The sequence below is a fragment of the Devosia epidermidihirudinis genome (assembly GCF_000971295.1).
GTDB lineage: Bacteria > Pseudomonadota > Alphaproteobacteria > Rhizobiales > Devosiaceae > Devosia > Devosia epidermidihirudinis.
The window spans coordinates 284354-325760 of record NZ_LANJ01000004.1 but is presented as its reverse complement, the minus strand read 5'-3'; the positions used below and the strand labels follow the sequence as shown (position 1 = coordinate 325760).

The following is a 41407-nucleotide window of genomic DNA, read 5'->3' as shown; positions in this document are numbered from 1 at the left end:
AACCCCCAGTCCGAAAGGACCGGGGGTTTTTGCGTTCCAGGGCAAGGAGTGAGGGGAAGCGGAACCGAGATTGCAGTGCGGGGTTGACCTCAATGAGCATTCAGACATGCTCATGCCGCAACTCAAGACCAAGAAGCCTCATGCGTTTATTCCTTGCCGTGCTCTCCATCATCCTCGCCGTCTCCATGCCGGCCTTCGCGCAAACACCAGCTGCGGCCCCGGCCCCTGATTCAAGTATCGATGATCTGGTGCGCATCCTGGAGAACGACGATAGCCGCGCGGCGCTGATCGACCGTCTCAAACAGAGCGAGAGCGTGCCTAGTGAGGCGAGCCTGCCCGCCGATGCACCGGCAGATCTCAGCATCGTGCGGCAATTGGCTGAGTATACCAAGGCGGCTGCGGAAGGGACGTCCAGCACGTTCCGCGCCATTGGAAGGGTGTTCACCGAGCTGCATCAGGGGCTGACGGGGACCTTCGACGCGGATCTTTCAGCATTCTGGGATGTTGCCGTGCGGGTGGCCATGGTGGCCGTGGGCTTGTTTGCCAGTTTCTGGGTGCTGCGGCTCGTCGCTGTCTGGCTGCAGGGACAGATCGGGCGGCGTGTGGTCGGTCGAGGCTGGCTAGCGCGCATTCTGGGCGCGCTGGGTGCAGCGGCGGTTGATCTGGGTTCAGTGCTGCTGGCGTGGGCCATTGGTTACGCCGTTGCGCTTGTTCTCGTTGGCGACACGCGGGGACAGATGGGCATTAACCAATCCCTGCTGCTCAACGCCTTCCTGATCGTTGAAATGGTCAAGATGGTCGCGCGGGTGATTCTGTCGCCGCGACACGAGGCGCTGCGTCTGATCCCGGTCTCTGACGGTAATGCGGCCTATTGGTCATTCTGGCTGGCGCGGGTGATCTCGCTGATTGGCTACACCTTCCTCTTCGTGTCGCCACTGCTGGCCGCCAATCTCTCGGTCGGTGCCGCATCGGCCGTACAGGTGCTGGTGATGGGGACGGCGGTGACCATCGGCATTATCATCGTGCTGCAGAACAAGGATGATGTGCGCACCTGGTTGACAGGGATCGCCGAGCGGCGTGGCAATGATGGCTATGGCCAGTTGCTGATCCTGCTCGGGCGCTATTGGCACGTCTTTGCCATTCTCTACCTCGTGACGCTGCTGGTGGTGTGGTTCACCAATCCAGACGAGGCACTGCCCTTCATGCTGGGCGCGACGGTCCAGTCGATCATTGCCATTATCGTTGGCGTGGTGATCGTCAGCTTCATCTCGCGCTTTGTGCAGGTCGGGCTGCGGCTGCCCGATGACATCAAGCAGCGCCTGCCGCTGCTTGAGAGCCGGCTGCATGCCTTCGTGCCGACGGTGATGCAGATCGTGCGCTGGGTGGTGATCGCCGGGGTGGTCGTTGCCATTGCGCAGGCCTGGTCACTGTTCGACTTCGTGGGTTGGATCAGCAGCGACGGCGGGCAGGAGGTGGCGGGCGCCGTGATTTCTGCGGCGCTGATTATTGTCGCCTGTATCGTGCTGCATGTCGTGGTGGCGAGTTGGGTCGAGTACCGGCTCAATACCAATTACGGCAAGATGCCGACGGCGCGCGAGAAAACGCTGTTGAGCCTGTTCCGCAATGCCTTCACCGTGGCTTTGGTCGTGTTCGGCAGCATGCTGGCTCTAGCACAGATCGGCGTGAACATTGCCCCATTGCTGGCTGGTGCCGGTGTGATCGGTCTGGCCATCGGTTTTGGCGCGCAGAAGCTGGTGCAGGACATCATCACCGGCATCTTCATCCAGTTCGAAAACATCATGAACGAAGGCGACGTGGTGGAAGCGGCCGGCAAGGCGGGCGTGGTAGAAAAGCTCACCATCCGCTCTGTGACCATCCGCGACATGAGCGGCACGGTGCATCTGATCCCGTTTTCCTCGGTCGATCAGGTCAGCAATATGGTGCGGGGCTTCTCGTTCTATGTGGCTGAATTCGACGTTGCCTATGACAGCGACATCGATGCGGTCAAACAGGTAATGCGCGATGCCTTTGAGGTCGTGGTGGCCACCGAGCACAAGGCGGTCATTCTCGATGATCTTGATCCGCCCGCATTGGTGTCGATGACGCCGGGCCAGATGAAGTTCCGTTCGCGCATCAAAACGCTTGCGGGCAAGCAATGGGGGCCGGGACGGCTCTATAGCGAGACGGTCAAGCGCCTCCTCGCCGAGCGGGGCATTCAGGCGGCGACGCAAACCATCACCTATCGCACGGTCGATGGGCGGACCCCATTGGCGCCGCCAAGTACCGAAACCGAGGATTGATCGGGGCCGAGTGCTTGGCAAATTCCCGGGTTGGCGAAATCGTGATCGTCGCCCGGGCGGGATCGGCTTAGCCTTAAGCCCATCTTAATTGGATGGGTTAAAATAGTGATACGCGCCGCCGTTAGGCTGGTGCACCCGGAGAGGGTGCGGCCCTCTCCCTTGTCCGTGACCCCAATGGTTGCTGCGTATCACGAGGCCCGACATGACCTTTTTTCAGACCAAGCGATTTTCATTATTTCCCCGTTTTGGCGCGATTGCCGTTGCGGCCGCGCTGACGCTTGGAAGCGTTGCAGCGCCTTTGGCAAACAGTGCGGACTTCGTGCGTAGCCTTTGGCCCGCGGCGCAGGAGCGCGGTGTCAGCCGTGCCGCATTCGAGGCGGCCTTTGCCGGTTACAGCTATCTGCCCAAGGTGATGGAGCTGACACGCAAGCAACCTGAGTTCTCCCAGACGGTGCAGCAATATATCGATCGGCGGGTGACCAATGCACAGGCCGCCAAAGGCGCCGGCATGCGCAAGGAATGGAACCAGACACTGACCGGCGCGCAGCAGCGCTATGGCGTACAGCCCGAGATCGTGCTGGCTATCTGGGGCATGGAGACCAATTACGGGAGCTTTATGGGTGGCGAGAACACCATCCATGCGCTGGCGACGCTGACCGAGGGCGGCTATCGCACTGACTTCTTCCGGGGCGAGCTGCTGACGGCGCTGCGGATCATTTCGGATGGGCATGTGACGCCGCGCAATATGGTTGGTTCGTGGGCTGGGGCCATGGGGCATACCCAATTCATGCCATCGAGCTTCATGCGCTATGCCGTCGACTATAATGGCGACGGCAAGAAGGACATCTGGAACTCGGTGCCCGATGCCTTGGGTTCGACGGCCAACTACCTCAAGAGCTTTGGCTGGCGGCCTGGCGAGACCTGGGGCTATGAGGTCAAACTGCCCAGGGGCTTTGATTTTGCGCGCGCTCGTCAGGTGGAAAAAGCGACGCTGGGCCAATGGCAACAGATGGGCATTCAGCGCGTTTCGGGCCGGGCGTTTCCGCGCGGCGGTGACACGGCGCGGCTCTATATGCCGGCAGGGGCCAATGGTCCGGTCTTCCTGCTGTTGCCAAACTTTGATGTGATCAAGCGCTACAACAATTCCGACAGCTATGCGCTGGCGGTCGGCCATCTGGCAGATCGTATCCTGGGTGGTGGTGCGTTCGCGACGCCGTGGCCAGCGGGGGACTATGCGCTCAACAAGGACCAGCGCGCGCAGGTGCAGTCGCTATTGGCGCGGGCAGGGTATGATGTTGGTACACCTGACGGGGTGATCGGTCCCAAGACGCGTGCGGCCGTCATGTCGTTCCAGGCGCGGGCGGGGCTGGTCGCCGATGGCCATGTCTCGGGGCGCCTGCTTGACGCACTGAAACGTTAGATTGTCGTTAACCTTCTGTTAACCAAGAAAGCTCACCCTGTGTGGGCTTAAGTAGAGGGCAGGGCGGTCTCGGACATTGAGGCACCTGCCCTCGCCCATTTCCACTCATCCGATCACGTTTCTGCGCAACGGCCTCTTGTGCCGCCTGCCGGTGCCGTGGTCATAAAATCATCGGCTTTGTCCCGCAGGGCTCGGCCTCCCATTTTCGAACGTTGTGCTCATGCTGACCATGCCCTTGCCGTTTCGTCGTCTTGCCGCTTTGGTGCTGATGCTGGCGGCCATTGTGCCCGTGCCGGCCTTTGCCATCTCGGTGATGGATCCGTTCAACCTGCCCGCGGCGATGGACGCTGGTACCGCCAAGGTTGGCGACGGCATTCCCTATGCCGATGGACCCCGCCACCGGCTGGATATCTACGCCCCGGAACAGCGCGGCGCGTCGGCACCCGTGGTGTTCTTCATCTATGGTGGCGGCTGGAACCGCGGCGAGCGCAGCGACTATCAGTTTGTCGGCCGGGCGCTGGCCGCGCGCGGCTTCATCACGGTGATCGCCGATTATCGGCTGGTGCCGGAGGTTCAGTATCCAGCGTTCCTCGAAGACAGTGCCAGTGCGCTGCGCTGGGTGCAGGACAATATCGCCCAATATGGTGGTGACACCAATCGGCTGTTCCTCGCCGGGCACTCGGCAGGCGCCTATAACGCGACCATGCTGGCGCTCGACCCATCCTTCCTGCGAGACTATGGCGTCACCATGCCGATCCTGGGTGTGGCCGCGCTGTCCGGTCCCTACGACTTCTACCCGTTCGAATATGGCGAAGTGCGCGATGCCTTTGGCAGCGCCCCAAACCCCGAAGGCACACAGCCCATCAATCTCGTGACCTCGGGTATTCCGCCGATGTATCTGGCCACGGGCACGACCGATCCGATCGTGCGCATGCAGAACACCGAGCGGTTCGCGCAGAAGCTCAAGGCGAGCGGCGTCTGGGTCACCACGCGTTACTACGAAGGCTTTGGCCATATGGAGCCGGTGATTGCCATGGGCGCTCTGTGGCGCTGGCGCATGCCGGTGCTCGACGACATGGTGGCATTCTTCCAGATGTTCGGCGCTTTCCCAAGCGGGGTGCCTTATCTGGCAGTCGCGCCTGAGGCCCCTGAAATGCTGCCTGATGCTATCGCCCCGATGGACCAGATCATCTCGCAGATGGACGCCATGTTCCAGCGCGTTGAAAAGTGACCCTTGTGCCGGAATCACGTTAGCGTTCCGGCATGAGCAACCACCTCCGATATTCAGGCGCCAGCGCGGATAGCCAGAGCAAGGCGCTTGAGGCGATCATTCGTGATCAGGCGGTGCTGATGGTTGTCTTGGTTGGGCTGCGCGATCTGGCGCTGCCCGATCATCTACTGGTGGCCGGGGCTATCTACAATCAGGTTTGGAATGCGCTGACGGATCGCCCAACGCTAACCGGCGTCAACGATATCGATGTGTTTTACTTCGATGATGCCGATATTGGCTGGGACGCCGAGGATCGTGTGATCAAGACGTGTGAGCAGCGGTTCGCCAATCTCCCGGTCCCGGTGCAGGTGCGCAATCAGGCGCGGGTGCATCTGTGGTTCGAAGACAAGTTCGGCAGCCCGTTTACGCCGCTTAGTTCCTCGGCGGAGATGCTGGGACGCTATGCGTCCACAAGCCACGCGGTCGGGGCGCGACTCAATGCAGATGACAGCATGACAATCGTCGCCCCATTCGGGCTCGACGATCTCTTCTCGTTCCGCATTATGCCCAATCCGGTGCTCGATAATCGTGCGCTGCACACCAAGAAATGCGCACAGGCCAAGGCGATCTGGCCGGAGCTGACGGTAGTGCCATGGCCGGATGTGCCTCAGCGGTAATCCCAAAACAAACCGCCCGGAACTGAGTTCCGGGCGGTTTGAATTCATGAAGGCTGGATTATTCAGCTTCGTCGGCGGACACCGAATTGAGCTGGCCGTACTTTTCTTCGCCGATCTTGGAGAGCAGCTCGAGCTGGGTCTCGAGGAAGTCGATGTGACCTTCCTCGTCGGTCAGGAGCGCTTCGAACAGGTTTTTGGAGACATAGTCGCCAAGCTGTTCGCACAGCTCGCGGCTGGCCTTGTAGGCCGCGCGGGCGTCGTACTCACCGGCCAGATCGGCCTCAAGCACTTCCTTGATGGTCTGGCCGATTCGCAGCGGCGCAACGCGCTGCAGGTTCGGATGGCCTTCGAGGAAAATGATGCGCTCGATCAGACGATCGGCGTGATGCATTTCTTCAATCGACTCAGCGCGTTCTTTGGACGCCAGCTTTTTATAGCCCCAGTCGTCCAGAAGACGAAAGTGCACCCAATACTGGTTGACTGCGCCGAGTTCGAGAAAGAGGGCCTCGTTAAGCCGCTCGATGACTTGTGCTTCGCCTTTCACGACGTACTCCACTCTGCTGTTTCTTGAGCTTTTCCAGGCCGGTCTGAATGTGGATCAGATCAGCTGCCGGATGGGCTTGCTGCGAGTGGTACTTTTCGGTGACGCGGACGATAATGTCCACCACATTCGGCACACAACCACCGCATTTGGCGCGACGGTCGAGCTCGTTATAGACCTTTGCCGGGACCACCAATTGCCACGGATCAGCAATCAGCAGATCGAGAACGATGTCCTCAATCTCCTTGGACGTGATCATATTGCACTGGCAGACGAGCATGGTTTTGCCGAGATGGACGAGTGGAGCTTGCTGGGCGCATAAAACGGCCGGATTAGGTGAATGTCAATGTCAGATATTGACGCGGGTTAACGCGTCGCCCTTTTGCTCACAGCCCCGTTGCCTCAGTAAACATCGGTGAGCAGCTCTGCCAGGCTGAGAGCCCGTTCTGCGGTCTGGTTCAGCATGCAGCTGGAGAAGCCGATGCTGCGCATCGTGCCGTAGCCCCAGCGGGCGTATTGGAACTGGCACTCTGCGTCTCGGAAGGCGATCCAGGCGCGCTGGGCCTTTTTGAGTTCGGCAAAGGCTTCCGCTGACAGCGATTCCTGAAGGGCCGCATAATTGTCATTGAGATAGCCATCCCACCAGCTGGTTTCGCGGGCGTTGCACTGGGAGATGCCGATGGTGCTGCCATTGCCCGGTTCCGCCTGACAGTCATTGCTGACCTGACCAATGCAGGTCCGGGCATCCTCTTGTTCGCCCGGCTTGGCATTGGCGTTGATGTCGCGCACGGTCTCGATGCATTGCTGAATCGCGATCTCGTCGGCTGGCGTGTAGGTCGCCGCCTCCTGCGCCAGAACAGGCGTGGCGAGGCAAGCGAGGAGGATAGCGGTCTGCAGAAGATAGTGGCGCATTACAGTTCCTTGCGGCGGCGTGCGGCGATGATGGCGGCGGATGCGGCTGTGCGATGCGCCGACGAGAAAAACTCCCGATGCGCCAGGATGATGATTGTGGCGAGGCTGGTGGCTATCGGCAGCCAATCGGCGGCAAACCAGGCGACCGTGGCCACCGAGAAATAGTAGGCGCGGATGCCGCTATTGAAGTTCTTGGCGCCCAGCGCATTCATGCGGGTGATCGCATCAATCTCTTCTTCACTGGTCTCGCGATCATGCTCGATCGCGCCCAGCATGATGCAGAAGTGATTGAACTGGCGCAGCGACAGGGTGAAGGCGAAGAACGCCAGCACGAACATGGTCAGCATGATCACCAGATGCAGCTGCACCTCACCGCTCGAAAACAGCCGGTCGCTGCCCGGAGGGTTCAGCGCTTCCAGGAGGGCTGGGAGCTGTCCGAACACGGCAAAGACGGCCAGGATCAGCAGCACGGCGGTCGATGCCAGAAAGCTCACCGAGCCCATGATATTGCCCGACAGGATCGCATCGAACGGCGATTCCCGGCGTGTGGCATTGGACACCCAGCGGCGGCGCTGCATGTTCATGATCACCGATAGGGAGGGGCGCACCTTTTCCACCTGCGGCACCACGATATTGTAGGCGAGGTAGCACAACAGGGGAAACAGGGTGGACAGGATCGACGGCAACAAATCAGGGCCCCACACAAAGCAACGCCATACTTATAGCGCGGTGACGGGAAAAGGCGACGGCGGCCCGTCGCCTTTTATGTGCATCAGATCGGGCGTGGATACTGGCGGTGAATCGCTTCGATTCCCGCCAGAACCTCGGGGCCGAGCGCGAGCTTGTGTGCGTCGATCGCGTTGGTCAGCTGTGCCGTACTGGTGGCGCCGACAATGACCGATGCCATGAATGGGCGGGTCAGAGCGAAAGCGATCGCCATTTGCGAAACGTCGAGCCCATGGGTGCGCGCAAGCTCCAGATAGGCTTTACCTGCCGCCTCTGAATACTCATTGAGGCGCCAGAAGCCCTTCTGGTAGTCGGCACGGCTCCCCTTGGGCACGGCGCCGTCGAAATACTTGCCGGTGATCAGGCCACCCGCCAAAGGCGAATAGGCCAGCAGGCCCACATCCTCGTGGTGGCTTAGCTCGGCCAAGTCGAGATCGAAATGGCGGCGCAGCAGGCTATATTCGTTCTGTACGGACACCAGGCGTGGCAGGCCCTTGGCTTCGGCAAGGCGCAGCCATTGGGCAATGCCCCAGGTGGTTTCGTTGGAGACGCCGACATGGCGAATCTTGCCTTCCTTGACCAGCTCGCCCAGCGTCTCGAGCATGTCTTCAAGATTGGCCAGCGTGTCGGCCGTGTCCTGCTTGTGCGGAGCATAAGTCCACGAGCCGTCGAAATTGTAGCTGCCGCGGCTGGCCCAGTGGATCTGATAGAGATCGAGATAGTCGGTCTTGAGGCGCCTCAGGCTCTGCTCAAGCGCGACTCGAACCGATGCGCCGTCGGCACGATGGCCGTCGCGGATAAATTTGGAGCCTCCGCCGACGATCTTGGAGGCCAGAATCCAGCTGTCACGCTTGCCGTTTGCCTGAAACCAGTTGCCGATGATTTCCTCGGTCCGGCCTGAGGTTTGTGTGCTGCCGGGTACGGCGTAAAGCTCGGCCGTGTCCATGAAATTGACGCCGGCATCGAGCGCCAGGTCGATCTGGGCGTGGCCTTCGGCCTCAGTGTTCTGGCTGCCCCATGTCATGGTGCCCAGGCAAATTTCGGTGACGCGCAGGTCGCTGCGGCCAAGCGGCTTCAATTTCATAGGGGATGTCTCGAAGAACAGGCTAGGGATGAGGTCAGTCTACAAAAGCGGTCGATAAATTGGTAGCGTTTGGAAGGGTTTGCGGGCGCGAAAACGGTTTGACGGCAGAAGCTGTCAAAAAACCTTCACGCAACGAAGTTTAGGGGTTGAGGTATCCGGCGGCACCCCCTATATACCCCTCACAACGCGGCGCCGGCCGCACTGATAACCGCCTCTAAGGCCCAGTTATCTCAAGCTTTGTCGCGGGATGGAGCAGCCCGGTAGCTCGTCAGGCTCATAACCTGAAGGTCGCAGGTTCAAATCCTGCTCCCGCAACCAAAAAGGCCCACTGAACTCAATGAGTTCAGTGGGCCTTTCCCTTTTCAGGGCATTGATCCCGCAGTTCTCTTCAAGAGCCCAGCTTGCCGCTTTGCCATTCGCGACTCATGTGTGCCAATGAGGCTGTGCGTTGAATGCGGTGGGTGAACAAATGGACGAGGCGAGAGAACGGGCGGCGTTGGAGATGGCGTTTTGTGAGCGCATCCTGGCCAAGTCTGGCGAGAACGTGCTGCGCGACACCCTGCGCGAGGCCAGCGAAGTGACGGCCTGGTCACATTACCCGCCCGGAGACGTGTTCGACCCGGAAAGCGGCGGGCAGTGGTACTATCACTCCCATGTTCCGGCAGCGGACGACGTCGAACACGGCCACTTTCATTGCTTTGTGCGGCCTGATGGCGCCAAGGGGCCGGTGCATCACCTGATCGCCGTGGGCGTTGACGCCTACGGGAAGCTGCATAGGCTGTTCACGGTCAATCATTGGGTGGTGGGCGATGACTGGCTGGATGCGTCTGCCACGATCGCCCTGTTGCCACGCTTTGACATGCAGCTGGCGCGGCCATCCTATCTGGTCAATCGCTGGTTGACGGCGGTGCTGACGCGCTACCAGCCTGAAATCGAGCAGCTTATTCGTGACCGCGACGTGGTTTTGGCGGACAGGGCTGATGCGGCGGACCCTGCTGCTATCCGCGGGGATCGCTCGCTCGAAGTGCTGTCGTCCCTGCGGATTGAGGCCTAGCGGTTCGCCAAAAGAAATGGCCCACCAAGGCGGGCCATTGACTGTCTGCTTAGGCGGGGAAGTCGGTGCCTGCCTTTGGCAGGTTGGGGTCCTGAACCCAATCGGTCCATGCGCCGTCATAGAGCTTGAGGTTCGAATAGCCCAGGTCGCGCAGGATCGCCAGCAGGTCGGACGCTGCCCAACCCCAGCCGCAGGTGGTGATGATTTCGGCCTCGGGGCCGACGCCCAGTTCCTTGAGCTTGGCCAGCAGGCCATCGACTTCGGCATGCAGTTCATTGGCATTGGAGAACAGGCCAATCGGCACGTTGAGCGAGCCAGGGATATGGCCACGCTCGTAACCTGCGGTGCCGCGAGCATCGAGAACGAAGGTGTTTTCGCGGCCCAGAGCGGCCAGCACGTAGTCCTTCTGCACGATATAAGGCTTGGTTGCGGTCAGCTTGAGATCGCTGGCTGGCAGGACCGTGGCTTCGGTGCTCAGCTCGCCATCCCAGGCGTTGATGCCGCCATCCAGGATATGCACATTGGGGAAGCCTGCCTGATCGAGCGAGACATAGATCTTGCCGGCAAAGCGGCCGGAGTCGGGACGCAGGGCGTCGTCTTCAAACTCGCCATAGACGACGATGGTCTGGTCATAGCTCAGGCCGTAGGAGGCCAGGATGGGCTCGAGTTCTTCGTAGCTCTTGGTTTCACCGATGACGCCGTCGACGTCCGGGGTTTCGATGAACTCACGTGGAATGTTGATCGCGCCGGGGATGTGGCCGGCCGCATAGCGTTCAGCGGTGCGGAAGTCGAGCAGCACGACATTGTCGCCCAGCGACTTGGTCTGATCCAGGCTGATATAGGCGCCGAGGCCTTCCGACTGCTGCAGCACGGCAGGCAGCGCGTAGGCGGCGGTGGACAGCGTCAGTCCGGAAGCGAAGGCGGCCAGCACGGCCAGTGTTTTGAGTTTCATGGAGCTTCTCCTTTTGGATGGATGGGGTGGCGGTTTGTCAGGGAACGAGGCCATATTCCCAGCCTGTCAGTGTCTCTTCCCAATGGGGGAACAGGTCGAACAGCCAGATCTGGATGGCGCGGTCGCCGCCGGTGAGGATCAGCACACCGACCAGAACGAGCAGCGCGCCGAAGATTTTCTTGATGAGGTCGCCATTGGCCTGAAAGAAGCGGAGGCGCTGCACCACGGCACGGCCGCCGAAAATGACGGCAACCATGGGCAGGGCGGTGCCCAACGCAAAGGCGAGGGTGACCAGCGTGGCGTTGAGTGTCACCTCCTGGTTCATCGCCAGGGTGAGCACCGAGGCCATGACCGGACCCACGCAGGGCGTCCAGGCAAGACCGAGGCCCGCACCAATCGCCAGACCGCCACCAAAACCTTCGCCCTGCGGTAGACGGGCCGATACCAGCGCGATGCCCCCGGTGTTGCGCTCAAGCCAGCGGGCCAGGATGGGGACAGCAAGGAAGATGCCGCACAGGATCAGCAAGATGCCGCTGGCGGTTCGCACGACGTCAGGGTTGAGACCGAGGGCGTTGACCAGGCTTGCCAGTGTCAGCGTTACCAGGGCAAAGCAGACCACAAAGCCGAGCATGACGCCCCATGGCCGCAAGCGGCCTGCCTGCGCCGACGATGCCAGAATCACCGGCAGCAAAGGCAGCACGCAGGGCGACAGGACCGTGACGACCCCGGCCAGAAAAGCGATCAGAATAGAGGCGTCCATCAGTAGTCGAACTGCGGGCGTGTATTGAGCGCTTCGATCCCGCCGCCGTTCCAAACCACCAGCTTGTCGGCGTTGCGGTCCACCTGCACATAGGTGTTCTGATAGGTCACGCCAAAGCGGGCCTTGAGCTCGGTTTCAGCATCGTAGTCGGCAATGACGAGGGTGATCCCCGGCTGGATTTCGGGCCAGCGACCGCGCAGCGACACCATGGTCGCGCGGCAGGTTGGGCACCAGTCCGCGTGGAAGTAGACGATGGCTGGACCCTTGGCCGCGATGGCCTTGAGCTGGTCCAGCGATTCGTAGGCGACGGCGTCGGCCTCGGGCCTGTCCTGGGCCAGAGCGGGGAGGGCAGTGCACAACGCCAAACCGGCGGAAGCACTGAGGAAATGACGCCTATTCATACTGTAAACTCGAACCAAAAACCGGCAATGGCCTTAGGCTGGCAAAACACGGCGTCGTGATCGAGTTGATTTTATGCTGAATTTCCAATCGCTTGAGAAAAGTCTATCCAACCGATAGAGATAATTTGGAACGTAAGCGGAGGCAGCTTCCGTTATGGTGCGGCCGTCACCCCCCTGTTCTGCGAATTGCCTGTTTCATGACTATTTCTTCCCCTTCCGCCACCGTCACCCAACGCCTGCCCGATCAGGGCGTCGTCTGGCTGGCCGGTGGTGCGCTGTTCCTGGGCGCGCTTGTCCTCACCGATATCATCAGCTTGCGGATGGCCTCGCTGTTCCTCATCGGCGGGCTGATGGGCGCGGCTCTGTTCCATGCCTCCTTTGGGTTCACGGGCGGTTGGCGGCGCTTTGTCGAGGACAAGCGTGGCGTTGCTATTCGCGCGCAGCTGGCCATGGTTGCGCTGGCCGCGCTGGTGTTCTTTCCACTGCTGGCTCAGGGCGAGGCTTTCGGCCAGCCTTTGGTTGGGGCCTTGGCGCCTGTCGGGGTGTCAGTGGTAGTGGGGGCAAGCCTGTTCGGTCTGGGCATGCAGCTGGGCGGTGGCTGCGGCTCGGGCACTCTGTTCACGGTGGGTGGCGGCAGCGTCCGCATGCTGGTGACGCTGGCGTTTTTCATCATCGGCGCCTTGGGTGGCACCGCGCATCTGCCCTATTGGCTGAGCCTGCCCGCCCTTGAGCCGATCAGCCTTGGCGCAAGCCTAGGTGTTCCCTTGGGGCTGGGTCTGACGCTGGCAGGTCTCGCCGCTATTGCCGCGATCACGCTCCTGATCGAGCGACGCGCGCACGGCAATGTTGAACCCATTGGCGCGCCACTGCCGCAAAAGGGCAAGTTGCTGACGGGGCCATGGCCGCTATTGTTCGCCGCGTTGGCCCTGGCCGTATTGAACGTTCTGACGCTCATCATTGCGGGGCATCCCTGGTCGATCACGGCCGGGTTCGGCCTCTGGGGCGCCAAGATTGCTTCGGCATTCGGCGTGTCGGTCGCCGACTGGGAGTTCTGGACATGGCCAGGACAGGCGAGGGCCCTGCAAAACTCCGTGCTCGCCGATACCACCTCGGTGATGGATTTCGGGATTATCCTGGGCGCTGCGCTGGCTGCCGGACTTGCGGGCAAGTTTGCCCCCAAGGTCGATCTGCGGCTGGGCTCGCTGATAGCGGCCGTGCTGGGTGGTTTGATGATGGGGTACGGGGCGCGCCTGTCGTTTGGCTGCAATATCGGCGCACTGTTCTCTGGCATCGCATCGGGCAGCGTGCACGGCTGGGTGTGGATGATCTGTGCCTTTGCCGGCAGCGTTCTCGGGATCAGGCTTCGTCCTCTGTTTTTCGGTCGGGGAGCGAGCAAATGAGCGCGCGCAGCACTTTCCTTTTTGGCGCAGCTCTGGTCGCCGGGTCAGCGGCTATTGCGGCCGATCACATGGCGGCAACACCCGCTCCAGTTCCGGTGCCCAAGGCCGCCCCGGCGGCAGCGCCCCCGGCGGACGACCCGCTTGCCTATTCGCCCTGCTCGGTTGCGGCGCCCGCTGATGATCCCCTGGCTTATTCTCCCTGTTCGGCCGCGCCGCCGCCCAAGGAAGACCCACTGGCATACTCTCCGTGCTCGGCGGCTCCACCCAAGGAGGACCCTTTGGCGTATTCTCCCTGCTCGGCCGCCGGCTATTGAGGCGATGATCTCGCGATCACATGTCCGCTGGTGGCTTGACAGTTGCAGGATGATCGGGGAGCTAAAGCGGCTCGGATAGAGGGCTTGGGCAAGATGGCTTTGCGCGTGACACTGGACATGGGGGAGCGCTGCTGATGGCCGTTCCGAGTGCCGTCGCGGGCTTGCTGCGCCGTCCTGCCCGATTGGGCGACGAAGTCTATAGCGCCATTTTTGAACGCATCATGTCGCTGGAGATCGAGCCGGGGGCGCGCATTTCGGTGGACGCGATTTCGCGCCAGCTCGGCGTGTCGCAGACCCCGATCCGTGAAGCGCTGGGGCGGTTGGAAAGCGAGGGGCTGGTCGTCAAAACCCATCTCATCGGCTATAGCGCCGCGCCGCAGCTCAATGCGCGCCAGTTTGCCGATCTTTATGAACTGCGCTTGCTGCTCGAGCCCTTCGCGGCGCGCAAATGTGCGCAGTCCATGCCGGATGCCGTGATCGATCAGCTCGAGGCGCTATGCGCGGAAATGGACAGCCTGACTCAGAGCGAGGGCCCGCAGTCCTATGCGCAGTTTGCGCGGCTCGACATGGCGTTTCATGACCAGATTGCGGCAAGCGCAGGCAATGCGCTGGCGGTGGAGGCACTGTCGCGGCTCTATACGCATGTGCATCTTTATCGCCTGCTGCCGAGTGGGGTTGCGCGGTCGGCGCTCGACGAACATGGCCAGTTGATCGCCGCGATTAAGGCACGCGACCCTGATGCGGCGGAGGCGGCGATGCGCCAGCATATTGAAAGCTCGCAGCACCGTTTCAAGGCGCACTATCCCGGTTAGTCGTATCGCGCGGTTTGCGGTGGGCGTGTAGAAGAGGCGCAGTGATTTGCTGGAGCCTCTGCCGATGTCCAAAGCTGTTCAAGCCGCAGCCCTGCTTGCCGAAGTCCGAGAGACCGGCGTGGCGCTGACCGGATTTCCAGCTGAACTGGTCCCCGAAGATCGCAGCGAGATTTATGCGCTTCAGGATGCGCTGATCGCAGCGCTTGGACCGGTAGGAGGATGGAAGATCGCGGCGGGCAGTGAGGCTGTGCCGCTGTGTTCGCCCCTGCTGGAAGGCGGTTATCTGGTGTCGGGCGATCGTCTTTCCATTGCCGACAATCGGCTGACCGTGGTCGAGGTTGAAGTGGGGTTCCGCTTCAAGTCCGCACTACCGCCGCGCAGCAATCCTTATGACCGCGATGAGGTTTTGGCCGCCATTGAAGGCGCGCTTACGGCGATTGAAATGGTGGGCATCCGCTTTGCACCCGGGGTCGAGGTGCCGCGTGCGGTGCAGATGGGTGATCTCCAGGTCAATGCGGCAGTGGTGACTGGCGCCGTGGTGGCGGACTGGGAGGGGCTTGATCTCGGCACTCTCAAGGTCCGTGCCGATATTGGCGCGGCGCATTATGAGGTCGACACCGGGACCTCAACAGAAGCCGTGATCGACGCACTGGTGTGGCTGGCCAATGAGGGTGCGTTGCGACAGGGCGGGCTCAAGGCGGGCGAGGTTGTCATTACCGGCGCGCGGATCAACCAGCCTGTCGGCGATGCGGGTGACCTGGTCGTCGCAAGCATCGAGGGCCTGGGCGAAGTCCGGCTGATGCTGGCCTAGCAGGCCACGACGTTTACGGCGAGACCGGCAAGGCTGGTCTCCTTATAGCGCTCGGACATGTCCATGCCGGTCTGGCGCATGGTTTCGATACAGGCGTCGAGCGGCACGGCATGGGTGCCGTCGCCCTTGAGCGCCAATGAGGCGGCGGTAACAGCCTTGACTGCACCAAAGGCATTGCGCTCGATGCAGGGGATCTGCACGAGGCCGCCAACGGGGTCGCAGGTCATGCCGAGATGATGCTCGAGTGCGATCTCGGCGGCGTTTTCGACCTGGGTCGGGGTGCCGCCCATGATGGCGCAGAGTCCAGCGGCGGCCATGGCCGAGGCTGAGCCCACCTCGCCCTGGCAGCCCACTTCTGCGCCGGAGATCGAGGCGTTGTGCTTGATGATACCGCCGATGGCGGCTGCTGTCAGCAGATAGTCGCGCACGGCTTGTGGTCCTGCGGCGGCGTTGAACTTGAGGAAGTATTTCATCACGGCGGGGATAACCCCGGCAGCGCCGTTGGTGGGCGCGGTGACGACGCGGCCGCCGCCGGCGTTCTCTTCGTTGACCGCCATGGCGTAAAGGCTCAGCCAATCATTGGCCATGAGCGGGGTGATCTCGTTGCGCTGCCACTGGGCGTCGAGCTGGAGGAAAATGCCGCGGGCACGGCGTTTGACGTTGAGCCCGCCCGGCATGATCCCATCCTGGGCAATGCCACGCGCAATGCAGCCATCCATCACGCCCCAGATTTCGTCGATGCCGCGATCCAGCGTCACCCGGCTGCGGGTGGCTTCCTCATTGGCGCGTTTCATCGCGGCGATGGACAGGCCGGAGGCTGCGGCCATGGCCAGCATGGAGCGGGCATCGGAAAAGGGGTAAGGCACGTCGGCCTGTGCGGGCGAGGCTTGCTTGAGCGCGTCAAGTTCCTCGGCGCTGACAACGAAACCGCCACCGATGGAATAATAGACCCGGCGCAGCAGCAATTGTCCGTCCGTGTCAAAAGCCGCAAACTGCAGGCCATTGGGGTGCCCGGGCAGGGTGGTGCGCTTGTCAAAGACCAGATCGACGGCGGGACGGAAACGGTAAGTGGGGTGGCCCTCCGGCTGCACCGTGCCGCTCGCTTCGACTGCCGCCACCATGGCATCCATCGCGTCGGGGTCGACTGTCTTGGGGTCCTGGCCGCAGAGGCCGAGGATCACCGCGCGGCCGCTGCCATGGCCCACGCCAGTAAAGGCGAGCGAACCATGCAGGCTTGCCGAAAGGGCCGCCGGGCGGGCGCGGGCGGCGCGGGGCCAGGTATTGGTTTTGAGTTCGTCGAGAAACCGTCGCGCAGCGGTCATCGGGCCCATGGTGTGGGAGCTCGATGGCCCGATGCCGATTTTGAACACGTCGAAAATCGAGAGGAACATGGGGCCATTGTGCACGGATGGCCGGGCGCAGCAACCGACGGCTGCGTGACATTGTTTGTTAAATGGCAACAGTGCGTGGCGCGGCTGGCCAGTTGCGGCGGGTGCCATGCAGGTCGATATCTCTCGGCAGTGACAGGAGACAGCAATGGTCGATTATCATTTTCGTGCGGGCGCGGGGGCGGATGAGACATCGCCCCTGTTTTTCGTGTTCCACGGCACGGGCGGAGACGAGAACCAGTTCTTTGAACTGGCCGGTCAATTGCTGCCGGGCGCCCGCATTGTTGCGCCACGCGGCGATGTGAGTGAAGGCGGCGCGCTGCGCTATTTCCGGCGGACCGGCGAGGGCGTCTACGACATGGATGATCTGCGCCTGCGGGTGGCGCAGATGATCGCTTTTGTCACGGCGCAGAAGGCTGAGTGTGCGCCGCGCAAGGTGATCGGGCTGGGCTATTCCAATGGCGCCAATATTCTGGCGGCGGTGCAGTTTGCGGCGCCTGAACTGTTCGACGCCACGGTGCTGATGCATCCCCTCATTCCGTTCACGCCACCCGAGGTGGATTTTTCGGGCAGGCAGGTGTTGATCACAGCAGGCAAACGCGATCCGATGGCGTCGGTCGCGACGACGCAGGCCTTGAATGATTACTTTGCGGGGCAGGGTGCGGCGACGACGCTCGTCTGGCACGAGGGCGGCCATGAGCTGCGGCATGAAGAGCTTGCCGCAACGCAGTTGTTTCTGTCGGGCGTCTGATCAGGCGCGGAGGTCAGCCCATTCGGGATGGCGGCGGAACTGGGCGACCACATAGGAGCAGACTGGTGTAATCTTGAAGCCCTGCTCACGGGCGTCGGCAATAGCCTTGTTGACCAGCTTGGAGGCGATGCCGCGCCCTTCAAATTCGGGCGGAACGCCCGTGTGGTCGATGGTGATGGTGCCGTCAGCGGCCTTGGCAAAGGTCATCTCGGCCTCAGCGCCGGGCGCCAGGTGGATGACATAGCGGCCACGGGTGGCCCCATCTTCGCGCAGCACGGTCAGTTCGGTCTCGGTCATGTCATCTATCCCGGGTTTGCTTGAACTGATGTGGGAACAGGGGGCGGGGCCGACAAGTCCCGCTCGCGCTTAGTGTTCGGCTTCGCTCTTGGCCCAGCGGGCCTGAATGGAGCGACCAAGGCCACCCATCCATGGCGCGAAAAACAGCAGAATGCGCTTGTAATAGTGCAGCAGCAGGAACAGGCCCGCCAGGATCAGCGTGCCAAAGACGATGACCAGTTCCAGCGACAGGCCGATGGACTTGAGCCACGCCGTCAACAGCATGCCGGGCAGGATATGGGCGGCGGCCCAGACGAAAGCCGAGGTCACGTTGATGATGGTGAAGTGGCTGTATCTCATGCCCATAATGCCGGCGACGCCGGGGATCACAGCTTTGACGCCCGGAATGAACCGGCCGATGAACACGGCCTTGCCGCCATGGCGGGCGAAAAAGTCTTCGCCCCGCGCGATCAGGTCGCGGTGGTTGCGGAACGGCCAGACTTCCTTGATGGAATCCTTGAGGAAATGGCCGATCGTATAGGACAGCGCGTCGCCGATAATGGCGCCGATCACGGCGGCGAAATACACTTCCCAGAAGGGCAGGCGCCCCTCGGCGATAATGCCGCCAGCCATCAGCAGAACGGGCGTCGAGGGCACGAACAGGCCGAGGATGAAGACTGCTTCGCCAATCGCCACGGCGAAGATGAACCAGAATGTCAGCCAGAAATTACCGGAAATCGTGTCGAGAAAACTCTCGAGGTAGAGGGAGATCGTATGGAAGATATCGAACATTCTGGGGCGGTCCCGATGGGCCTTTGCGGAGCAGGATGCGCTCCGGCAGTTGACTTATGGCGTTCGGCGCGTCGAGGCTCAAGCACAATCACAGTGGAGTGACATCATGAGCATGCCTGTCCATCACCTCATCGCCTCTGGTCCGCGCCCGGTTGCGCCGTTTTCTCATGCGGTGGAGGTGGATGGCTGGGTGTTTGTCACCGGGCAGATGCCGACCGATCCGGAGGCGCCCGATGCCCCGCTGCCACAGGGGATTGAGGCGCAGACCGAACGCGTGATCGAGAACCTCAAGGTGGTGCTGGGCGGGATCGGGTTGGGGCTCGAGAATGTCACCATGGCGCGGATCTACCTCACCCAGTTCGAGCGCGATTATGCCGCGCTCAACGCGCTGTGGCCGAGTTTTTTCGAGGCGGGTAAATTGCCCGCGCGGACCACTGTCGGGGTGACCGCGTTGGCGGTGGGAGCGTTGGTGGAGATCGATCTGGTGGCGCGGCGGCCCTAGCTTACCTCTCCCTTGGGGGAGAGGTCGACCGCAGGTCGGGTGAGGGGGCCTTCCCCGCGTTTTGAGCCGAGAAAAGGCCCCCTCACCCCAACCCTCTCCCCCAAAGGGAGAGGGAGCAGGCCGGTGGCTCTAGGGCATTGGCACGTTCACTCTGCGGTCAATCGTCAACGTGATGGCGATGACGACAAAGGCGAAGATCACCATGCCGAGGGCGATGATGTGGGCTTCTTGCCATTGCAGGCGTTCGACATAGTCGTAGAGCGCGATGGCGATGACCTTGGTCTGGCCGGGAATATTGCCGCCAATCATCAACACGACGCCAAACTCGCCGACCGTGTGGGCAAAGGTCATGACGGCGCCGGTGATGTAGCCGGGGCGGGCGAGGGGCACGGCGACGCGCCAGAAGCGCTGCCAATTGCTTGCGCCCAGGCTTGTTGCGGCTTCGAGCGCATCGTCGCCGATGGCGGCAAAGCCGTTGCGCAGGGGCTGGACCATGAAGGGCAGCGAATAAAAGATCGAGCCGATGATGAGGCCGGTGAAGGAAAACGCCAGCGTGCGGCCACCCCAGAAACTGGCAATCCAGCCGCCCGGGCCATTGGGTCCGAGCGCGATCAAGAGGTAAAATCCCAGAACCGTCGGAGGCAGGACCAGCGGCATGGAGACCACGGCCCCCACCGCTTCGCGGAAGCGGCTTTTGCTGCGGGCAAGCCACCAGCCGATCGGCGTGCCGATGACCAGCAGGATCACCGTATTGATCGCTGCCAGCGTCAGCGTCAGGCTGACCGGGGTCCAGATGTCGCCCAGATTCACGATGGTTTCCTCACACGTCCGGCGCCAACCTAGAGCACGGCGTCATTCCCGCGAAAGCGGGAATCTGCCTTGGCGCGGCCCGAAAGGTAGATCCCCGCTTTCGCGGGGATGACGCAGTGCATAGTGCCGCGTTACTCGACGACGTAACCGGCGGCCTTGATCACCGTGACAGCGGTTTCGCTCTTGAGGAAGTCGACATAGGCCTTCGCGGCGTCGCTGTCCTTGCCGGTGGTGAGCAGTACGGCGTCCTGGCGGATGGGCTCGTAGAGATCGGCGGGGACGATCCAGACGCTGGATTTGCCCACGACCTGGCTGGCGGCGACAAAGCCCAGCTCGGCATTGTTGGTTTCAACAAACTGCAGTGTCTGGGTGATGTTTTCGCCGGTCACGAGCTTGGGCTCGATGGCTGATGTCAGGCCCAGTTTTTCGATGGTTTCGACTGCGGCGCGGCCATAGGGGGCTGCGGCTGGGTCGGCAATGGCGATCTTGTGGAAGGCGTCGGCCTTGAGCACGGCTTCGCCATCCGTCAGATCGAGCGAGGTGCTGTAGAGCGCCAGCGCGCCGATGGCATAGGTGAAGACGGAGCCTTCAACGCCAAGGCCTTCGGTGACGGCCTTGGTGGGGCGCTCATCATCGGCGGCGAGCAGGACTTCAAAGGGCGCGCCCTGGCTGATCTGGGTATAGAGCTGACCCGTGGCGCCGAAGCTATAGACCACGTCATGGCCGGTTTCGGCCTTGAACAGGGGTGCCAGCTGTTCGGCGACCTTGGTGAAGTTGGCGGCAACGGCAACGCTGACGCTGTCAGCATGGGCCGCGGTCGACAGCAACAGGCTTGTCAGCAAGGTGCCCAGCAGGATGCGCTTCATACAGTCCTCCGATATGTTTTGAATTTCATATCGACTGTTGCAAAGCCCATAGGGCCGCGCAAGCGTTATTTCCCGACGGAAATATCGAAACGGACGCGCAGCGCAGCCACATCGTCGGCGATGGCGGCGCGGGTCTTGTCCTGCATGGCGCGGTAATGGGCGAGGACCGTGGTGCCCGCTTCGGTGAGGTGTGCGCCGCCCTGTGCAGCGCCACCGCGGCTTGATTCCACGAGCGGAATCCCAAACCCGGAATTGAGCGCCTGCACCAGACTCCAGGCGCGCTTGTAGCTCATGCCCATGGCCTTGCCTGCGGCAGAGATGGAGCCGGTCGAGGCGATGAGCTCCAAGAGATCGGCCCGGCCGGGACCCATATAGGCGGTGTCGCTGAGGGTGACTCGCAGATGAGAAAGGCCGTCGGGGGGAACTTGGCTCATGACGGCTCCAGACTGACCTATTGTTGAGACCTCATGGTGAGCCTGTCGAACCACGAGGTCGGGCTCACCAATGCTGCCACGACCTCGTCCTTCGACACGCTCAGGATAAGGTCTACTGATGGGGCGGTTTAACCGCGCAGCTGGCTGGCTTCGCGGGCCAGCGTTTCCACGCGCGTCCAGTCACCCGAGGCGATGGCGTCGGCTGGCATGATCCAGCTACCGCCAACGCAGATGACGTTGGGGAGGCTGAGGTAAACTTTGGCTTTTTCCGCATCGATGCCGCCGGTGGGGCAGAAGGTGATGTCGGCCAGTGGCGAGGCGAAAGCCTTGAGCACGGGCGCGCCGCCATTGGCTTCAGCGGGGAAAAATTTGAGGAAGCTATAGCCGCGCTCGGAGGCTGTCATGGCTTCGCTTGGGGTCGCGATGCCAGGCAGCAGGGGAATGCCGATATCGTCTGCAGCATCGAGAATGCGCGGCGAAATGCCCGGCGAGACCATGAAGCGGCAACCGGCATCCACGGACTGCTTCATGTGCAGCGGGGTGCGCACGGTGCCCGAGCCAACGATGGCGCCGGTGACCTTGGCCATTTCTTCCATCACCTTGAGGGCGTTGGGCGTGCGCAGCGTGACTTCCAGGATTGGCAGGCCACCAGCGACCAGCGCTTCTGCAAGGGGGCGGGCCTGCGACACGTCATCGAGAATGATGACCGGCACGACCGGGGCCAGCGACAGAATGGAGCGAATTGCGGCTGCGTCTTGTGGCATGGTGGGCCTCATCAGTTCACGTGGTGGGAAACGGTTAGGGCGGTGGCAAAATTACCGCAAGAGCGTTCATTGAAATGCTCGTAAAAAATCCCTAGGTTCCGGCGAACTTTGGGAGGGCCTGATCATGGTTCAGACTATCAATGCCATCACGCCCCTCGATGAGGCCCGGGCCATCCTCGGGCAGCATTTCGACCTGAAATTCTCCAAGGCCATCGAGCGGGCCACCGCGCCGGTCTATGATCGCGTGCGGGACAAGATCCCCGAGATCGAGTGGCCGTTTTATGCGCCGCTGATCTTTGAGATCAACCGGCTGAAAAAGGAGAAGGACGCGGTCATTCTGGCGCATAACTACCAGACCCCGCAGATCTATCATGGCGTGGCTGACATTGTGGGCGACAGTCTGCAGCTGGCGGTGGAGGCCACCAAGGTCACCCAGCAGGTGATCGTGCAGTGCGGCGTGCACTTCATGGCCGAGACGTCCAAACTGCTCAATCCGAGCAAGACGGTGCTCATTCCCGATAGCCGGGCTGGGTGCTCGCTGGCCTCATCGATCACGGCTGAAGACGTGATCGCCATGCGCAAAATGTATCCCGGCGTGCCGGTGGTGACTTACGTGAACACCTCGGCGGCGGTGAAAGCCGTGACCGATGTGTGCTGCACCTCGTCCAATGCGGTCGATATCGTCAATCGGGTCGAGGGCGACACGGTCATCATGATCCCGGATCAGTATCTGGCGCGGAATACGGCCAAACTGACGCATAAAAAGATCATCACCTGGGCGGGCTCGTGCGAAGTGCACGAGACGTTCACGGCCGATGACATTTCCGAGCTGCGTCACGCCTATCCTACGGCCAAGATCATCGCCCATCCCGAATGCCCGCCAGAAGTGATCGACGCGGTGGACTTCGCGGGATCGACGGCGGCGATGATCGACTGGGTCAAATCCACCAAGCCACCGCGCGTGGTGATGGTCACCGAGTGCTCGATGTCGGACAATGTCGCCTCCGAAACCACGGGTGTCGATTTCCTGCGCGGCTGCAATATTTGTCCGCACATGAAGCGCATCAATCTCGAAAACGTGCTGTGGTCGCTGCACACCATGAGCGAAGAGATCACCGTGCCCGAGGAGATCATTCCAGCGGCGCGGCTCGCTGTCGAGCGCATGATCGAGATGAGCCGGAAGCGGGATTAATCGGCGCTGAGAAAGATCTTGTCACGGTGATAGGCCAGAGCAATCGGGTCTGGCGGGGTGCTGCCCTCACTCACCAGCAGTCGCCCGAGGGGATGCAGTTGCTCAAAGAAATCAGGATCGATCCGGCTGAGATCGACAATGATTTCGAGCCCGGGGCCGATCGTGAGATAGCCATGGGTGAAGGCGTCGGTGGCGGCTTTGCTGAGGCAGAGGAAATTGTCGACATGCAGCGCGCCTCCATCGGGGCGGGGCTGGATGGGAACGGCCTGCAGCTGGTCTATGGCGTGGCCAAAGTCATGCCCGGTCAAGGCGCAATGGTAGTCGGCACGGGTCAGGACGGTCTGAAACAGGGCGTGGAGCGTATCGAGCGCGATCGGCTCTGGCATTTCGGGCTCGAAATGCGCAGAGGCTTCCCGGGCCCAAAGGTGCCAGGGTTTATCCTGCTTGAAGTCGTCGTCCGGTGTATTCACCGCTCTACCCTGCCCAGCTGCCGAATGCGCCGCAGAGTCATACGTAGTTTCGCCTAAGTCAAACCCCCAAGCGTTTATCCGGGAGCCGTCATGGCCACGTTCGACAACACTCTCAATGCTGATGGCGCGCTGATCGTTGGGGCGGGGCTGGCGGGGCTGTTCACCGCGCTGAAGCTGGCGCCGCGCCCCGTTACCGTGTTGTCGCCCAAGTTGTTGGGCCTGGGGGCATCGTCGGCCTGGGCGCAGGGCGGGGTCGCGGCGGCGGTGGGCAAGGGCGATAGCAGCCATGCCCATGCGCTCGACACCGAAATGGCGGGCGCGGGCATTGTCGATCACGGGATCGCCGAGAGCGTCACCGGCGAGGCGGCAGCGCGAATTGAGGATCTGGCGCGCTGGGGTACGCCGTTTGACCGCGATGATTTCGGCAATTTCGCGCTGGGGCGCGAAGCCGCCCATTCGGCCAATCGCATCGTCAAGGTTGAGGGCGACCGGGCGGGCTGGGCGATCATGCAGGCGATCATCGCCGAGGTGCGGCGCACCCCCTCCATCCGCGTGGTCGAGGGTATCACGGTGCTGAGCCTGGCGCGGGACAATGGGCGCATCGTCGGTGTGTTCTGCCGCAAGCTGGGCGACCGATATTCCGAGCCGGTGTTTATTCGGGCACGCGCCACGGTGCTGGCGGCAGGTGGGCTGGGCGGGCTTTATGCCGTGACCACTAATCCGCCGGGTGTGCGTGGTCATGCTATGGGCATGGCGGCGCGGGCTGGCGCGGCGATTGCCGATGCGGAGTTCGTGCAGTTTCATCCCACGGCGATTGCGACTGGGGCCGATCCCGCGCCGCTGGCCACCGAGGCTCTGCGCGGGGAGGGGGCCATTCTGGTCAATGACCTCGGGGAGCGCTTCATGCCCGCCCTTCACCCTGACGCCGAACTCGCGCCGCGCGATGTGGTGGCACGGGCCAATTTCCGGCAGATCCAGGCGGGGCGGAAGGTCTATCTCGACACGCGGCAGGTGCTGGGTGCCGATATCCTGACGCGGTTTCCCACGGTCTCGCAATATTGCCTCGATGCGGGGATCGATCCGGTGACCCAGATGATCCCAGTGACGCCAGCGGCGCATTTTCATATGGGCGGGGTCAAGGTGGATGAGCGCGGACGCTCGTCATTGCCGGGACTTTGGGTGTGCGGCGAAGCCAGTTGTACGGGCCTGCATGGTGCCAACCGGCTGGCCTCCAATTCTCTGCTCGAGGCGACAGTCTATGGCGCGCGCATTGCCGAGGATATTGGCGGGCTCGAGCCGGTGCGCAGTCTTGTACCCTTCAAGGGGATCGAATGGGACGAGGCGGAGGGCGAAAAGGCCGAGCAGGTGCTGCGCGATCTGCCCGCGGTGCAGCAATTGCGCCGGGTGATGACCGATCTCGTGGGCGTTGAGCGCGATGCGGACGGGTTGCGGCAGGCGCTGCGCAGTATTGCCCAGCTTGAGGCCAGCGCTCAGCACGTAACGAGCGCCTATCTCAACATGACGACGTCAGCCACGCTGGTGGCTGCGGCGGCGCTGCGGCGCACGGAGAGCCGGGGCGGTCATTACCGCATCGACTATCCGTTGACCGACGAAAGCTGGGAGCATCATACGACGATGACGCTCGACGAGGCTTTGGCTGTTCGCGCCGAGGCCTAGTTTCTATTTGGTGAGAACGGCGTCGACTTCGGCGCGGGTCGGGGGCTTGCAGCCCTTACGCCCGCAATTGATGCCGGCCACCACCGCGCCAAAGCGCAGCATGTCGTTGAGGGCACCATCGCCCAGCGTGTTGAGCTTGCCGGGCTTGAGCAGGCCGCGTTCGTCGAGCCACGACAGGATGCCGGCCATCAGACTGTCGCCTGCGCCAACTGTGTCGCCGAACACGGGCGGCGCATAAATCGACGCAGTCGCCTTGCCTGCAGCGGTGAAGGCGCGCGAGCCCTTGTCGCCGAGCGTGACGACAACCAGCTCGCAATTAGGGCGGGACAACAGCTCTGCTGCGTGCTGCTCAATGCTCTTGGAGGCGTCGAGAGCTTCAAGATCTTCTTCCGAGACCTTCACCAGATGGGCGAGATCGAGGAAGGTCGAGAGGCGCTGCTTGTAGCCGTCGAAATCATCCACCAGGCTGGGGCGCACATTGGGGTCGATCGAAATGGTCGCGCCCCTGGCGATGGCGGCGTTGACAATTTCGAGCCAGGCGGCGGCCTCGGTCGGCAGGATCGGGCAAAACCCGCCGATCTGGTAGAGCTTGAGATCAGCGGGCAGGGCGGCGATGGCGCTCTTGGCTTCGATTGCGCCATCAGCCTGACGATAAAAGCCGTAGCGCGCATTGTGATTGGCGTCGAAATTGACCACGGCGAGCGTGGTGTACTCTTTGACGCGTTCGGTCAGCAGCGTCTTGACGCCAGCAGCCTCCAATGGGCCGAGCAGATAGTCGCCGAAGGCATCAGCGGAAATGGGGCAGAGAAAGCCGGTAGCATTGCCCAGCTTGGCCAGCGCAATGGCGCAGTTATAGGGCGAGCCACCTTGATGGGCCGTCATCACGATCTGGTTTTCGCCATCCCGACCGATCAGCGCGCCATCGGGCAGCACCACTTCAGCCTTGAGATCGATCAGGCTTTCCCCACCAACAACAAACATGCAATGCCTCCACTAGGCGATCGCTTTGGATCGCGGTTGCAGGGACATAGCATTTTTGTCCGCACTGTCACCAGAGGTGGGCATTTGCCCGCCGCCTGGGCGCAGCGCCTTGTTTGGAAATATTTGCATCGCCCACGGACTAAAGCTGAGCCTTCGGTGTTGATCCCTTTGAGGCCCTGATGCCTCGCAACAAGAGGGAAGTCCCATGCACCTTCGTTCACTTCTTGCTGGCGCTGCTGCGCTGGCCTTTCTCGCTGCCCCAAGCTTTGCTGCCGATTATCTCGGCGGCGAGGTCAAGTCCGTCGATATCGGCGGCAAACAAGTGCTGACGGGCGCCAATGGCATGACGCTTTACACCTTCGACAAGGACACCAAGGGCGACGGCAAGAGCGTCTGCAATGACGACTGCGCCGCCAAATGGCCACCACTGGCCGCAGATGATGCCGCCAAGGCAGAGGGCGATTTCACCCTCGTCAAGCGCGACGACGGCTCGTCCATGTGGGCATATAAGGGCTGGCCGCTCTACTATTGGTACGAGGACACCAAGGCTGGCGACACCACAGGTGACGGTGTCGGCGGCGTATGGCACCTTGCCATCGAATAGTTGCCGCGAGCGCAATCTTGAGCGATTTCCTCGACCAGGTCGAAGCCTGCGTGCCAGCCCTCCGGCGTTATGCCCGAGCGCTGACGCGCAATGCCGACTTGGCCGATGATCTGGTGCAGGATTGCCTGGAGCGCGCCATTTCCCGGCGCGGATTGTTTCGCCCCAACGGGCCCATCCGCGCCTGGCTCTATACGATCCTGCTCAATATCCACCGCAATGGCCTGCGCGCGGCGCGGCGCCACGGCGAAACTGTTGATCTCGACAGCGTGCCCGAGCCATCCACTCCGGCCAGCCAGCCGGGTCATCTGGCGCTGGCCGAAATGGTGCGCGCTATCGACACTTTGCCCCTCGAACAGAAGGAAGCCCTGCTGCTGGTTGCCCTTGAAGGACTTGCCTATCAGGAGGCCGCCGACATTCTGGCGGTGCCATTGGGAACGCTGATGAGCCGCCTTGCTCGTGCGCGCGCCAGCCTGCGCGTCGCCACCGGCACCCCGGCCGAGCCCCACTTAAGGACGGTCAAATGAGCCAGATCACGCAAGACATGCTGATGGCCTATGCGGATGGTCAACTTGACGGCCCCGAGCGCGACGCCGTTGCTGCCCACCTGACGGCCAATCCCGACGCAGCCATCGAGATCTCGCTGTTTCAGCGGCAAAACGATGCCATCCAGACGCTGTTCGCTCCCGTGGGGGCCGAACCTGTTCCGGCGCGCCTGCGTGCTCGTCGCCTGGCGGCTGAACGCGGGCAGCGTCTGCAGCGCCGTTTCGGCTGGGCGGTTGCTGCGGTGATGCTAGTTGGCGTTGGGCTAGGCGCAGGCTGGTTGATCCGACCCATGGTCGATGCGCGCCCGGTCAGCCAGACGCTGATCGCCGATGCGGTCAACGCGCACACGGTCTATGTCGCTGAAAACCGCCATGCGGTGGAGGTGGGCAGCGACGATAGTGAGCACCTCACCACGTGGCTGTCCAATCGTCTCGATACCAATCTGGGCATGCCCGATCTCAGTGGCGAAGGCTTTTCGCTGGTCGGTGGCCGGCTCCTGCCCGGCGAGCCCGAGGCCGGTGGTCGTGCAGCGCAGCTGATGTATGAGAACACCGACAAGGACCGCATCACCATCTACGTGACCGCCGCCTTGCCCGACCGCACGGCGGCCTATGAGTTCGCCACCTATGACGGCGCCGAAGCCTTCTATTGGGCCAATGCCCGCATCACCTGTACGGTGGTTGGCACCTTGCCCGAAGGCGCGATGAAGCAGGTCTCACAGGCGGTGTATCGGCAGTTGACCGAAGGCGATGTTGAGGCCGGGAGGTATCGGGGGTAGGGCTCTTCACCTCTCCGTCCCACCCTCAGCGTCATTCCCGCGAAAGCGGGAATCTCCCTTTGAGATCGCGCATGTAGAAGGGGGATTCCCGCTTTCGCGGGAATGACGCGGTGATTTGAGGGAGCATGGTTCAATACCAATGCTTTGCCACGTCCTCATACAGATCCCGCCAGTCCGGGTTCATCGCTGCAACCAGCTCATCCTTCCACGCCCGCCGCCACTTCTTGATCTGCTTTTCGCGCGTTATCGCTGACTCAGCAGTCTCATAGTGCTCGTACCAGACTAGGTCATGCACTTTGTATCGGCGCGAAAAGCCATCCAGCAGGTCGTTGCGATGCGTGTAGGTACGACCGACCAGATTGCTGGTGACGCCGGTATAGACAACGTTTCGATGCTTATTGGTGAGGATATAGACGCAGAATTGTTTCATCGCGGTCCCCCGGCCAGCGATTGATCCCTGCGTCCAGGTTACCCACCGCGTCATTCCCGCGAAAGCGGGAATCACCCTTTTGGTCGCGTATGTGGGAGGGGATTCCCGCTTTCGCGGGAATGACGTCGTGAGCGGTGCTGACTACCCCTTCACCACCGGAGCATTCCGCACCGGCAGGTCATTCGAATAGATATTGTGCAGGCCGACATTGAGGATGTCGCGCTCGCCGCAGAGGGCCATGGTGGTGTCGAGTTCCTTGCGGATGATGTCGAGTACGCGGGTCACGCCGGCTTCGCCTCCGGCGCCCAGACCGTAGAGCATGGGGCGACCGATGAAGGTGCCTTTAGCGCCGTAGGCCATGGCCTTGATGACGTCCTGACCCGAGCGAATACCGCTATCGAGATAGACTTCGGTCTTGCTGCCGATCGCATCGATGATTTCCGGCAGCACGCGGATGGTCGACGGGGCGCCGTCGAGCTGGCGGCCACCATGGTTGGAGACGATCACGGCGTCGGCGCCATTGTTGACTGCCGCCAGCGCATCCTCGGGATCGAGCACGCCCTTGACGATCACGGGCCCGCCGAAGCGTTCCTTGACCCACTTGATGTCGGCCCAGTTCAGCGTCGGATCGAACTGGCTGGCGGTCCAGGCGGACAGGGATGCCAGATCGTGATCACCGCTTACATGGCCCACGATATTGCGGAAGGTGTGGCGCTTGGTGCCCAACATCCGCATGCACCACAGGGGATGCTGCATCATCTGCCAGATCGAATACGCATTGAATTTTGGCGGTGTCGAGAGCCCGTTATGGATATCCTTGTGGCGCTGGCCCAGGATCTGCAAATCCATGGTCAGCACCAGCGCCGAGCATTTCGCTGCCTTGGCGCGGTCGATCAGGCGCTCGATGAAGCCCCGATCGCGCATCACATAAAGCTGGAACCAGAACGGCGCCGTGGTGTTTTCGGCAATGTCTTCGATCGAGCAGACACTCATGGTCGAAAGCGCGAAGGGAATGCCGTATTTTTCGGCGGCCTTCGCGGCCTTGATCTCGCCATCGGCCACCTGCATGCCGCCGGTTGCGGCGGGGGCAATGGCCACAGGCATGGTGATCTCTTTGCCCAGCATCTTGGTCTTGAGGTTTCGCCCCTCAAGGTTCACCGCGACCTTCTGCTTGAGCTTGATCTTGTTGAAGTCGCTCTCATTGTCCCGATAGGTGCCTTCGGTATAGCTGCCGCTATCGGCATATTCGAAGAACATCTTGGGCACGCGCCGACGGGCGGCTGTTTTCATTTCGTCGACGGTGAGGATTTTATCGAGTGCGGCCATGCTGGGCTCCCAAGGTTGCCTTGCCGTAGCAACTAACATGTTAGTCGTCAATGCTGGCCATTGGTCGAAGCCCACCCCCTTGCACTCGCTTCCGGCTTCCCCTCAAATGCCCACCAAAAAGGGAGGCCCACATGGCCATTGGCGGCGACGCGCTCGAAGTCATCGACAAGAAATTCTACGACCTCACGGTCGGCATCGCGACGCTCGATGTGCTCTATGATGGCTGCCGCTGGGCCGAGGGGCCGGTGTGGTTTGGCGATGGGCAATATGTGGTGTGGAGCGACATCCCCAACAATCGCATGCTGCGCTATGTACCGGGCCTGGGCGTCACCACCTTCCGCACGCCCTCCAATTACGTCAATGGCAATACGCGCGACCGCGAGGGGCGGCTGATTTCGTGCTCGCATGGGGCACGCGCCGTGCTGCGCACCGAGCCCGACGGCACAGTGACGACGCTGGTCGATCGCTACCTCGGCAAGCGTCTCAATTCGCCCAATGACGTGGTGGTCAAGTCCGACGGCACGATCTGGTTCACCGATCCCAGCTACGGCATTTTGAGCGATTATGAGGGCTACAAATCCGATCAGGAGCAGGACGGGTGCTTCGTCTATCGGTTCGATCCGGCGGATAACTCGCTGACCGTCGTAGCCGATGATTTCGCCAAACCGAATGGGCTGGCCTTTTCGGCCGACGAGTCCATTCTCTACGTTTCCGACACCGGCCAGAGCCATGATCCCGATTGGCCAGCCCATATTCGCCAGTTCAGCGTTGACGGCCGCAAGCTGAGCAATGGGAAAGTGTTTGCCGATATCGACTCCGGCCTGCCTGATGGCTTCCGGCTCGATACCGACGGCAATATCTGGACCAGCGCCGGGCTGGGCGTGAATGTCTATGATCCGGCGGGCACATTGCTCGGCCGCATCAAGACTGGCGCCAAGACCTCAAACGTCACCTTTGGCGGCCCGCGCCGCAACCAGCTCTACATCACCGCCAGCCAATATCTGATGACCATTTATGTCGGCGCCACGGGGCTGCAGCGCCCCTGATGGATCGGCGTAGCGCCTTCATCGTCGAGCATTTGCGGCTCGATCCGGTGCCGTCGCTGCCTGATATCGTGCTCTATACGGCTCATCCCGGCAGTCGCTTGTCGCTGTTGGCGGAAGGCGACGATCCGCCCGCGCCCTACTGGGCCTATCAATGGGCGGGTGGCTTGGCACTGGCGCAGCATTTTCGCGCGCATCCCGAACTTGTTGCGGGGCGGCGTGTGCTGGATCTTGGCGCTGGGTCGGGGCTGGTTGGCATCGCAGCTGCCAAGCTAGGCGCAAAGGTCAGTGCCGCCGAGATGGACCCCAATGGCCAAGCCGCCATTGGTCTCAATGCCGCGGCCAATGGCGTTGCCGTGCCGCTGGTTGCGGTGGGTCTGGCCGAGGTTCCGGAAGGCTTCGATCTGATCGCCGCAGGAGATGTGTTTTACAATCCCGACGTTGCCACGCTCATGCTGCCGTTTCTGCGCGCCTGCGTTGCAGCGGGGATTGATGTGCTAATCGGCGATCCAGACCGCCGGGATTTGCCGGTTGAGCAGCTGGCGTTGGTGGCATCCTACGCGGTGGGTGATGTCGGCGACGCCCGCTCCAGTGCTGATCGGGTTGGGTCGGTCTATCGGGTGATTTAGGTGTTTTGGGAAGAGTACCCCCACCTAGCCTCCCCCTGAAAAGGGGGAGGAATTCGGCCAGTGTTTTTCGGCCATAGCGCGCCAAACGCAATCTGTCCCTCCCCCTATCAGGGGGAGGTTAGGAGGGGTACTCCGATCCCTCAGACCTTCTTCTTCGCAGCCTTCGGTTTGGGCAGCGGCAATGCTGCCGCCGTCACCCGCACCAACTCGCTCAGCCAATCGCTGTCATCCCAGCGATCACCCTCGATCAGAAAATAGGGCTTCGATCCCGGATAGGGATGGCCCTCGGTGATCTCGCCGAGGAAGGCCCGCCCAGCATCGGTGGGCTTGATAAATAGCTGGTCGTCGCACACGAAGGCCACGACCTTGCTGTCGCAATAGAGCGCATATTCGCCGAACATGGCTTTGGAGGAGACGGTGCCGGCCGTCTCCACCTGTTCGATGATGTAGTCGAGCGTGCTCTTCTGGCTGCCCATTACATGACCGCGCCGACCTGCCATGGCACGAATTCGTTGTCGCCATAGCCGAGGTCTTCGGACTTGGTGTGCTTGCCCGAGGCGATCTCGATCAGCATGTCGAAAATCTGCTGGCCCTTGTCCTCGATGGACACCCCTTCGACGATGTCACCGCAATTGATGTCCATGTCGTCGGTCATGCGCGCATACATGTCCGAATTGGTGGCGAGCTTCATCGAGGGGACGGGCTTGCAGCCATAGGCCGAACCGCGACCGGTGGTGAAGGCGAGCAGGTTCGCGCCGCCAGCAACCTGGCCGGTTGCCGAGACGGGGTCAAAGCCGGGCGTGTCCATGAAGACGAAGCCCTTTTCGGTGACGGGTTCGGCATATTCGTACACGGCTGTCAGTGGCGTGGTGCCGCCCTTGGCGGCCGCGCCGAGCGATTTTTCCAGAATGGTGGTCAGGCCGCCCAGCTTGTTGCCGGGGGAGGGGTTGTTGTTCATCTCGCCGCGATTGCGCTGGGTGTAATCTTCCCACCAGTGGATGCGTTCGATCAGCTTTTCGCCCACTTCGCGATTGACGGCACGGCGGGTCAGCAGATGTTCAGCGCCGTAGATTTCGGGCGTTTCGCTGAGGATCGCGGTGCCGCCATTGCGCACCAGAATGTCGGCGGCATAGCCGAGCGCCGGGTTGGCGGTGATGCCCGAATAGCCGTCCGAGCCCCCGCATTGCAGCGCCAGCATCAGATGGGATGCGTCGACCGTTTCGCGGCGGGCAGCAGCGGCGGTGGGCAGCATTTCCTTCACCTTCTCCACGCCCCATTCGATCATGCGCTTGGTGCCGCCGCGCTCCTGAATGGTCATGGTCTGGAAGGTCTCGCCTTCGGCAATGCCATACATTTCCTTCATGCGGCCGATCTGGAACACCTCGCAACCCAGACCCACCAGCAAGGCGGCGCCCAGATTGGGGTTGGAGGTGTAGCCCCACTGGGTGCGCTTGAGGATATCAAAGCCCTCGCCCTGGCTTTCCATGCCGCAGCCAGTGCCGTGCACGAAGGGTACGACGCCGTCGATCTCTGGATAGTCTTCCAGAATCCCCGAGCGGTTGATGGCTTCGGCGACGAACTTGGCGACGGTGGCCGAGCAGTTCACCGAGGTCAGGATGCCGATATAGTTGCGGGTGCCCACCTTGCCATTGGCGCGGCGGTAACCCTCGAAGGTCGCGCGCTGATCGAAGGGCACCATGTCGGGCGCAATGGCGCCCTCGGCAAAGGCATAGTCGTGCTTGAGGGTGCCGTCGGCGCCGCCCATGCCGCAATTGTGCTCGTGGATCCAATCTCCAGCCGGAATGGCTTCCTTGGCGAAACCGATGATCTGACCGAATTTCAGGATGGCCTCGCCGGCATTGATCGGGCGGGTGGCAAATTTGTGCCCGCGCGGAACGCGGCGGACAATGCGCACGCCCTGTGGGGTATCGGTGCCGACATCGAGATTGGCCAAAGCCACGGCGATATTGTCGGCAGAGTTCAGCACCAGCGTGCGGGCAGATGGAGGGGTCATCGTTTCGGACATAAGACGGCTTTCGAAGGTCGGGTCTCAACTAAGCTTTACGGGGACGGCTTTTGTCGCCAGATTGCGCGGCAACCGGCAGCTAAGTCGTTTGTAAAACACCACGGCTTTAACTAACATGTTAGCATGAGCGCAGAAGCAAGTCCCTACTCATTTCTCGTTCGGCCCACGCCGTTGTCACGCGGCAGCGTGACCGCTGAAGTCACCAATGCGCTGCGCGATGCCATCGTGTCGTTGGCGTTGGCGCCGGGCGAAGCCATCGACAAAACCGCTATTTGCGAACAGCTTGGCGTGTCGCGTTTTCCCGTCAGCGAGGCGCTGGCGCGGCTGCAGGCCGAGGGTTTGGTGGATATTGCGCCGCAGCGCGGCTCCACCGTATCGCTGGTCAAGATCGCCGATGTCCGCGAATACATGCTGATCCGCAAAGCGCTGGAGAGCGAGGCGCTGCGTGTGTTGATCGGTAGTCACGATGCCGATTTGATCGATGCGCTCCACACCAATATGGCGATGCAGCGCGAGGCGGCCGAGCGCGACGATGCTGATACGTTCCACCAGATCGATATCGATTTTCACGACATCATCTTCCGCTCGATGCGCTTCACCAAGATCAAGAACATCATCGATTCGGCGCGGGCGAACCTTGATCGGGCGCGCAGGCTGATCATCACGCCACGGCGTCTGGCCTTCACCATTGCCGAGCACCAGAAGATTTTTGACGGCATTCTGGGCGGCGATCAGGATCAGGCGACGCGCGCCATCCGCGTCCATATCGATAATGTGATGGTGGAGTTGTTCGCCTTTGCCCGCGAAAAGCCAGACCTGTTTGCCGATGGCGACACCCTGGGCACCGATCACGACAGCTTCCCGTTCGGCTGACCGGTGAAGGGGATGGTTCTTTCCAAGATTACCAGGGCAACCATCGTCGTCTGTGCAATGGTGTTTTCGCCTATCTTTGTCTCCACAGTAGCCCTCGCAGACTGCCCCGACCGTCCTGCATGCAGCGGATGTGGCTGCAAGGGCGGTCCGGGCTATCGGGGGCCGGATGGAAAGTGCGTCAGCCACAAGAATTTGGAGCGTGTCTGCGGCGACCCGGCGACATCGCTCTGTGTCTTCGAGAATGCCCCCGGCACTGGCGCTAACCGCAGTTGCGCACTAGGGCTCGATGAGCCGGACGACCAAATCAATTCCTTCAAAGAAGAGTAAAACAATGCTCAAGAACATTCCGCCGATCCTTGGTCCTGACCTGCTCGGTATTTTGCGTGCCATGGGCCATGGCGACGAGATCGCCATTGTCGATGCGAACTATCCCGCGGACTCGGCCGGGCCAGTGCTGGTGCGCCTCGATGGCATCACCGCAACCGATGTGCTCGACGCGATCCTGACCGTCATGCCGCTCGACGATTTTGTCGATGAGGCCGCGATCTGTATGCAGGTGGTGGGTGATCCCAATAAGCGCGAGCCGGTGATGGACCTGTTTGAAGGCATCGTGAAACGCCACGAGCCGGAAATGGGCCTGTCTTCGCTGGAGCGCTTTGCCTTCTACGAGCGCGTTTCGAACGGCTACGCCATCATCCAGACCGGCGAGCGTCGGCTCTATGGCAATATTCTGCTCAAGAAGGGCGTTATCCGTCCGGATGCATGATTGATGGGGCGACCGAACCGATTGTACCAAGGTCGCCCTCGACAAGCTAACATGTTAGCCGCTATGGCCATGCCAAACGGTAATAGAGGGACTGCTCCATATGAAACTGCTCCGCGTTGGCGCCAAAGGTGCCGAGAAACCCGCAATCCTGGCTGAAGACGGCTCGATCCGCGATCTCTCCGGCGTTGTCGGCGACATCGCCGGTCAGACGCTGACCCCCGAAGGTCTGGCCAAGATCAGCGCCGCCGACATCAATGCACTGCCCGTGCTCGATGCCGGTCAGCGCATCGGTCCCTGCGTGGGCAATGTCGGCAAGTTCATCTGCATTGGCCTGAACTACGCAGATCACGCTGCCGAAACCGGCGCGCCCATCCCAGAAGAGCCCATCATTTTCATGAAGGCCACCAGCGCGATCATCGGCCCGAACGATGACGTGATCATTCCAAAGAACTCGATCAAGCCAGACTGGGAAGTCGAGCTGGGCATCGTGATCGGCAAGGAAGCCCGTTACGTCGACGAAGCCGACGCACTGGACCACGTTGCCGGCTATTGCCTGATCAACGACGTCTCCGAGCGTCACTTCCAGACCGAGCGCGGCGGCACCTGGGACAAGGGCAAAGGCGCTGACACCTTCGGCCCAATCGGCCCATGGGTTGTCACCAAGGACGAAGTTGCGGATCCACAGAACCTGGCCATGTGGCTCGAAGTTGACGGTCACCGCTACCAGAACGGCTCGACCAAGACGATGATCTTTGGCGTCGCCAACATCGTCTCCTATGTCAGCCAGTTCATGAGCCTGCAGCCCGGCGACATCATCTCCACCGGCACCCCTCCGGGCGTCGGCATGGGCATCAAGCCAAACCCCGTCTGGCTCAAGCCCGGCAACGTCATGCGCCTGGGCATCGAAGGCCTCGGCGAGCAGACCCAGAACGTGAAGGCCTACTCGGCCTGATGGAAAGGGCGGGGGAAACCCCGCCCTTTTTGTTTGGGTGGGGCCACGTCGATAGCAAGAATACCCCCACCTCACCTCCCCCTCAAAAGGGGGAGGAACCCGATCGAGTGTTCGGCGATCTCCCCCGTGCACCGGGCAAGTCCCTCCCCCTCTCAGGGGGAGGCGAGGAGGGGGTACTCCGATCTCATCCCCAAAACTTATCCCCCAGCCTCCACAGTGCCTCGTACTCTTCCCACCACCTCACGACACCAGCGGGTCGCGCGAACCGGCTGTGGGGGGCGGATGGGAGCGGGGGATGTTCGTAGACTCCGTGGGTCGCGTGGACCTCTGCCGGGGAAGGCCCCCAGCAAGGATGCCGCTTTCCAGAAAACCCATCGCGTGCGGCGAGTTTGGCTTCACATTCTAAAATCATCATGAGGCGAAGCTCGTCGCATGCACGCTGCTTGAAAACCGCTTCGGGCGGTGATTTCGCACGTCCAGCGGCGTTGCGCGGTGGCCGGCGGTCACATTTTTGATCCACGCCTCGATCGTCTCGCACTTGTTCGGCACAATGTTGCGCTGATGGGGCGGCACCAATAAAGTCGCGTGCATGAAAACCAAGGGAGAATCAGCGATGGAATTATTTGGGGGCTTCGCGCTCGATGGCCTCAGCATCACGCTGATTGGCCTTGGTATTCTGGCGCTGCTGGTGCTGTTCGCTGGCGCCAAGACGGTGCCACAGGGCTACAATTACACCATTGAGCGCTTCGGCAAGTACACCCGTACCCTCAAGCCAGGCCTGAACCTCATCGTGCCGTTCATCGACAGCATCGGCAAGAAGATCAACGTCATGGAGCAGGTGCTCGACGTTCCCCACCAGGAAGTCATTACCCGCGACAACGCCTCGATCACGGCGAACGGCGTGACCTTCTATCAGATCCTGGATGCTGCGGCCGCCGCCTACGAAATCTCGGGGCTGGAAAACGCTATCCTCAACCTCACCATGACCAATATTCGTACCGTCATGGGCTCGATGGACCTCGATGAGCTGCTGAGCCATCGCGACGAAATCAACGAGCGCCTGCTGCGCGTGGTTGATACCGCCGTGTCGCCATGGGGCATCAAGATCACCCGCATCGAGATCAAGGACATCGATCCGCCAAAGGATCTGGTGGATTCCATGGGTCGTCAGATGAAGGCCGAGCGCGAAAAACGCGCCGCTATTCTTGAAGCTGAGGGGCGTCGTCAGTCGGCTATTCTGCAGGCCGAAGGCGCCAAGCAGGCGCAGGTTCTGGAAGCTGAAGGCCGCCGCGAAGCCGCGTTCCGTGATGCTGAGGCGCGCGAGCGTTCGGCAGAAGCCGAAGCCAAGGCAACCCAGGTCGTGTCGGACGCTATTGCCAGCGGCAACGTTCAGGCTATCAACTACTTCGTGGCCAACAATTACATCAAGGCGCTGGAAGCCATCGCGACTTCACCCAACCAAAAGCTGCTCATGCTGCCGGTTGAAGCCTCGAGTGTCATTGGCGCCATCGGCGGTATCGCCGAGATTGCCAAGGAAACCTTTGGTGGTTCCGCGCCCGCGCCGGCCCGCCCAAGCCGTCCGCCCTCATCGGGCCAGCAGTAAGGCAGGACCATCATGCAGATCGTCGATTTCATTGCTGCCAATTCATCGTGGTCATGGATCGTCGCCGGACTGGTGCTGCTCGCGCTTGAGCTTGTAGTGCCGGGCGGGTTTCTGCTGTGGATGGGCGTGGCGGGGATCATCACCGGCATTCTGACGTTCTGGGTGGTGATCAGCTGGCCACTGCAATGGCTGATCTTTGGCGTGCTCTCGCTCGTCACCATCGCGCTTTGGGTGCGCTGGAACCGTGGCCGTCAGGCCGCCAGCGACCGCCCCTATCTCAACCGTCGCACAGATGGTCTGATCGGGCAGGAGGCTGTGCTCGAACAGCCTATCGTTCAGGGCTTCGGTCGCATCGCGCTGGGCGACACCGTCTGGCGCGTTTCCGGGCCCGATCTGCCCGCCGGGCGCCGTGTGCGCATTGTGGGCAGTACCGGCGCGGTTCTGGCCGTCGAAGCGCTGCCCAATTAGCCTTCTGGCAAGGTTTCGTTAACCATAAAGTGGAAGGATCGCCCCGAGCCCGGGGCGTTCCGTTCGTGGGCCGGATCGGTCATAGCCGATTGTGATCGGTTTGATCTGGTGGAGCGAACCTTGGCTCTCTGCAAGCGGCATATTCTGTGGCGGTCTGGCGCGATTGCGCTGGCGGCCCTTTGTGCTGCGGCGCCCGCTCTGGCAGACTCGCAACTGGTCGCGGGCGATGGCTCGGCCGTCGACAATGATCGACTGCTGCCCGGGCAATACCCTGCGTCGCCAGTCGCAGACTGGTCTGCCGAGCCCTACGACCCTTTCTTTGACATTGATTGGTCCATTGGCCTGCGCGGCACCTACACCAAGGCAAAAGAGGACGAGCGCTTCGACATTCGCCTCACGCCATCGGTGTCGCTGGAACATATCGGCTCCCGCTCAGCGGTGAGCCTTGCTGGCAGCGTTGAGGTCACCCGCCCGCAGGATGGCAAGATCGACATCACCGGACTGCGCCTCAATGGCAGCGCCGGTTATGCGCTCGACAGTGACACCCGCATCATCAGCAATGCCAATTTCTCGTTGAGCCGGGAACTGCCGGGCACGCCTGGCCTTGGATCCAACATTGCCGAGGCACCCCAGACCATCAAGGGTGGCGTGGATGTCGGCATTACCCGCCAGTTCGGACGCTTCAATGTCGGCGTGACCGGCGGGGTGGCCCGCAGCGCCTATGGTCCCACGACCTATGTCGGTGGCACCAGTGTCGACAATTGGGAGCGCAATGCCTGGATGTTCGACGCGGGTCTGCGCGTTGGCTATCAGGTCACGCCGATCTTTGAAGTGTTCGGACAGGCAGGACTTGGCCGCGACATCTTTGACGAGCCGCAACTGACCGCGAAGCGCGATGCCACGGACGCCGCCTTGCGTGCGGGTGTCACCGGTCGGTGGAACGATGTGCTGGAGGCGACGGTCTCAACCGGCGTGGGCCTGCGCCGGTTCGATGCGGCTGGGCTCGATGAGGTCGTGACACAGCTTTACGACGCGAGCGTCACCTATCGCCCCGACGAAACCCTGCGCCTGACGGCGGGGCTGAGCACCGGGGTCACGCCTTCGGGTCCACTTGATGGCGGCACAACGCGCGTGTCCTACGCGGCCAATGCCGAGCTCGGATACACCGTCAATTCCTGGCTGGCACTGCGGGCCAGCGCAGATTGGCGCACCGCCAGCTTTGTCGGCAGCAGCGATACGGAAACCGGCTATGGCTTCGGGCTGGGTGCGGACTACCGCATCAACCGGCACACGGCCGTCACAGCCGATTATGGCTACAGCCAGTCCGATACGACTGCAGATGGAATCGAAGACGCCCACCGCGTCGCAGTGGGCGTCACAATCAAACGCTAGTCAGATCGCTTAGAGGTGATCCTCAAGGTCCAGCTTGCGCAGTTCCTTGATGAAGCCTTCGCGGATGTCGTCGCGGTCGAGCGCATAAACGACGTTGGCGGTCAAAAAGCCGATCTTGGAGCCGCAATCGAAGGACTGACCTGCGTACTTCACCCCCTTGAACTGCTGATTGTGCATCAGCTTCTGCATGGCGTCGGTCAGCTGGATTTCGCCACCAGCGCCACGCGGCTGATCGGCGAGCAGGCCAAAAATTTCCGGCTGCAGAATATAGCGACCTGAAATGATCAGGTTCGAAGGCGCGTCTTCGCGCTTGGGCTTTTCCACCATGCCGGTGAGTGCAAAGCCGGTGTCGGGGCCATCGCCGCGCTCGATCACGCCATAGGACGAGACTTCGCTTTCGGGCACTTCCTCGACGGCGATGATATTGCCGCCGCCGTCTTGATAGGCGTCCATCATCTGCTTGAGCACGCCTGGCTCGCCCTTGAACAACATGTCCGGCAGCAGCAGCGCGAATGGGTTGTCGCCAACGATATCGCGGGCACACCATACGGCGTGGCCAAGCCCGAGAGGCTCCTGCTGGCGGGTGAAGCTGGTGCGACCAGCGGAGGGGAGATCCTTGCGCAGGGAGTCGAGGGCCTGTGTCTTGCCGCGGGCTTCAAGCGTGGTCTCAAGCTCGAACTGGCGATCGAAGTGATCCTCGATGACGCCCTTGTTGCGGCCGGTGACGAACACAAAGTGCTCGATGCCCGCTTCACGCGCTTCATCCACCGCATATTGAATGAGCGGACGATCCACGACCGTTAGCATTTCCTTTGGCAGCGCCTTGGTGGCAGGCAGGAAACGAGTTCCCAGGCCAGCAACTGGAAATACGGCGGTTCTTACGCGCTTTGGCAAATCAGGCACTCCGTTTGATATTTGGCGTAAAGCTATCTCAACCTGTATAAAATATCATAGAGGCAATTTCGCGTTTGTGTTTGAGGAGTTATGAGATGGCAGTTCTGGTCACAGGTGGCGCAGGATATATCGGCAGCCACATGGTGCTGAACTTGACCGATGCTGGCGAGAAGGTCGTCGTGCTGGACAATCTCGTCACCGGCTTTGATTGGGCCATTGATGGCCGTGCCGTTTTCGAGCAGGGCAATGCTGGTGATATCGACTTCGTGCTCGGGCTGATCGCCAAGCATGGTATTACCGAAATCATCCATTTCGCCGGGTCCATCGTGGTGCCGGAATCGGTCGCCGATCCGCTCAAATATTACGGCAACAACACCGCGACCTCGCGCAATCTGATCGAGGCCGCGGTGCGCGGCGGCGTGCGGCATTTCATCTTTTCGTCCACCGCTGCGGTTTATGGCATGACCGGGCTCGCGCCGGTGGTCGAGACCACACCGCTGTCGCCAATGTCGCCCTATGGCCGCTCTAAGCTGATGACCGAATGGATGCTGGCAGACGTCGCGGCGGCCCACCCTTTGACCTTTGGTGTGCTGCGCTATTTCAACGTGGCGGGTGCCGATCCGGCAAAGCGCAGTGGGCAATCCACCCCCCTCGCGACACACCTTATAAAGGTGGCCTGTCAGACGGCTTTGGGGCAGCGCGAGAAGATGGACATCTTTGGCACCGATTATGAAACGCCTGATGGCACCTGCGTGCGTGACTATATCCACGTCACCGACCTGATCGCGGCCCACGCGTTGCTG

At 61.7% G+C, this 41407-nt stretch carries 47 protein-coding genes and 1 tRNA gene (1 of these 48 only partly in view); 26 read left to right on the top strand and 22 right to left on the bottom strand.

The genetic code is table 11. The features are described from left to right. Window positions 1-140: 140 nt before the first annotated feature. The 4 genes from WH87_RS02840 (at window position 141) to WH87_RS02825 (ending at window position 5607) form a co-directional block, all read left to right on the top strand. Entirely contained in the window at window positions 141-2300 is a 2160-nt protein-coding gene (locus WH87_RS02840; RefSeq protein WP_046139913.1) for a mechanosensitive ion channel domain-containing protein, read from the top strand. A 202-nt stretch (window positions 2301-2502) separates the two neighbouring features. Continuing rightward, window positions 2503-3720, top strand: coding sequence for a lytic murein transglycosylase (locus tag WH87_RS02835; RefSeq protein ID WP_046139914.1), 1218 nt, complete (start codon window positions 2503-2505; stop codon window positions 3718-3720). 220 nt (window positions 3721-3940) lie between these two features. Then, window positions 3941-4951: an alpha/beta hydrolase gene (locus tag WH87_RS02830; RefSeq protein WP_245622289.1), complete on the top strand. Its 1011-nt coding sequence runs from the start codon at window positions 3941-3943 to the stop codon at window positions 4949-4951. 32 nt (window positions 4952-4983) lie between these two features. Beyond that, the gene (locus WH87_RS02825) at window positions 4984-5607 is read left to right on the top strand and encodes a nucleotidyltransferase family protein (protein WP_046139915.1); all 624 of its coding nucleotides are present in this window, start codon (window positions 4984-4986) and stop codon (window positions 5605-5607) included. Window positions 5608-5665: 58 nt separating this feature from the next. Here the strand turns inward: WH87_RS02825 and bfr are convergent, their stop codons facing one another. From bfr to WH87_RS02800, 5 genes are all read right to left on the bottom strand, one after another. Beyond that, window positions 5666-6151, bottom strand: coding sequence for a bacterioferritin (gene bfr, locus WH87_RS02820; protein WP_046140137.1), 486 nt, complete (start codon window positions 6149-6151; stop codon window positions 5666-5668). Then, window positions 6117-6428 carry a (2Fe-2S)-binding protein gene (locus WH87_RS19250; RefSeq protein WP_082092459.1) on the bottom strand — a complete coding sequence of 104 codons (312 nt, stop codon included), beginning with the start codon at window positions 6426-6428 and terminating at the stop codon, window positions 6117-6119. The genes bfr and WH87_RS19250 overlap by 35 nt, the downstream gene beginning before the upstream one ends. A 122-nt stretch (window positions 6429-6550) precedes the next feature. Continuing rightward, window positions 6551-7060, bottom strand: a complete 510-nt coding sequence (locus WH87_RS02810) for a lysozyme inhibitor LprI family protein (protein WP_052726538.1) — start codon at window positions 7058-7060, stop codon at window positions 6551-6553. Beyond that, window positions 7060-7749 (bottom strand): DUF599 domain-containing protein, encoded by a 690-nt coding sequence (locus tag WH87_RS02805; RefSeq protein WP_052726539.1) that lies wholly within the window; start codon window positions 7747-7749, stop codon window positions 7060-7062. Before WH87_RS02805 ends, WH87_RS02810 begins: the two co-directional genes overlap by 1 nt. Before the next feature lie 83 nt (window positions 7750-7832). Next, window positions 7833-8870 (bottom strand): aldo/keto reductase, encoded by a 1038-nt coding sequence (locus WH87_RS02800; RefSeq protein ID WP_046139917.1) that lies wholly within the window; start codon window positions 8868-8870, stop codon window positions 7833-7835. Between the two features lie 241 nt (window positions 8871-9111). On the opposite strand from WH87_RS02800, the gene WH87_RS02795 reads away from it, so the two are divergent. Together WH87_RS02795 and WH87_RS02790 are read left to right on the top strand one after the other, a co-directional pair. Beyond that, window positions 9112-9188: transfer RNA gene (locus WH87_RS02795), tRNA-Met, on the top strand. A 151-nt stretch (window positions 9189-9339) separates the two neighbouring features. After that, window positions 9340-9924 (top strand): DUF6969 family protein, encoded by a 585-nt coding sequence (locus WH87_RS02790; protein ID WP_046139918.1) that lies wholly within the window; start codon window positions 9340-9342, stop codon window positions 9922-9924. Between the two features lie 49 nt (window positions 9925-9973). Here WH87_RS02790 and WH87_RS02785 read toward each other — a convergent pair whose 3' ends face one another. Genes WH87_RS02785 through WH87_RS02775 form a run of 3 tightly spaced genes read right to left on the bottom strand, consistent with a single transcriptional unit; the run spans window position 9974 to window position 12037 of the window. Continuing rightward, entirely contained in the window at window positions 9974-10876 is a 903-nt protein-coding gene (locus WH87_RS02785) for a sulfurtransferase (protein WP_046139919.1), read from the bottom strand. Between the two features lie 37 nt (window positions 10877-10913). Beyond that, entirely contained in the window at window positions 10914-11636 is a 723-nt protein-coding gene (locus WH87_RS02780; protein ID WP_046139920.1) for a cytochrome c biogenesis CcdA family protein, read from the bottom strand. Beyond that, on the bottom strand, window positions 11636-12037 hold the full coding sequence (locus WH87_RS02775) for a thioredoxin family protein (protein ID WP_082092456.1): 402 nt from the start codon (window positions 12035-12037) through the stop codon (window positions 11636-11638). The genes WH87_RS02780 and WH87_RS02775 overlap by 1 nt, the downstream gene beginning before the upstream one ends. Window positions 12038-12234: 197 nt before the next feature. On the opposite strand from WH87_RS02775, the gene WH87_RS02770 reads away from it, so the two are divergent. The 4 genes from WH87_RS02770 (at window position 12235) to WH87_RS02760 (ending at window position 15374) form a co-directional block, all read left to right on the top strand. Then, complete coding sequence (locus WH87_RS02770) at window positions 12235-13437, top strand: YeeE/YedE family protein (protein ID WP_046139921.1); 1203 nt, start codon at window positions 12235-12237, stop codon at window positions 13435-13437. Beyond that, window positions 13434-13751 carry a hypothetical protein gene (locus WH87_RS19495; protein WP_156167946.1) on the top strand — a complete coding sequence of 106 codons (318 nt, stop codon included), beginning with the start codon at window positions 13434-13436 and terminating at the stop codon, window positions 13749-13751. Before WH87_RS02770 ends, WH87_RS19495 begins: the two co-directional genes overlap by 4 nt. A 134-nt stretch (window positions 13752-13885) precedes the next feature. Continuing rightward, entirely contained in the window at window positions 13886-14563 is a 678-nt protein-coding gene (locus WH87_RS02765) for a GntR family transcriptional regulator (protein WP_156167943.1), read from the top strand. Between the two features lie 64 nt (window positions 14564-14627). After that, complete coding sequence (locus tag WH87_RS02760; protein WP_046139922.1) at window positions 14628-15374, top strand: fumarylacetoacetate hydrolase family protein; 747 nt, start codon at window positions 14628-14630, stop codon at window positions 15372-15374. Here WH87_RS02760 and WH87_RS02755 read toward each other — a convergent pair. Further along, window positions 15371-16765, bottom strand: a complete 1395-nt coding sequence (locus WH87_RS02755) for an L-serine ammonia-lyase (protein ID WP_046139923.1) — start codon at window positions 16763-16765, stop codon at window positions 15371-15373. The genes WH87_RS02760 and WH87_RS02755 overlap by 4 nt on opposite strands. A gap of 145 nt (window positions 16766-16910) precedes the next feature. Here WH87_RS02755 and WH87_RS02750 point away from each other — a divergent pair, with 145 nt between their 5' ends. Then, a complete protein-coding gene (locus tag WH87_RS02750; RefSeq protein ID WP_046139924.1) occupies window positions 16911-17513 on the top strand; it encodes an alpha/beta hydrolase in 603 nt (200 codons plus the stop codon). Here the strand turns inward: WH87_RS02750 and WH87_RS02745 are convergent, their stop codons facing one another. Beyond that, complete coding sequence (locus WH87_RS02745) at window positions 17514-17810, bottom strand: GNAT family N-acetyltransferase (RefSeq protein ID WP_046139925.1); 297 nt, start codon at window positions 17808-17810, stop codon at window positions 17514-17516. Between the two features lie 69 nt (window positions 17811-17879). Further along, entirely contained in the window at window positions 17880-18581 is a 702-nt protein-coding gene (locus tag WH87_RS18740) for a DedA family protein (protein WP_052726541.1), read from the bottom strand. A 106-nt stretch (window positions 18582-18687) separates the two neighbouring features. On the opposite strand from WH87_RS18740, the gene WH87_RS02735 reads away from it, so the two are divergent. After that, window positions 18688-19083 carry a RidA family protein gene (locus WH87_RS02735; RefSeq protein WP_046139926.1) on the top strand — a complete coding sequence of 132 codons (396 nt, stop codon included), beginning with the start codon at window positions 18688-18690 and terminating at the stop codon, window positions 19081-19083. 129 nt (window positions 19084-19212) lie between these two features. Here the strand turns inward: WH87_RS02735 and modB are convergent, their stop codons facing one another. The 4 genes from modB to eda form a co-directional block, all read right to left on the bottom strand. Further along, entirely contained in the window at window positions 19213-19896 is a 684-nt protein-coding gene (modB, locus tag WH87_RS02730; RefSeq protein WP_156167939.1) for a molybdate ABC transporter permease subunit, read from the bottom strand. A gap of 128 nt (window positions 19897-20024) precedes the next feature. Further along, window positions 20025-20759: a molybdate ABC transporter substrate-binding protein gene (gene modA, locus WH87_RS02725; RefSeq protein WP_046139928.1), complete on the bottom strand. Its 735-nt coding sequence runs from the start codon at window positions 20757-20759 to the stop codon at window positions 20025-20027. A gap of 65 nt (window positions 20760-20824) precedes the next feature. Further along, on the bottom strand, window positions 20825-21193 hold the full coding sequence (locus tag WH87_RS02720) for a winged helix-turn-helix domain-containing protein (protein WP_046139929.1): 369 nt from the start codon (window positions 21191-21193) through the stop codon (window positions 20825-20827). Between the two features lie 128 nt (window positions 21194-21321). Beyond that, entirely contained in the window at window positions 21322-21957 is a 636-nt protein-coding gene (gene eda / locus WH87_RS02715) for a bifunctional 4-hydroxy-2-oxoglutarate aldolase/2-dehydro-3-deoxy-phosphogluconate aldolase (protein ID WP_046139930.1), read from the bottom strand. A gap of 124 nt (window positions 21958-22081) precedes the next feature. Between eda and nadA the strand changes: the two genes are divergently transcribed. Next, the gene (nadA, locus tag WH87_RS02710; RefSeq protein WP_046139931.1) at window positions 22082-23149 is read left to right on the top strand and encodes a quinolinate synthase NadA; all 1068 of its coding nucleotides are present in this window, start codon (window positions 22082-22084) and stop codon (window positions 23147-23149) included. On the opposite strand, the gene WH87_RS02705 is transcribed toward nadA, so the two are convergent. Then, entirely contained in the window at window positions 23146-23619 is a 474-nt protein-coding gene (locus WH87_RS02705; protein ID WP_046139932.1) for a hypothetical protein, read from the bottom strand. The two genes, nadA and WH87_RS02705, sit on opposite strands and share 4 nt — an antisense overlap. Before the next feature lie 90 nt (window positions 23620-23709). Between WH87_RS02705 and WH87_RS02700 the strand changes: the two genes are divergently transcribed. Then, the gene (locus WH87_RS02700; RefSeq protein ID WP_046139933.1) at window positions 23710-25296 is read left to right on the top strand and encodes an L-aspartate oxidase; all 1587 of its coding nucleotides are present in this window, start codon (window positions 23710-23712) and stop codon (window positions 25294-25296) included. Window positions 25297-25299: 3 nt separating this feature from the next. Here the strand turns inward: WH87_RS02700 and WH87_RS02695 are convergent, their stop codons facing one another. After that, a complete protein-coding gene (locus WH87_RS02695) occupies window positions 25300-26277 on the bottom strand; it encodes a PfkB family carbohydrate kinase (RefSeq protein WP_052726542.1) in 978 nt (325 codons plus the stop codon). Between the two features lie 205 nt (window positions 26278-26482). Between WH87_RS02695 and WH87_RS02690 the strand changes: the two genes are divergently transcribed. From WH87_RS02690 to WH87_RS02680, 3 genes are read left to right on the top strand one after another with little or no spacing between them, the layout of a single operon-like run. Continuing rightward, a complete protein-coding gene (locus tag WH87_RS02690) occupies window positions 26483-26881 on the top strand; it encodes a COG4315 family predicted lipoprotein (protein ID WP_046139934.1) in 399 nt (132 codons plus the stop codon). 17 nt (window positions 26882-26898) lie between these two features. Continuing rightward, complete coding sequence (locus tag WH87_RS02685) at window positions 26899-27405, top strand: sigma-70 family RNA polymerase sigma factor (RefSeq protein ID WP_046139935.1); 507 nt, start codon at window positions 26899-26901, stop codon at window positions 27403-27405. Further along, window positions 27402-28202 carry an anti-sigma factor family protein gene (locus WH87_RS02680; protein ID WP_046139936.1) on the top strand — a complete coding sequence of 267 codons (801 nt, stop codon included), beginning with the start codon at window positions 27402-27404 and terminating at the stop codon, window positions 28200-28202. Before WH87_RS02685 ends, WH87_RS02680 begins: the two co-directional genes overlap by 4 nt. Window positions 28203-28332: 130 nt before the next feature. Here WH87_RS02680 and WH87_RS02675 read toward each other — a convergent pair whose 3' ends face one another. After that, window positions 28333-28632, bottom strand: a complete 300-nt coding sequence (locus WH87_RS02675; protein WP_046139937.1) for a GIY-YIG nuclease family protein — start codon at window positions 28630-28632, stop codon at window positions 28333-28335. 141 nt (window positions 28633-28773) lie between these two features. After that, on the bottom strand, window positions 28774-29958 hold the full coding sequence (locus tag WH87_RS02670) for an alpha-hydroxy acid oxidase (protein WP_046139938.1): 1185 nt from the start codon (window positions 29956-29958) through the stop codon (window positions 28774-28776). 131 nt (window positions 29959-30089) lie between these two features. Here WH87_RS02670 and WH87_RS02665 point away from each other — a divergent pair, with 131 nt between their 5' ends. Together WH87_RS02665 and WH87_RS02660 are read left to right on the top strand one after the other, a co-directional pair. Continuing rightward, a complete protein-coding gene (locus WH87_RS02665) occupies window positions 30090-31004 on the top strand; it encodes an SMP-30/gluconolactonase/LRE family protein (protein ID WP_046139939.1) in 915 nt (304 codons plus the stop codon). Beyond that, a complete protein-coding gene (locus WH87_RS02660; protein WP_046139940.1) occupies window positions 31004-31630 on the top strand; it encodes a class I SAM-dependent methyltransferase in 627 nt (208 codons plus the stop codon). The genes WH87_RS02665 and WH87_RS02660 overlap by 1 nt, the downstream gene beginning before the upstream one ends. A 140-nt stretch (window positions 31631-31770) precedes the next feature. Here WH87_RS02660 and WH87_RS02655 read toward each other — a convergent pair whose 3' ends face one another. Then, window positions 31771-32106, bottom strand: coding sequence for a TfoX/Sxy family protein (locus WH87_RS02655; RefSeq protein ID WP_046139941.1), 336 nt, complete (start codon window positions 32104-32106; stop codon window positions 31771-31773). Continuing rightward, window positions 32106-33656, bottom strand: a complete 1551-nt coding sequence (locus WH87_RS02650) for a UxaA family hydrolase (RefSeq protein WP_407060021.1) — start codon at window positions 33654-33656, stop codon at window positions 32106-32108. The genes WH87_RS02655 and WH87_RS02650 overlap by 1 nt, the downstream gene beginning before the upstream one ends. Window positions 33657-33779: 123 nt before the next feature. Between WH87_RS02650 and WH87_RS02645 the strand changes: the two genes are divergently transcribed. From WH87_RS02645 to WH87_RS02615, 6 genes are all read left to right on the top strand, one after another. Continuing rightward, window positions 33780-34529, top strand: coding sequence for a GntR family transcriptional regulator (locus tag WH87_RS02645; protein WP_046139942.1), 750 nt, complete (start codon window positions 33780-33782; stop codon window positions 34527-34529). Window positions 34530-34860: 331 nt separating this feature from the next. After that, window positions 34861-35295 (top strand): RbsD/FucU family protein, encoded by a 435-nt coding sequence (locus WH87_RS02640; RefSeq protein ID WP_046139943.1) that lies wholly within the window; start codon window positions 34861-34863, stop codon window positions 35293-35295. Between the two features lie 100 nt (window positions 35296-35395). Beyond that, window positions 35396-36247, top strand: a complete 852-nt coding sequence (locus WH87_RS02635) for a fumarylacetoacetate hydrolase family protein (protein WP_046139944.1) — start codon at window positions 35396-35398, stop codon at window positions 36245-36247. A 613-nt stretch (window positions 36248-36860) separates the two neighbouring features. Further along, entirely contained in the window at window positions 36861-37850 is a 990-nt protein-coding gene (locus tag WH87_RS02630) for an SPFH domain-containing protein (RefSeq protein WP_046139945.1), read from the top strand. Window positions 37851-37862: 12 nt separating this feature from the next. Next, window positions 37863-38318, top strand: coding sequence for an NfeD family protein (locus WH87_RS02625; protein WP_046139946.1), 456 nt, complete (start codon window positions 37863-37865; stop codon window positions 38316-38318). A 120-nt stretch (window positions 38319-38438) separates the two neighbouring features. After that, window positions 38439-39710 (top strand): outer membrane beta-barrel protein, encoded by a 1272-nt coding sequence (locus WH87_RS02615; protein ID WP_052726544.1) that lies wholly within the window; start codon window positions 38439-38441, stop codon window positions 39708-39710. Window positions 39711-39719: 9 nt separating this feature from the next. On the opposite strand, the gene galU is transcribed toward WH87_RS02615, so the two are convergent. Then, window positions 39720-40604 carry a UTP--glucose-1-phosphate uridylyltransferase GalU gene (gene galU, locus WH87_RS02610; protein WP_046139949.1) on the bottom strand — a complete coding sequence of 295 codons (885 nt, stop codon included), beginning with the start codon at window positions 40602-40604 and terminating at the stop codon, window positions 39720-39722. A 95-nt stretch (window positions 40605-40699) separates the two neighbouring features. On the opposite strand from galU, the gene galE reads away from it, so the two are divergent. Continuing rightward, window positions 40700-41407, top strand: the 5' portion of a protein-coding gene (gene galE / locus WH87_RS02605; protein ID WP_046139950.1) for a UDP-glucose 4-epimerase GalE. 279 nt of this gene lie beyond the right edge of the window; only the first 708 of its 987 coding nucleotides appear in the window; it begins with the start codon at window positions 40700-40702; its stop codon lies off the right edge, out of view.

Bases quoted from the DNA above. Each gene is read 5' to 3' on its own strand.
- WH87_RS02840 (WP_046139913.1), top strand. From the start codon at position 141: ATGCGTTTATTCCTTGCCGTGCTCTCCATCATCCTCGCCGTCTCCATG.
- WH87_RS02835 (WP_046139914.1), top strand. From the start codon at position 2,503: ATGACCTTTTTTCAGACCAAGCGATTTTCATTATTTCCCCGTTTTGGC.
- WH87_RS02830 (WP_245622289.1), top strand. From the start codon at position 3,941: ATGCTGACCATGCCCTTGCCGTTTCGTCGTCTTGCCGCTTTGGTGCTG.
- WH87_RS02825 (WP_046139915.1), top strand. From the start codon at position 4,984: ATGAGCAACCACCTCCGATATTCAGGCGCCAGCGCGGATAGCCAGAGC.
- WH87_RS19250 (WP_082092459.1), bottom strand. From the start codon at position 6,428: ATGCTCGTCTGCCAGTGCAATATGATCACGTCCAAGGAGATTGAGGAC.
- WH87_RS02810 (WP_052726538.1), bottom strand. From the start codon at position 7,060: ATGCGCCACTATCTTCTGCAGACCGCTATCCTCCTCGCTTGCCTCGCC.
- WH87_RS02800 (WP_046139917.1), bottom strand. From the start codon at position 8,870: ATGAAATTGAAGCCGCTTGGCCGCAGCGACCTGCGCGTCACCGAAATT.
- WH87_RS02790 (WP_046139918.1), top strand. From the start codon at position 9,340: ATGGACGAGGCGAGAGAACGGGCGGCGTTGGAGATGGCGTTTTGTGAG.
- WH87_RS02785 (WP_046139919.1), bottom strand. From the start codon at position 10,876: ATGAAACTCAAAACACTGGCCGTGCTGGCCGCCTTCGCTTCCGGACTG.
- WH87_RS02780 (WP_046139920.1), bottom strand. From the start codon at position 11,636: ATGGACGCCTCTATTCTGATCGCTTTTCTGGCCGGGGTCGTCACGGTC.
- WH87_RS02775 (WP_082092456.1), bottom strand. From the start codon at position 12,037: ATGAATAGGCGTCATTTCCTCAGTGCTTCCGCCGGTTTGGCGTTGTGC.
- WH87_RS02770 (WP_046139921.1), top strand. From the start codon at position 12,235: ATGACTATTTCTTCCCCTTCCGCCACCGTCACCCAACGCCTGCCCGAT.
- WH87_RS19495 (WP_156167946.1), top strand. From the start codon at position 13,434: ATGAGCGCGCGCAGCACTTTCCTTTTTGGCGCAGCTCTGGTCGCCGGG.
- WH87_RS02765 (WP_156167943.1), top strand. From the start codon at position 13,886: ATGGCCGTTCCGAGTGCCGTCGCGGGCTTGCTGCGCCGTCCTGCCCGA.
- WH87_RS02760 (WP_046139922.1), top strand. From the start codon at position 14,628: ATGTCCAAAGCTGTTCAAGCCGCAGCCCTGCTTGCCGAAGTCCGAGAG.
- WH87_RS02755 (WP_046139923.1), bottom strand. From the start codon at position 16,765: ATGTTCCTCTCGATTTTCGACGTGTTCAAAATCGGCATCGGGCCATCG.
- WH87_RS02750 (WP_046139924.1), top strand. From the start codon at position 16,911: ATGGTCGATTATCATTTTCGTGCGGGCGCGGGGGCGGATGAGACATCG.
- WH87_RS02745 (WP_046139925.1), bottom strand. From the start codon at position 17,810: ATGACCGAGACCGAACTGACCGTGCTGCGCGAAGATGGGGCCACCCGT.
- WH87_RS18740 (WP_052726541.1), bottom strand. From the start codon at position 18,581: ATGTTCGATATCTTCCATACGATCTCCCTCTACCTCGAGAGTTTTCTC.
- WH87_RS02735 (WP_046139926.1), top strand. From the start codon at position 18,688: ATGAGCATGCCTGTCCATCACCTCATCGCCTCTGGTCCGCGCCCGGTT.
- modA (WP_046139928.1), bottom strand. From the start codon at position 20,759: ATGAAGCGCATCCTGCTGGGCACCTTGCTGACAAGCCTGTTGCTGTCG.
- WH87_RS02720 (WP_046139929.1), bottom strand. From the start codon at position 21,193: ATGAGCCAAGTTCCCCCCGACGGCCTTTCTCATCTGCGAGTCACCCTC.
- eda (WP_046139930.1), bottom strand. From the start codon at position 21,957: ATGCCACAAGACGCAGCCGCAATTCGCTCCATTCTGTCGCTGGCCCCG.
- nadA (WP_046139931.1), top strand. From the start codon at position 22,082: ATGGTTCAGACTATCAATGCCATCACGCCCCTCGATGAGGCCCGGGCC.
- WH87_RS02700 (WP_046139933.1), top strand. From the start codon at position 23,710: ATGGCCACGTTCGACAACACTCTCAATGCTGATGGCGCGCTGATCGTT.
- WH87_RS02695 (WP_052726542.1), bottom strand. From the start codon at position 26,277: ATGTTTGTTGTTGGTGGGGAAAGCCTGATCGATCTCAAGGCTGAAGTG.
- WH87_RS02690 (WP_046139934.1), top strand. From the start codon at position 26,483: ATGCACCTTCGTTCACTTCTTGCTGGCGCTGCTGCGCTGGCCTTTCTC.
- WH87_RS02680 (WP_046139936.1), top strand. From the start codon at position 27,402: ATGAGCCAGATCACGCAAGACATGCTGATGGCCTATGCGGATGGTCAA.
- WH87_RS02675 (WP_046139937.1), bottom strand. From the start codon at position 28,632: ATGAAACAATTCTGCGTCTATATCCTCACCAATAAGCATCGAAACGTT.
- WH87_RS02670 (WP_046139938.1), bottom strand. From the start codon at position 29,958: ATGGCCGCACTCGATAAAATCCTCACCGTCGACGAAATGAAAACAGCC.
- WH87_RS02665 (WP_046139939.1), top strand. From the start codon at position 30,090: ATGGCCATTGGCGGCGACGCGCTCGAAGTCATCGACAAGAAATTCTAC.
- WH87_RS02660 (WP_046139940.1), top strand. From the start codon at position 31,004: ATGGATCGGCGTAGCGCCTTCATCGTCGAGCATTTGCGGCTCGATCCG.
- WH87_RS02655 (WP_046139941.1), bottom strand. From the start codon at position 32,106: ATGGGCAGCCAGAAGAGCACGCTCGACTACATCATCGAACAGGTGGAG.
- WH87_RS02650 (WP_407060021.1), bottom strand. From the start codon at position 33,656: ATGTCCGAAACGATGACCCCTCCATCTGCCCGCACGCTGGTGCTGAAC.
- WH87_RS02645 (WP_046139942.1), top strand. From the start codon at position 33,780: ATGAGCGCAGAAGCAAGTCCCTACTCATTTCTCGTTCGGCCCACGCCG.
- WH87_RS02640 (WP_046139943.1), top strand. From the start codon at position 34,861: ATGCTCAAGAACATTCCGCCGATCCTTGGTCCTGACCTGCTCGGTATT.
- WH87_RS02635 (WP_046139944.1), top strand. From the start codon at position 35,396: ATGAAACTGCTCCGCGTTGGCGCCAAAGGTGCCGAGAAACCCGCAATC.
- WH87_RS02630 (WP_046139945.1), top strand. From the start codon at position 36,861: ATGGAATTATTTGGGGGCTTCGCGCTCGATGGCCTCAGCATCACGCTG.
- WH87_RS02625 (WP_046139946.1), top strand. From the start codon at position 37,863: ATGCAGATCGTCGATTTCATTGCTGCCAATTCATCGTGGTCATGGATC.